General features: G+C 65.1%; 45 protein-coding genes (1 of these 45 running past the window's edge). 26 read left to right on the top strand and 19 right to left on the bottom strand.

Annotated features, from left to right (window positions below):
* Nucleotides 1–526: 526 nt before the first annotated feature.
* Nucleotides 527–1,471 (top strand): TylF/MycF family methyltransferase, encoded by a 945-nt coding sequence (locus tag NLR35_RS21100; RefSeq protein WP_257168455.1) that lies wholly within the window; start codon nt 527–529, stop codon nt 1,469–1,471.
* An 18-nt stretch (nt 1,472–1,489) separates the two neighbouring features.
* On the opposite strand, the gene NLR35_RS21105 is transcribed toward NLR35_RS21100, so the two are convergent.
* Entirely contained in the window at nt 1,490–2,632 is a 1,143-nt protein-coding gene (locus tag NLR35_RS21105) for a TylF/MycF family methyltransferase (protein ID WP_257168456.1), read from the bottom strand.
* A gap of 292 nt (nt 2,633–2,924) precedes the next feature.
* On the opposite strand from NLR35_RS21105, the gene NLR35_RS21110 reads away from it, so the two are divergent.
* The gene (locus NLR35_RS21110; RefSeq protein WP_257168457.1) at nt 2,925–3,917 is read left to right on the top strand and encodes a TylF/MycF family methyltransferase; all 993 of its coding nucleotides are present in this window, start codon (nt 2,925–2,927) and stop codon (nt 3,915–3,917) included.
* On the opposite strand, the gene NLR35_RS21115 is transcribed toward NLR35_RS21110, so the two are convergent.
* Genes NLR35_RS21115 through NLR35_RS21130 form a run of 4 tightly spaced genes read right to left on the bottom strand, consistent with a single transcriptional unit; the run spans nt 3,918 to nt 9,238 of the window.
* Entirely contained in the window at nt 3,918–5,897 is a 1,980-nt protein-coding gene (locus NLR35_RS21115) for an acyltransferase family protein (protein ID WP_257168458.1), read from the bottom strand.
* The gene (locus NLR35_RS21120; RefSeq protein ID WP_257168459.1) at nt 5,894–6,955 is read right to left on the bottom strand and encodes a hypothetical protein; all 1,062 of its coding nucleotides are present in this window, start codon (nt 6,953–6,955) and stop codon (nt 5,894–5,896) included. Before NLR35_RS21120 ends, NLR35_RS21115 begins: the two co-directional genes overlap by 4 nt.
* Nucleotides 6,956–6,981: 26 nt before the next feature.
* Nucleotides 6,982–8,946 (bottom strand): acyltransferase family protein, encoded by a 1,965-nt coding sequence (locus NLR35_RS21125; protein WP_257168460.1) that lies wholly within the window; start codon nt 8,944–8,946, stop codon nt 6,982–6,984.
* A gap of 13 nt (nt 8,947–8,959) precedes the next feature.
* Complete coding sequence (locus tag NLR35_RS21130; protein WP_257168461.1) at nt 8,960–9,238, bottom strand: hypothetical protein; 279 nt, start codon at nt 9,236–9,238, stop codon at nt 8,960–8,962.
* Nucleotides 9,239–9,774: 536 nt separating this feature from the next.
* On the opposite strand from NLR35_RS21130, the gene NLR35_RS21135 reads away from it, so the two are divergent.
* Nucleotides 9,775–11,832, top strand: a complete 2,058-nt coding sequence (locus NLR35_RS21135) for a TIGR04372 family glycosyltransferase (RefSeq protein WP_257168462.1) — start codon at nt 9,775–9,777, stop codon at nt 11,830–11,832.
* 49 nt (nt 11,833–11,881) lie between these two features.
* On the opposite strand, the gene NLR35_RS21140 is transcribed toward NLR35_RS21135, so the two are convergent.
* Nucleotides 11,882–13,822, bottom strand: coding sequence for a TIGR04372 family glycosyltransferase (locus NLR35_RS21140; RefSeq protein WP_257168463.1), 1,941 nt, complete (start codon nt 13,820–13,822; stop codon nt 11,882–11,884).
* A 283-nt stretch (nt 13,823–14,105) separates the two neighbouring features.
* Nucleotides 14,106–14,345 carry a hypothetical protein gene (locus NLR35_RS21145; protein ID WP_257168672.1) on the bottom strand — a complete coding sequence of 80 codons (240 nt, stop codon included), beginning with the start codon at nt 14,343–14,345 and terminating at the stop codon, nt 14,106–14,108.
* A gap of 433 nt (nt 14,346–14,778) precedes the next feature.
* Here NLR35_RS21145 and NLR35_RS21150 point away from each other — a divergent pair, with 433 nt between their 5' ends.
* The 11 genes from NLR35_RS21150 (at nt 14,779) to NLR35_RS21200 (ending at nt 28,628) form a co-directional block, all read left to right on the top strand.
* Nucleotides 14,779–15,984, top strand: coding sequence for a methyltransferase domain-containing protein (locus tag NLR35_RS21150; RefSeq protein WP_257168464.1), 1,206 nt, complete (start codon nt 14,779–14,781; stop codon nt 15,982–15,984).
* Nucleotides 15,984–16,520 carry a WbuC family cupin fold metalloprotein gene (locus NLR35_RS21155; RefSeq protein WP_257168465.1) on the top strand — a complete coding sequence of 179 codons (537 nt, stop codon included), beginning with the start codon at nt 15,984–15,986 and terminating at the stop codon, nt 16,518–16,520. The genes NLR35_RS21150 and NLR35_RS21155 overlap by 1 nt, the downstream gene beginning before the upstream one ends.
* Complete coding sequence (locus NLR35_RS21160; RefSeq protein ID WP_257168466.1) at nt 16,517–17,257, top strand: SDR family NAD(P)-dependent oxidoreductase; 741 nt, start codon at nt 16,517–16,519, stop codon at nt 17,255–17,257. The genes NLR35_RS21155 and NLR35_RS21160 overlap by 4 nt, the downstream gene beginning before the upstream one ends.
* Before the next feature lie 71 nt (nt 17,258–17,328).
* A complete protein-coding gene (locus NLR35_RS21165) occupies nt 17,329–18,594 on the top strand; it encodes a class I SAM-dependent methyltransferase (protein WP_257168467.1) in 1,266 nt (421 codons plus the stop codon).
* Nucleotides 18,595–18,744: 150 nt separating this feature from the next.
* Entirely contained in the window at nt 18,745–19,587 is an 843-nt protein-coding gene (locus tag NLR35_RS21170; RefSeq protein ID WP_257168468.1) for an ABC transporter permease, read from the top strand.
* A 36-nt stretch (nt 19,588–19,623) separates the two neighbouring features.
* A complete protein-coding gene (locus NLR35_RS21175) occupies nt 19,624–20,373 on the top strand; it encodes an ABC transporter ATP-binding protein (protein ID WP_257168469.1) in 750 nt (249 codons plus the stop codon).
* 41 nt (nt 20,374–20,414) lie between these two features.
* On the top strand, nt 20,415–21,482 hold the full coding sequence (locus NLR35_RS21180; protein WP_257168470.1) for a glycosyltransferase family A protein: 1,068 nt from the start codon (nt 20,415–20,417) through the stop codon (nt 21,480–21,482).
* Nucleotides 21,479–23,590 carry a TIGR04372 family glycosyltransferase gene (locus NLR35_RS21185; protein WP_257168471.1) on the top strand — a complete coding sequence of 704 codons (2,112 nt, stop codon included), beginning with the start codon at nt 21,479–21,481 and terminating at the stop codon, nt 23,588–23,590. Before NLR35_RS21180 ends, NLR35_RS21185 begins: the two co-directional genes overlap by 4 nt.
* 195 nt (nt 23,591–23,785) lie before the next feature.
* The gene (locus NLR35_RS21190; protein ID WP_257168472.1) at nt 23,786–26,329 is read left to right on the top strand and encodes an NF038122 family metalloprotease; all 2,544 of its coding nucleotides are present in this window, start codon (nt 23,786–23,788) and stop codon (nt 26,327–26,329) included.
* Between the two features lie 143 nt (nt 26,330–26,472).
* Nucleotides 26,473–27,630, top strand: a complete 1,158-nt coding sequence (locus NLR35_RS21195) for a glycosyltransferase family 4 protein (RefSeq protein WP_257168473.1) — start codon at nt 26,473–26,475, stop codon at nt 27,628–27,630.
* On the top strand, nt 27,627–28,628 hold the full coding sequence (locus NLR35_RS21200) for a glycosyltransferase family 4 protein (protein WP_257168474.1): 1,002 nt from the start codon (nt 27,627–27,629) through the stop codon (nt 28,626–28,628). The genes NLR35_RS21195 and NLR35_RS21200 overlap by 4 nt, the downstream gene beginning before the upstream one ends.
* A gap of 4 nt (nt 28,629–28,632) precedes the next feature.
* On the opposite strand, the gene NLR35_RS21205 is transcribed toward NLR35_RS21200, so the two are convergent.
* The 4 genes from NLR35_RS21205 to rfaD are packed head-to-tail and all read right to left on the bottom strand — an operon-like array spanning nt 28,633 to nt 34,314.
* On the bottom strand, nt 28,633–30,546 hold the full coding sequence (locus NLR35_RS21205) for a nucleoside-diphosphate sugar epimerase/dehydratase (protein ID WP_257168475.1): 1,914 nt from the start codon (nt 30,544–30,546) through the stop codon (nt 28,633–28,635).
* A complete protein-coding gene (locus NLR35_RS21210) occupies nt 30,543–31,826 on the bottom strand; it encodes an O-antigen ligase (RefSeq protein ID WP_257168476.1) in 1,284 nt (427 codons plus the stop codon). Before NLR35_RS21210 ends, NLR35_RS21205 begins: the two co-directional genes overlap by 4 nt.
* Nucleotides 31,823–33,295 (bottom strand): D-glycero-beta-D-manno-heptose-7-phosphate kinase, encoded by a 1,473-nt coding sequence (gene rfaE1, locus NLR35_RS21215; protein ID WP_257168477.1) that lies wholly within the window; start codon nt 33,293–33,295, stop codon nt 31,823–31,825. Before rfaE1 ends, NLR35_RS21210 begins: the two co-directional genes overlap by 4 nt.
* A gap of 38 nt (nt 33,296–33,333) precedes the next feature.
* Nucleotides 33,334–34,314 (bottom strand): ADP-glyceromanno-heptose 6-epimerase, encoded by a 981-nt coding sequence (gene rfaD, locus NLR35_RS21220; protein ID WP_257168478.1) that lies wholly within the window; start codon nt 34,312–34,314, stop codon nt 33,334–33,336.
* 147 nt (nt 34,315–34,461) lie between these two features.
* Here rfaD and waaF point away from each other — a divergent pair, with 147 nt between their 5' ends.
* The 3 genes from waaF to NLR35_RS21235 are packed head-to-tail and all read left to right on the top strand — an operon-like array spanning nt 34,462 to nt 36,708.
* Nucleotides 34,462–35,526 (top strand): lipopolysaccharide heptosyltransferase II, encoded by a 1,065-nt coding sequence (gene waaF, locus NLR35_RS21225; RefSeq protein WP_257168479.1) that lies wholly within the window; start codon nt 34,462–34,464, stop codon nt 35,524–35,526.
* A 57-nt stretch (nt 35,527–35,583) separates the two neighbouring features.
* A complete protein-coding gene (locus tag NLR35_RS21230; protein WP_308774343.1) occupies nt 35,584–36,180 on the top strand; it encodes a D-sedoheptulose 7-phosphate isomerase in 597 nt (198 codons plus the stop codon).
* Complete coding sequence (locus NLR35_RS21235; protein ID WP_257168480.1) at nt 36,181–36,708, top strand: HAD family hydrolase; 528 nt, start codon at nt 36,181–36,183, stop codon at nt 36,706–36,708.
* On the opposite strand, the gene NLR35_RS21240 is transcribed toward NLR35_RS21235, so the two are convergent.
* Nucleotides 36,690–37,736 carry a glycosyltransferase family 4 protein gene (locus NLR35_RS21240; RefSeq protein ID WP_257168481.1) on the bottom strand — a complete coding sequence of 349 codons (1,047 nt, stop codon included), beginning with the start codon at nt 37,734–37,736 and terminating at the stop codon, nt 36,690–36,692. The two genes, NLR35_RS21235 and NLR35_RS21240, sit on opposite strands and share 19 nt — an antisense overlap.
* Nucleotides 37,737–37,865: 129 nt before the next feature.
* On the opposite strand from NLR35_RS21240, the gene galE reads away from it, so the two are divergent.
* The 4 genes from galE to NLR35_RS21260 all read left to right on the top strand — a co-directional run bounded on the left by galE (nt 37,866) and on the right by NLR35_RS21260 (nt 45,391).
* Nucleotides 37,866–38,879 (top strand): UDP-glucose 4-epimerase GalE, encoded by a 1,014-nt coding sequence (galE, locus tag NLR35_RS21245; protein WP_257168482.1) that lies wholly within the window; start codon nt 37,866–37,868, stop codon nt 38,877–38,879.
* Nucleotides 38,880–38,981: 102 nt separating this feature from the next.
* Nucleotides 38,982–40,787, top strand: a complete 1,806-nt coding sequence (locus NLR35_RS21250) for an ABC transporter ATP-binding protein (RefSeq protein ID WP_257168483.1) — start codon at nt 38,982–38,984, stop codon at nt 40,785–40,787.
* Nucleotides 40,788–40,831: 44 nt separating this feature from the next.
* Nucleotides 40,832–41,530, top strand: coding sequence for a fumarylacetoacetate hydrolase family protein (locus tag NLR35_RS21255; RefSeq protein ID WP_257168484.1), 699 nt, complete (start codon nt 40,832–40,834; stop codon nt 41,528–41,530).
* Between the two features lie 1,011 nt (nt 41,531–42,541).
* On the top strand, nt 42,542–45,391 hold the full coding sequence (locus NLR35_RS21260; protein ID WP_257168485.1) for an HWE histidine kinase domain-containing protein: 2,850 nt from the start codon (nt 42,542–42,544) through the stop codon (nt 45,389–45,391).
* 68 nt (nt 45,392–45,459) lie between these two features.
* Here the strand turns inward: NLR35_RS21260 and NLR35_RS21265 are convergent, their stop codons facing one another.
* The 3 genes from NLR35_RS21265 to NLR35_RS21275 form a co-directional block, all read right to left on the bottom strand.
* Nucleotides 45,460–46,389, bottom strand: a complete 930-nt coding sequence (locus NLR35_RS21265; RefSeq protein WP_257168486.1) for an aspartyl/asparaginyl beta-hydroxylase domain-containing protein — start codon at nt 46,387–46,389, stop codon at nt 45,460–45,462.
* 238 nt (nt 46,390–46,627) lie between these two features.
* Entirely contained in the window at nt 46,628–46,783 is a 156-nt protein-coding gene (locus tag NLR35_RS21270; protein WP_006608993.1) for a hypothetical protein, read from the bottom strand.
* A gap of 469 nt (nt 46,784–47,252) precedes the next feature.
* A complete protein-coding gene (locus tag NLR35_RS21275) occupies nt 47,253–47,948 on the bottom strand; it encodes a PilZ domain-containing protein (RefSeq protein WP_257168487.1) in 696 nt (231 codons plus the stop codon).
* 722 nt (nt 47,949–48,670) lie between these two features.
* Here NLR35_RS21275 and cpaB point away from each other — a divergent pair.
* Genes cpaB through NLR35_RS21295 form a run of 4 tightly spaced genes read left to right on the top strand, consistent with a single transcriptional unit; the run spans nt 48,671 to nt 52,999 of the window.
* A complete protein-coding gene (cpaB, locus tag NLR35_RS21280) occupies nt 48,671–49,480 on the top strand; it encodes a Flp pilus assembly protein CpaB (protein WP_257168488.1) in 810 nt (269 codons plus the stop codon).
* Nucleotides 49,481–49,491: 11 nt separating this feature from the next.
* Nucleotides 49,492–50,961 carry a type II and III secretion system protein family protein gene (locus NLR35_RS21285; RefSeq protein ID WP_257168489.1) on the top strand — a complete coding sequence of 490 codons (1,470 nt, stop codon included), beginning with the start codon at nt 49,492–49,494 and terminating at the stop codon, nt 50,959–50,961.
* A gap of 35 nt (nt 50,962–50,996) precedes the next feature.
* Complete coding sequence (locus tag NLR35_RS21290; RefSeq protein WP_257168490.1) at nt 50,997–51,734, top strand: CpaD family pilus assembly protein; 738 nt, start codon at nt 50,997–50,999, stop codon at nt 51,732–51,734.
* On the top strand, nt 51,731–52,999 hold the full coding sequence (locus NLR35_RS21295) for an AAA family ATPase (RefSeq protein WP_257168491.1): 1,269 nt from the start codon (nt 51,731–51,733) through the stop codon (nt 52,997–52,999). Before NLR35_RS21290 ends, NLR35_RS21295 begins: the two co-directional genes overlap by 4 nt.
* Before the next feature lie 3 nt (nt 53,000–53,002).
* Here NLR35_RS21295 and NLR35_RS21300 read toward each other — a convergent pair whose 3' ends face one another.
* The 3 genes from NLR35_RS21300 to NLR35_RS21310 form a co-directional block, all read right to left on the bottom strand.
* On the bottom strand, nt 53,003–53,872 hold the full coding sequence (locus tag NLR35_RS21300) for a tetratricopeptide repeat protein (RefSeq protein WP_257168492.1): 870 nt from the start codon (nt 53,870–53,872) through the stop codon (nt 53,003–53,005).
* A gap of 84 nt (nt 53,873–53,956) precedes the next feature.
* Nucleotides 53,957–54,202 carry a PilZ domain-containing protein gene (locus tag NLR35_RS21305; RefSeq protein ID WP_172112826.1) on the bottom strand — a complete coding sequence of 82 codons (246 nt, stop codon included), beginning with the start codon at nt 54,200–54,202 and terminating at the stop codon, nt 53,957–53,959.
* 119 nt (nt 54,203–54,321) lie between these two features.
* On the bottom strand, nt 54,322–56,250 hold the full coding sequence (locus NLR35_RS21310; RefSeq protein WP_257168493.1) for an FAD-binding monooxygenase: 1,929 nt from the start codon (nt 56,248–56,250) through the stop codon (nt 54,322–54,324).
* Between the two features lie 100 nt (nt 56,251–56,350).
* Here NLR35_RS21310 and NLR35_RS21315 point away from each other — a divergent pair, with 100 nt between their 5' ends.
* Complete coding sequence (locus tag NLR35_RS21315; protein WP_257168674.1) at nt 56,351–56,803, top strand: MarR family winged helix-turn-helix transcriptional regulator; 453 nt, start codon at nt 56,351–56,353, stop codon at nt 56,801–56,803.
* A gap of 355 nt (nt 56,804–57,158) precedes the next feature.
* Here NLR35_RS21315 and NLR35_RS21320 read toward each other — a convergent pair whose 3' ends face one another.
* Nucleotides 57,159–57,671: the 3' portion of an NAD(P)/FAD-dependent oxidoreductase gene (locus NLR35_RS21320; RefSeq protein ID WP_257168675.1), read on the bottom strand. The gene runs 996 nt beyond the window's last position; 513 of the gene's 1,509 nt are visible here — the last part of the coding sequence; its start codon lies beyond the right edge, outside the window — the gene reads right to left on this strand; it ends in the stop codon at nt 57,159–57,161.

Here is a 57,671-nt window from a genome sequence, read left to right on the forward strand (position 1 = left end):
TCGGGCTGTCTTGCCCCCATCGCCCGCGCGCGCCGTCAAGCAGCTGACCGCGGACTTGACCTCAGCGTCGAGAGGCCAGGACCACACGACTTCTCCGTCCGTCACGTCTGCGCTCGTCGGGCGCAGCCGTCACGTCCATCGCAGCCCACCTCACGTTCGTGACGACGCGTACGTCCCTCTGCTCGAGGCGGGATGACGAGAGAAAACCATATTTTCTGTAAAAACGAAAGAACAATATTTTTCGCATCCGGACTGGACAGGGGTCATCAGCTTGGAAGGCCAGTGGAATTGCGCTTCTCCGCGCAAGCCTCACGGAAGGATCTCCGGATGGAGCCGGCACGCGGAGCCGTGAAATTGGAGTTCCTACGCAAACCCCGCCGCTGAGCGGATCGCACTATCGAATGAAAGGCCCAGCTTCGCATCCGCACCTCGTTGGAAACATGACATAGGATCGCAGGCCTCTCGAAAACCGTCCAAAATGTATCTATAAAACGGCGATGAAGAAGGCGCAGGAACGGGGCTGCCCATGACGAAGTCGTTGAAGATCGCGATCGCCGAGGGATTGCCGCCCCAAACCCTGTTCCGGCTGCGCTCGATCAAACGCGCGCTGATGGGACAGCCGCCGCCTGAAGCGCCGCAATCGGCTCCGACGCCCGATCCCGACGCTCAATCCGCCTCCTCGGCCGGCGAGGTTCAGTCGGCCCCGCAGGAAGTGCGGACAAGACAGACGGAAGCCCTGGAGCGCCTCGACGCTCACAAGATCAGCGCGCCCTATCTGTTCTTCGATGTCGACGACGTCCTGATCCTGCCGGCCAAGGAGATCGCGCGCACGCTGACCTTGAGTGTGATGTACATCAACAGCGCCGACGTGAAAGGCGACATCGCCGAATTCGGCACCATGGGAGGATTCACCGCGCGCACGCTGGCCAATGCGATGGTGTTCGATCCGCGCTACCAGCCCAACCAGCCGCTGCGCAAGTTGCGCCTGTTCGACAGCTTCGAGGGCCTGCCGGAGATCACGGCACAGGTCGATCTGGAGTCGCAGCACGTAAAATCGGGCACCTGGTCGAGAGGCGGCTGCCGGGTTCTCAGCGCCGCCGAGTTACGGACCATGGTGGAAGCGATCATTCCGCCGAGCCGGGTGCAGATCTATGAGGGCTGGTTTGCCGATACGGTCAAACAGCTTCCCGACGAGACCCGCTTCGCGCTGATCCACTTCGATGGTGACCTCTACTCGTCCACCATGGATGCGCTGGCTCCCTGTTTCGAACGCGGCTTCATCTCGAAAGGCGCCGTGCTCTGCTTCGACGACTGGAACTGCAACGAAGCCGATCCCGAAGCCGGCGAGCGCAAGGCCTGGGCGGACCTCGTCAGCCGCTTCGACATCGTCGCCAGTCACTCCGGCGACTATTCCATTCAAAGCACGAAGTTCATCATTCATTCCTATCGCGGGATGAAGCCGCGATCCTGATGGGACGCATGCCGCCTCTCAGGAGTAGGGTTTCATCATCAGTCCCTGCCCGGTCGGCAGCGCAAGGATCGCAACGCCACGCTCGGCCGCGAAAGCATCGAACGCTTCTTTCTGGGCCTCGTAGCGCACGAAGCCATAGTCGTCGAGCAGGATGGGAGCGCCGGGCGACAGCTTGTCCCAGAAATAGTTCGCGGCCGCGATCTCGGGGGCGGCATTGTTCATATCGATCGAGAGATAGGCAACCTTGCCGATATCAACGCTGGTCAGCGTCTCCGGGACGCTCCCGCGGGTGATCACGACGTCCTTGAACTCCGAGAAATTCCTGACGACGTGATCGTAAATGTCCTCGCCGTAGCCGATCCGGAAATGAGGAATGTTGATCAGTTCCTCGTCCGCCAATTGCGTTTCGTCGACGCCTCGGAACGTATCGAAGAGGAAGAACTTCTTACCGACGCGATTCCAGTCGTAATAGGAGGCAATCGCCGTGCTCAGCAGACCTTTCCAGACGCCGCATTCGACGAAATCACCTTCGAGCCTGAGGGCGAGGCTTGCACACCACAGCGCCACGTGAACACGCCAATAATAACGATGGTCGATGACAGTTGCCTGGACAGCGCGCTTGTAGGCCGCGACGAAGCGCGGCTCGCGCATGAAGTCGTGATTGTGGATGACATACGGATCGTTGCGCAGCCCGTCGAAATCGTAGATCGGAACGTAGATGCCATCGCCCGCCGGCTGCGCCTGCGCCGACTGCGACGATGATTGCTGCGCGGCCGCTCCCCCGCCGGCCGACAGCAATTCGACCTTCCGGCGGAGCCGCACGAGCTCGTCGCCTTGAGCCCGAAGCGCGGCGGACTCGCGTTGCAGCGTCGTGAGATAGGCCCGGCTGACAGTCTCCGTCGGCTCGCCCTGTTGTGGAACCATGCGGAATTTGTTGGCCTCGATGCTGCTCTGAAAAGCAGCTTCCACATGTTGCGCAACGGCGTCGACCATCGCAGGCTTAGGCGTCGCAACCGGCTCGATGCCCCGAGGATCTGGCTCTGCGCATGGCGCGACCTGGCCGGACGTTAGCCGATCGAGGGTTTCCTTGCGAACCAGCTGCAAGCCCACCGAACGTAACATCTGATTGGTAGCGTGCTTCCCGGCCGAGATCAGTCCCATCTGCCATCCCCAAGCGATCATGCCGCATATCTTGTTTGTGGCAGGTATCTGAAGTCTTGTCCAACGCTCAGATTGCGTGAATTCCTGGCACCCGCGCAGCGCGAATTGGGCAAACGCTTGCCCGGCCTGGAATGATGCGGTGGCGCCGCGGAATTGCTTGGTTCGCCGGCAGACCCTCCCCCTTGCACAGCCCTCCCGGGAACGATAAGCGGGTTGACCGGGCCAAACGGCCGAGGCCATTTGTTGAAGGGTCGCATGGCGACTGGGTTGCACCACGTCGGAGATTTTTCAAATGCTCTCCCCTCTGAAGAATGGGCTTGCGAATACACTGTCCCCGGAAGCGCTCTACTGGCTCCGGTCGGTCAAGCGCGCAATCATGTCCGAGCCCCCATTGCCCTGGCCGTACGGTCTGAACGAGGTGCTCAAAGCAGACGTGACGCCCGCGGCAGATGTGACGCCGGCGATTGCGATCGCAGCGCCCGCTTTCCATGGCAGCGACGATGGTCGGCCGATCCAGGATATCGCGCTCGAGAGATACAAGGCGAAGCAGCTTCCCTCGCCCGCATCCTATTACGGCTATGAGGATGTGCTGATCCTGCCCGCCAAGGAAATCGCCAAGGCGCTCACGCTCGCGGTTCAATACATCAACAGCTCTCACGTGAACGGGGACGTTGCCGAGTTCGGCACCATGGGCGGCTTCAGCGCAGCGACCCTGGCGATGTCGATGGTATTCGACCTGCAGCGGCAGCCGCTCGGCAAGACCGCCTCAGGCGAAAATCCGTTCCGCATCTTGCGGCTGTTCGACAGTTTCGAGGGCTTGCCCGAGATCACCTCACCAGTCGATCAGGTTGCACCGCATGTCGTGTCCGGCGCATGGGCCAAGGGCGGCTGCAAGGTGCTGGCGGCGCCCGAGCTCCGCGAGCGCATTGGCAAGATCCTGCCGCCGCACCGGTTTGAACTCTATGAGGGATGGTTTGCGGACACCGTCAAGACGCTGCCGGCAGAGACGCGCTTTGCGCTGATCCATTTCGACGGCGATCTCTACCAGTCGACCATGGACGCGCTGGTGCCGTTGTTCGAGCGCGGCATGGTCTCGACCGGCGCGATCCTCTGCTTCGACGACTGGAATGCCAACCGAGCGATTCCGACCACGGGCGAACGGCAGGCATGGAAGGAGCTGATCGACATGTTCGCGATCGAGGCCTCCAGCGGTGGCGACTACTCAGTCGGTGGCACCCGCTTCATCATCCACTCCTATCGCGGCATACCGGCAGACCCGGAATAGTCATCGCGAAGGTTGGGGCGTGGGGGCGAACAGCTCGTCCAGGACATGCCGCGCCAGATAGACGGACCCGGGGACCGTGAGGTGTCCCGGATCGAATGCCGTCAACTGCGAGCCGCCGGGGCCGATTCGGCTGAGACAGCCCTCATCGTTGCAGAAGACATCACGGACCGAGATGTAGTCGACGCCGAGCTGGCGGGTGAGCGTGCGAAACAGGGCGTCCCGCCCGCGCGTCCATTCGTCGGTTGAGCGGAAGAAGGTCCGCTCCGGCAAGACCTTGCCGGTCTGCCTGTAGTACTCCAGCACGTTCTGAGACAGGCCGGCGCCCTGCCAGCTCGGCGGCGGCCCGACCACGACGATCCGGCCGATGCCGCTCGCCCGGAGCTGTTCGACCGTGCGCGGCAGATCCTCCCGCAGTACGGGCTCGGCATGGCCCCAGGTCGCGTCCAGAATGACCACGTCGGGGCGAAGACGGCCTATCCTCAGCACCACGTCGTCGTTGATGCTCTTGCAGAACGGACGGGCCTCGAGCGTATAGCCGATCAAAGGCGGGCATGCTGATGCCGTGTACTGAGCGACGTCATAGCCGCGCTCCGCCGAGAAACGAAGCAGGCCAGGATAGAGAGCCGCGCCGTAAGAATCGCCCCAGATCAGCAGCAGCGGCCGGCGCCCCTGACCGGCGCAATCGGCACCGAACTCGGATGCCGGCTGCAGAACCAGCAGGCAGCGTCCGCGGCGCCAATGCTCGTTCGTCTCGGAGCCCGACAGCATGAAAGCTCTGATTTCCGCAGGATAACGGATCGGCAGGCCGCGCGTGCCGGTCGCGATGATGCCGACCGCGCCGGTGGCGACCATGGCGGCGAGCAACGGTCCAACCCGCCATGAGATCGGCGCGGGGCCGAACCTGATGGGCCGCTCGATGCAGCGATAGCTAAGCCACGCCAGCACGGCGCTCAGCCCGAGCACCGACAGGAGAGCCCATGAAGGGGCGGCTCCGCCGAAATGAAGTTTCACATAGGCAATGAGCGGATAGTGCCAGAGATAGAGCGGGTAGCTGATGAGGCCGATGAAGACCAATGGCGGCCTGTCCAGGCCGCGATGAACCCATGTCCGGCAGGTTAAGATCAGCGCCATGGCCGCCAGCACCGGAACGACGGTGCGAACGCCCGGCCACGGCGATGCTCCGCTGAAGCCGAAGAAGGCAAGGAGGATGCCGAACATGCCGAGAGCAGCGAGCAGGTTTCCGACTGCGGGGTTGGCATCAAGAACATGACGCCGGGGCGGCCAGACCGCCAAGAGCGATCCGGCCAGCAGCTCCCAACACCTCGTGGTCGGGGAGTAGAACGCCCAGGCCGCCTTCTCCGCCGGCGTCGCTAGGCAGACCACGAGCGAGCCGAGTCCCAACGCCGCGACGATGGCTGCCTTGTGCGACGGCTGTCGGGCAATCAGCACGAAGGCCACCGGCCAGACGATGTAATATTGCTCCTCGATCCCGAGCGACCACAAATGCAGCAGCGGAAGACGCTCAGCGCCGGGATCGAAATAACCGACGATCTGCTCGTGCAGCATGAAGTTCTCGACGAACGCTGCGGCCCCCATGATGTTGGAGCCGAGCGCTTCCATCTCCGCAACCGGCAACACGAACCAGGCGATCAGGAAGGTCGCCAGAACGACGGTGATCAGTGACGGAAATATTCGCAGGATGCGGCGGGCATAGAACGTCGCGAAACTGAAGCTCTTCTCCGCACACTGCCGGTCGATGATGCCCGTGATCAGATAACCCGAGATCACGAAGAACACGTCGACACCCGCAAAGCCGCCGGGAAGCAGTCGCGGGAAGGCATGGTAGACGACGACGGCGATCACGGCGACTGCACGCAATCCATCGATATCGGCCCGATAGGCCAAGGCGTGCGACGGGCTGGTCAGCCGCGCCTGGCCGACTGTTGCGGGCCGAAGGTCAACGCTGCCGGCGATCGTCATTCGCCGCGCATCCGCTGAAAGGCCCGCGTCTTTTCCACGGCGGCGACGAGGTCACGGCTGAAATCGGCCGCTCCCCTGCCGTCGAGGTGGCCGCCGCCGTCCCAGCTGGAATAATCGGTGCGCGCCGGCAGTGCCGTTTCCACGCCGACCGCCTGGGCGATTTCCCGGACCTGGGTCAGGCAGCCGTGATAGTTCGGCACCAGAGTGAGCACCACGGGCGCTCCGAGCGACTGCACGAAGTCGCGCGCGTTGGCAACGATGTCCGGCGTGGTGTGGCAGTCGGGATCACGCGTCATCTTCACGCTCGGATTGCCGTCGGCGAGAAAGCGCGGAAAGCCGCGCATGTCCGCCGCGCCCGTCCGGTCGTCGCGATCGAACGACGGAATGGCACCTGCCCGGGGCGCGGCAAAGACACGGCGGACGTTGCGCGTCGCGTCCTCGAACCGCCAGCGTAGATTGCGCCGGATCACCTCGTAACGGGCGCCGAGGCGGCTGAGCTTCGTGCTCGGGATCGGACGAGCATCGGCGCCGAAGGAACGGCTGAGATTGCGGTGGAAGAAATTGCCGCCGCCACCCCCGTCATCCGCGTTCACGATCCACAGGCGCGGATGGAGATGATGCTTGTGGATGACCTGCCGCGCGAACTCGCCGCTGGCGACTCCCAGAAAGGCCATGTTGTAGAATTTAAGCCCGTGGGGCTGTTCGAGACGTTCGCGAATGACGTTTTCGTCGATTGCAAACGACACCAGCGATGAGCCGAGGATGACGATGTCCGCCTGCCTCGCATGGTCGACCGAGTCGCCGATGCGATGGAAGAAGAGATCCTGGTCCTGGATCTCGCTGACACGATCGCCGCCGAAATTGCGATACCAGGCGCGGTCGTCCGGCCTGCTGATCGCGCTGAAATGGTCGCCGCCCTGGGCGACCAGCCAGGCACCGAGGCCACCCAGCATCACAGCCGTCAATCCGAGCAGGCTGACGAGATAGCGGCGTCCTGCGGCGCCGAGGCCGGCGGTCGCGGCGTCGCTGTGGGTCTCCGTCCGAACCCGACGATCCATGGCAGCCGGGCGCTCGGACGGGACGCTCATTTGTCGAAGCCCGGCAACGCCTCCAGGGCCTGCCTGGCAATGAAGATCGAGCCGGGATAGGTCAGATGGCCGTTGTCATAGGCGGTCAGGTCGGCCCCATCCGGTCCGATGCGCGCAAGGCATCCATCATCGTTGCACATCATCCCGCGCGCCGAGATGTATTGTATGCCGACACGCTGCGCCTGGGCCGCGAGAAATTCATCCAGCGAGCGCGTCCAATTGTCGTTGGAGCGGAATTTGGTCCGTGCCGGCAGCACCGTGTGCGTTCGGAAGTAATGGTCGAGAATGTTCGCGGGCAGGCTCTCGCCGAGCCAGGTCGCCGGCGGCCCGAGCAAAGCGATCTTCGGGACATTGAGCTCCTTCAACGCCGCGACGGTTCTGTCGAGCCCGTTGCGAAGGTCGTCCGGACCATAGCTCCAGGTCGAATAGAACAGCACGAGATCAGGCTTGAGCTCCGCCACCTTCTGCATGACGAAATCGTTGGCGCCCTTGCAGAAGCGCCGCTCCGGATGAACGAACCCGATCAATGGCGGACAGGCCGACGCAGTGAACTCCGCCACATCGAAGCCGCGCTCCGCGCCGAAATGAGCCAACCCCGGATAGAGCGATGCCGCATAGGAATCACCCCAGACCAGGATCAGCGGATGACGGCCGGTTCCGGCACATTCCGGCGAGAACTCCGCCGCGCTCTGATCCGGCTTCAAGAGGCACTTGTCCGACCGCCAGAAGCGCGCGGTTTCGCTGCCGTCGAGCATGAAGCCGCGAAGCTCGGCAGGAATCCGCGATGGCAGGCCGTTGGTGCGGTCGGCCGCCACGCCGATCACGCCCAGCGCCACCATACCCGTGAGCAGGCCGCCCACCTTGAGCGGCACCAGCCGGCGGCCGAAGCGGATCGGCCGCTCGATGAAGCGGTAGGTCGCCCAGGCGAGGACCAGGCTCCCTGCGATGATCGCAATCATGACCCACGCCGGCACCGCATCGAGGAACTGGATGCGCGCATAGGCCATCAGCGGGTAGTGCCACAGATACAGCGGATAGCTGATCAGGCCGACGAAGACGGCCGGCTTCGCGGACAGGATGAAGCGATGCATCAGCGTGCCGCTGGTCGCGATCAGGGCCGCCGCGCCGAGCACGGGCAGCAGCGTCGCGCCCCCCGGATGCGGCGTGGGGCGGCCGTAGCGCCAGAACGCCAGCGCGATCGCGAGCATCGCAGCCAGCGCGACGAGCTCGCGGACCAGCGGCGCAGCGACCAGCGGCAGCGGACGGTCATCGGCCCCGCGCCCATTGACCCAGAGCGCCAGGCCCGAGCCGACCAGCAGCTCCCACGCCCGCGTCACCGGCAAATAGAACGCGTGGTCGGGCGCGCGGGGCTGCACGATGAGGCACGCCACGAACGAGGCCGTCGCCAGGACCAGCGTGATGGCGAGGCTCCGGCGCCGCCATGAGCCGATCAGCATCAGGAGCAGCGGCCAGACGATGTAGTACTGCTCCTCGATCGCCAGCGACCACAGATGCAGCAGCGGCTTCTTGTCGGCCGCGAGGTCGAAATAGCCGACCTGCCCGAGCAGGATGAAGTTCTGGATGAAGACCGCGCCGCCCGCGATGTTGGTGCCGAGCGACTTCAGCTCGCGCGGTGGCAGCACGAACCATCCGATCAGGAACGTAACCAGCACCACCGTGATCAGCGCCGGAAAGATGCGGCGAATCCGGCGCGCGTAAAAGTCGGCGATGCTGAACGTGCCCAGCAGCATCTGCTTGTGGATGATCCCGGTGATCAGATAGCCGGAGATGACGAAGAAGATGTCGACGCCAAAGAAGCCGCCCGGGACTGCCGCGGGAAAGGCATGGTAGACGAGAACCGGCAACACGGCCACGGCGCGCAGGCCGTCGATGTCCTGGCGATAGCCGAGCGGCGTGGCGCGGGTTTCCTGCTGCGAAAGATTGGGCTGAGCGAAGTTCATCGGACCGTTCGTTTCAGGAGCGTGCGAGCAGCGACGGCGTACATTTGTCCAAGACGTCGCGCGACGGTCGCGAATGGGCGAAGCCGCCGGAGATATTCACACATTTTTCCCAGGCGTCGCCGACCGGCGGCATGGCAGGCGCTCCGGACGGCAGATCCAAGATCTCCCGCGTGGTCTCGAGGATCTCGCCGGCGCGGCTCTCGCTCACCCTAAGTCCTGCAGCCTTCACCGTCTCGTAGGCCGGAAACGTCCAGCGCCAAGTCTCGGAGCTCACGTCGCTCAGCAAGAGCATGCGTCCCTCGCGCATATGCACGAACTCGTGCGCAAAGCGCGTCTCCTTCGACCAATCACGGTCGAAATCATGTCGAGCGGCAATCCGCACCTCCGGCGCAAACTCGGAACCAGCTAGCAACAATTACTGTGAAAGGCCCGACCCGATCAACCCGAATCGCGGGCGGCGCCAGACGCGTTGCAGCAGCGCTGGACCGCTGCCGAAAGCCAACGTCAGGACGGCACGGTCGGAGCGCGGCCTCCTCGACCGCGGCGCGCGTCGTCCTCTCGGAACCTGTCCGCCCACATCCCTTGCCAGCGGCGCGCTGGGGACTGGCACGACACGCACGCGCGCTCTATGCTTATGCAACTTTGCGCGATCATGCTTGGTCTGGAACGCTGGCAGGCCTGTTTCAACACCGGTCCGTTTGGACGACGCGGTGCCTTCCTTATTATTATAATGGGGCTTAGGAAATGTTCGTCGACACCGTTCACCCCAATCCAGCCGGGCCTCCCGCGCCACGTCAACGCGGAGTCGTGCAGGCGTTGAAATCGAGCTTGTCGGAGCGCACCGCACGGGCGATCGGCTGGTTTCTGAATGCAGCCGGTCAGGAGCGGGCGGAATCCGTAAAGGATTTGATCTTCGCCCTGTTGACGTTCAAGCAGGCCTTCATGCTGGCGCTGATCTTCCATCGCCAGACCCGTCGCAACGAGTTTGACCGGCAGTTTCGATATTTCTGCGGCCCCGACATCGAGAAGGAGATGCAGTGGGTGCTCGCGAGGGGCCACTCGGATCAGTACTGTAACGAGCTGATCCTCTTCCTCCTGATGTGCGAAAAGGAGAAACGTGTTCTGGAGCTGTTTCCCAGGATCGACTGGGAGCGCGCCGACGACGAGTTCATGGAGGCGATCAGCAAGCTGACGAAGAAGCTGATGTCCGGCTACTTCATGGAACTGCTGGCGCAGGCTCATACGATCAAATGGAACGCACTTCGCCCGCAGGATCTGCGCCGGTTCGCGGAGATGATCAAGCTCATGCTGGAGCACCGGAACTTCCGGTTCGAGCAGACCTCCTTCGAAGGACGGCAATACGACGCGCGACGTGACGGCGATCCCGTGCCGTTCGAAGCCCCGCTCGACCGCTACGTCTACGGCTTCTTTTGCGACAAGGAGCTGATCGAGACCATCGCCACGCAGCTCGGACTTGCCCCACACGATGACGTTCTCGCCGCCCGCGAAGACCGCGGCCAGTATTGGGAACGCTTTCCCGCAGAGCACCCGCAGCGCAAGGTGCTGTCGGAGATCAACCTGTTCTACGCCTATCGCCACCTTCTGCTGTCGACCTATCACAGCGGCGAAGGCTTCCACGTCCCGGAGGTCTACGTCAAGCTAACCGAGACGCAGAAGCGGCTGCGCCGTCATCTTCCCGCTCCCAGCCGGGAGCTCAAGGCTCTTCTCAAGAAGCTCGACACCGACCTGTCGGACGTCAGGCTGCTGTCTCCGGACTGGAGCGCGCTGATCGGTCACAATGGTCATCTCAACGTTCACCTGATGATGCGGGAGATGGGGTGGTGGCAGGGCCAGCCGCTGCTGCTGGCCTACAAGGACCGGATCGCCAACAAGCCGTTCCTGTCGCTGTTCTCGGACATCTGTCCGACGCTCACTCTCGGCGAGAATGTCAGCGCCGGCGTCTGGCATGAGCTCGCCAGCCTCACGCCGTTCATCGGCGATTCCCACCAGGCCTTCCGCTTCGAGGACGGCCGCGCGGTGTACTGGAACGATGCGGGCTCGCTCGCGCTCAAGCAATGGGAAAGCCGGCAACGAACCTTTCCGTTGCGCGACATCTACGACCGGCGCCTGCTTGCCGACGACCGCGTCGAGCTGACCTATCAGGATTACCGGCGCCGATGGGGCATGGCAGACGGCGACTGGTTCGTCTGTCTGCACGTGCGCGACGCCCAGACGCGCAACGACACCGAGGGCGTCGGAGAATCCATCCGCAACGCCTCGCTTGCCAGCTACCTCGATGCGGTTCGCCACATCACTGCCTGCGGCGGATGGGTCATCCGGATGGGCGGCCGCAAGGTCCCGCCGTTCCCGCAGATGGAACGTGTGGTGGATTATGCCCGCAGCGATGATGCGTTTCCTGAAATGGACATTCACCTGATGCGACGCGCGCGCATGTTCATCGGGACCACCTCCGGCTTCGCCTATGTGGCCAGCAGTTTCGGCATTCCGACGGCCATGGTGAATGCGCTGAGCTCGATCGGCCTGTTGTGGTCGACCGACACCCGCTTCGCGCTCAAGCCCGTCTACAGGGCGGACGGCCGGATGCTGTCGCTCAGCGAATGGACATCGGAAGAGTATCGCTGGGCTTATCCCACCCATGAATCCATGGCAAATGCCCGGCTCACGGTGAGCGAGAGCAGCTCGGATGAGATCCTCGAAACCGTGCGCGAGGTGCTCGACATCTCCGATCCGCTGCGCAGGGCCCCCCCGCCGGGCGTCGACGGCGGATGGGAGCGCCACGTCCAGGTGCCCGGTTTCTTCGGCAGTTCGCGCCCCAGCAAATACTTCCTGGAGAAGTACACTCAGGATCTGCTGAGGGACCCCTGAGACCAGCGCACCGCATTGATCGATGGCGTGCGACGGCGCCGGCGGCGGGCTAGCGTGTTGCCGCCGCGATCGCCCCAGGCCGACCTGCGGACCGCCCGGCCAGCTGAGGTAGCAAGAAGTCGCTCCCGTATTTTTCGAGATAGTAGGCGCTGATCCGGCTCGCGCCGTAATAGTGAGGCCGGGGAAGCTGCTGCTTCCACTGCGACAGTCGTTGCGAGGCGACGTCGCCTGCAGCCCTCGACGCAGGATCAATGACCTCCTCGACCACCGCGAGGATTTCGTCCGACGTATTGTTCAGCGGCTGCGCTCCGTTGCGGCTGAGAACGCACGCGTCAAACACGCGCCAGCGCCAGGGCGAGAAAGTGAGCTGCGCCTGAGTCAGCATCGTTCCGTCGGCAAGTCGCACCGGCTTGAGCGCAAACCGAACGTCGCCGTTCCACAATTGCGGATCCGTCGTGATGCAATTGACCAGCGCGCTGGGAATACCCAAGCTGATCGCGACATTCGTCAATCCCGACGTCGTGCCGATGAAGGCTCTGGCATTCCGGATCAGGCAAATGTCCATCAGCTCGGATCTGAACGCGCTCTGCGCATAGTCGATCGCGCGGTCGAGCGGCGGAAGGCGGGGCGCATTCGGGCCGCCGAGCTTGATCACCCAGCCGCCCCTGCGCGTGATGTTGCTGATGGCCTCCAGATACGTCTCGAGCGGCGCATTGCGATGGGTCTGGCCGGTGCCATCGACCTCGGAATAATGCGAGCTATCGCGGATGTGCAGGCAGACATACCAGTCGTCCGGCTTCATTCCCCAGGCCTCACGCATGCGCCGGTAGTCGTCCTGCACCTTCGGGTCCGTCGCATAGATGCGATCATACGCATCGCGCATGGGATGACGCCGGCCCTCCTGCTCCCACTCCACCATGGCGAGCGCGCCGGCTTCCTGAAACGGCACGACGTCGCCGCTCGGCAGCCGGAATACGTTGAAGTTCATGCCGTACCATCGCTGCAGCGACAGAAGTTCTTCGCCGAGAGCGTGGGTGACGGTCTCTCCGATCACGACGATGTCGGCCAATTCCTCGAACAACCGGAAGAACGCCCGGTTCGCCACGAAGTCCGGTCGTAAGACGATCAGCGGCTTTCCCGTCCACCACCCCAACTCACGCATTCGGAACAGAATGTCCAACATGCCGAGATGACCGATCTGGGTCGTCCATTCCTCGGGAATGACCCGCAATTGCTCCAGTGGAATTCCGAGCCTTTGCAGCAGGAGGTCGACGTCAGCCGACACCGTCGGCGGCGCCTTGGCGCGCAGCTCTGACTGCGCCGCCAGCGCTCTCGCGAACAGGCCGACGCCGAGGTCGCCATAGCCGATATGCGTCACGCGCTGGCCGGTGAAGTTGCAGAGGTCGAACAACCTGCCCGCCGCGCCGCAGGTGAAGTCGAGCGGATTGGGATGATAGTTACCCGCGGGTCGCGACGCCATGTTCTGGTGGGGGCGCATGTAGTCCGGAAGGCCCCGGCACGCGACCGACATGCTCTCGAGTGCGCCCGCCTCGTCGCCCGCGATGAGATCGAGCATGGCCTTGAGAAATGCGAGGTGGCACTCCGCTTCCGTGCAGCCCCGCAACGTGACGTTCGAGACCAGTCTCCGGGCTTTTTCCAACTCTCCTTGCTCGAAAAGCGACCGGACCACCATGTTGGCCAGCATCGGCGAACGAGCTGCGAGCCCATATTCAGCGACCACGTCATGCGCTTCGCGATCTGCTCCAATCCGAAGCAGAAGCTCTGCTGCTTCGACGGGAAAGTACCGGGTCACCGATCCAGAGAAGCTCCGGTCAGGGTCGTGTGCCAGCAGACCCGCAACGTGGCCTTGATAGCCGCTTTCCAGCAGACGCCGGCCGCGAAGACGCCCCACTTCGCAAAACAAGAGGATCAGGAAAGCCAGGCGAGGCGGCAGCAGGTTCAGAAGCCGGGCAGCCTTCGCGATCAACATGCGGGCCGATCGCTGCGGTTGGAGCAGAGTGAGCTCTCTCACGCGCGCGATTACGGCCGGCAGATTGTCGGGCGAGGCAAAGGGCCTGGAGGAGCCGAACCTACGCATCAGCTTCAGCAACCGGATGACGCGTTGAAAAGCTGCATCGATTGTCCAACTCCACCCTCCGCTTCACCGTCAAACCTCGAAGCACCTTCACGGTTCCGCAGCAGCCTCGCAACAAAAGATGTCAATATCGTCCCCGGCGATGCCCAAACGTCTCCAATGCAGGACATGCGCGCGTTCACGTCAACGAACGGCCGATAACCGTGACGATTCCATGAACCCATTCCGAGATCGGCAACAGCCCGGCCCTGTCGACAATCAACAAGATCACGGACCACAGCGCCAATTGCTCGAGCACCAGCCGGCCGATGCCCAGCGAGATGAAAATGAATGTCATGAATCCCGATAGCAGAGCGCTGAAGAAGCCGGCTCCGATGACGAGAATCACACAGAAGATCACCGTGCTCACGCATGCCATGCGCAAGACCGACCTTAGAACAAAAAAGACGTCTTTCACGCAAGCGCCCCCTTCAGCAACGTTGGATCATGCCGCGCAACCATAGCCGCCAAGAATCCCTGTCTTGTGTAGCATCTCCGCGGAAAGACCGCCCCATCACCTGATCCCGCGCGGCTGCCTAGACCAAACACCTGCAGGTGTGCCTTACCATTGATTCCCGGGCTGCACCGGCAGAGCGACCAGGATCAACGTTCATACACCCATGCGGATCACGATACATGGCGCGAATTCCTGCTTCCCGCCCACCTCTGTCCCGGCCGATATTTGAAGTTGTCATGCTCCCGTCTACACTGCTATTGAGAATACCATCAGATGGCAATATCCGTTGCAGCCGGCGCGCTGGACACAGCGGCGAGCACCAGCGTGTCCATTGATCGAGCGATCCAGCTAAGTCATGTCCACTCGACCTCTCTCCGGCTGCCGACTATGTGGTCAGCAGATCTCCACGCCGGCGCTCCCGCTCGGTGCACTTCCGGTCTGCAACCGGTTCGCGCGTGAGAGCGCTGGAGCGCTTCGCATTCCTCTCGACATCGTTGCATGCGAGACGTGTCAGCTCGTTCAGCTCCGCGAGGCTCCGCAACCCGAGCAGCTGACTCCGGAGGTCCCCTGGATCCGCTACCGGGAGCCGGAAGGCCACCTCGACGCCCTCACCGGGGAGTTGCTGTCTCTCAGGCCGCAGGCCAGCACCGTCCTCGGCACCGGTCCGTTCGAAGCGCCCCTGCTGGGCAGGCTGCAAGCTCGCGGCCTTGCGACCACCGCGCTCGCCCTCGATGGCGCCAGCGCGCCCGGGCGCTACCCCTATCTCGAAACCTGGCAGGCCAACCTGAATGCCGAGCGGCTGGCTGCTGAGGCCGCGCGGCAAGGCACTTTCGATATCGTCTCCTGCCGCTACATTCTCGAGCATGCGCCGGAGCCGGTGCAGGCGCTGAAGTCCTTCAAGCACGTGCTCAATCCGGGCGCCCTGCTCGTCATCGAGGTGCCCGACAGCAGCAAGTTCCTGGCCGCGGGCGACTACTGCTTCCTGTGGGAAGAGCACAGCTGCTATTTCGTGGCGGAAACGCTGCAGCGTGCGGCAGAGTTGAGCGGCTATCGCGTCCTTGCCCTGCTCCGCTATCCGGGCACGCTGGAAGATGCCCTGGTTGCCGTGTTGACCCCGGCAGATGCGGACGTTCCCAAGGGGGCGCCGCTTGGATCTTCCACCCTGTTTCAGGCCTATCGCGACAATTTTGCTCCGACCCGCGCGCAGTTGCGCGCCAAGCTCACGGCCCTTGCTGGTCCGGACCGCGACCGGATCGCCCTGTTCGGCATCGGGCATCACGCCATCATGTTCGCCAACGCCTTCGGGGTGGCGGACCTGTTCGCCCTGGCGGTCGATGACGACGCGGACAAGGCCGGCTTTTTTCCACCGGGCTTTCGCGTCCCCGTGGTAGGCTCGGAGCGCCTGCTGGCAGACGAGCGGATCACCACCTGCCTGTTCGCGGTCGCCCCCCATATCGAGGGCAAGGTGCGCGAGAAGCTCGCTCCCCTCGCGGCGCGCGGCGTGGCCTTCCATTCGATCTACGCGGCGCTCGACAACGCCATCACGAAGGATCTCGCCTGATGAGCCTGGTTCAGAAGTCTCCCGAAGTGTTCCTGGCTGAGGGCCCGATCGCGTCCGTCGGACGGGCGGAGATCGACGCGCTGAAGGCCGCCGTGAAGGCCAGCCCGAAGCGGCGGGCGCGCATCAACGCGCATCCGGACGGCGACGACACCCTGCACGAAATGATCATCGCGATCGATTCGCACTCCTACATCCGGCCGCACAAGCATCCCGGCAAGAGCGAGGCGTTCCACATCGTCGAGGGCGAGGTCGACATCGTCGTGTTCGACGATTCCGGGGAGATCGCGCGTGTCGTCGAACTGGGGGCGCCGGGCGGCACGCGGCCGTTCTATTACCGGATGTCCAACGCATTCTTCCACACGCTGATCATCCGCAGCGAACTCCTGGTCGTGCACGAGATCACCAACGGACCGTTCCGCCCCGGCGCCAGCGTGTTCGCCGATTTCGCCCCCGAGGACAGCGACACCGCTGCGGCCGCGGCCTATCAGGCCGATCTCGCCCGGCGCGTCGCAGCGCTGCAGGATGCTGCGGCATGACCGATCATGCCGTGGTGGTCGGCGGCACCCGCGGCCTCGGCCGCGTGGTCGTCGAGCGATTCCTGGCGCGCGGCTGCGCCGTCAGCGTGGTGTCGCGGCAGCGTCCGGCCGATTTCCCCGACCAGCCCGATCTGAAGCATTTTTCGGCCGATCTGGAACGCAGCGACAGCTTCGCAGGGCTCTGGCGTGAGATTGCCGAGGCCCAGGGGCCGATCCGCTACGTGGTGCTGAGCCAGCGCTTCCGCGGCCAGGGCGATCCATGGGCCGGCGAGATCCAGGTCGGCCTGACCGCCTCGCGCGACCTGATCGAGGGCTTCTCCGGCCATTTTGCAGATGATGGCGACCGCGCCATCGGCGTGGTCAGCTCGGTCTACGCCGAATTCGTCGGCTCCTCGCAGCCGGTCGGCTACCACGTCGTCAAGGGCGGCCTGAATGCGATGGTCCGGCATTATGCCGCCACGCTCGGGCGCCGCGGCATCCGGGTCAACGCGATCATGCCGCTGACCTATCTGAAGCGGGAATCGCGCGTCTTCTACGAGCAGAACGAGAAGCTGATGGAGACCTACCGGAAGCTGGTCCCGCTCGGCCGGCTCGGCACCGCCGAGGAATGCGCCGACGCCCTCGATTTCCTGTGCAGCCCGCGCGCGTCGTTCATCAATGGGCAGAGCCTGTTCCTCGACGGCGGAGTGTCCACAGTCTGGCAAGAAGAGGTCGCCAAGAGCTTCGCGGGGCTGTAAAACGCGGCCGCAATTCACGCTTCGGCCGACCAGTCCCCGCCAGGGGATCGCCAACCCAGGACCACCAGATCATGCAGCACGTCAAGCACAAGACCGATTGCCGCCTGTGCGGCTCGACCTCGCTCGATCACGTGCTGCCGATCAGGCCTTCGGCGATCGGCGATGCGTTCGTGACCGCCGACCGGCTGAGCGAGACGCAGGATCTCTATCCGCTCGACTGCTATCTCTGCCTGTCCTGCGGCCATCTGCAGAACCTCGACGTCGTCGATCCCGACATCCTGTTTCGCGACTACACCTATCGCAGCTCGGTCTCGCTCGGCCTCGTCGAGCACTTCAAGCGCTATGCCCAGTCGGTCGTCTCGACGCTCGCGATCCCGAAAGGCAGCCTCGTCGCCGAGATGGGCAGCAATGACGGCTCGCTGCTGAAGGCGTTCAAGGCCGAGGGCATGCGGGTGCAGGGCGTCGACCCCGCGCGCGATATCGCTGCGACCGCCACCAGCGAAGGCGTTCCGACGATTCCGGACTTCTTCACCAGCGCGCTGGCGGAGAAGATCAAGGCCGACCAGGGCGAAGCCAAGCTGTTCTGCGCCAACAACGTGTTCGCGCATATCGACAACATGTCGGATGTCGTGAAGGGCATCCGGCTGCTGCTAGCCAACGACGGCGCCTTCGTGTTCGAGGTCTCCTACATCGTCGACATGATCGACAACATGGTGTTCGACACCATCTACCACGAGCACGTCTCGCACCACGCGCTGATCCCGCTCGAGACGTTCATGAACCGGCACGACATGACGCTGTTCCATGTCGAGCGGACCGGCACCAAGGGCGGATCGATCCGCGCCTTCGCGCAGCCGAAATCGACCGGACAGCGGCCGCGCTCGGCGGAGCTGTCGAAGCTGATCGCCGAAGAGGAGCGGCGCGGCGTCACCAAGCCGCAGATCTACCGCGACTGGTTCGTCGCCATCGAAGACTGCAAGCGCCGGGTGCTCGCCACGCTCGACGAGGCCATCGCCGCCGGCAAGCTGGTCGCCGCCTACGGCGCCTCGACCACCACGACCACCCTGCTCTACCATTTCGAGCTGGAGAGCCGGGTCAAGTTCATCGTCGACGACAACCAGCTCAAGCAGGGCCGTTTCAGCCCGGGCGCCCATATCCCGGTGCTGCCCTCCAGCGAGCTTGCCACCCGCAAGCCCGACATCGTCGTGATTCTCGCCTGGATCTATGCCGAGCCGATCCTGAAGCGGAATCAGGCGTATCTCGATGCCGGCGGCCGCTTCCTGGTGCCGCTGCCGGAGCCCCGGATCGTCGATGCGTCGGGGTCGAAGACCATCTGAGCAGCCTGGCGCGGGGGCCTCGCCCAGGCAGGTTGACAGCCCTCGCGTAACATGATCCAGCAAGGGCCGTGGCCGTCCGCCCCCGCGCGGCGCGGATGATCATTTTCGAGTGAAAAGCCAGACACTTACGGCACTCGCGAGGTAGCAGGAATGACCACCGTGACCGATGGACAGGTCGAACGGTTCGTGGTTGCGGATCAGCGTCGCGTCTCATGGGCGCGCTGCCGCGAGGACATCGCGCCGTTCATCACCCGTCACGTCACCTGGCGCGCGCTCGCGGCCGGCGACATCCGCTCGAAATACCGCCGCACCATGCTCGGACCATGGTGGATCACCGCCACGAACGCGATCACGGCGCTGATCATGGGCAGCGTGGCCGGCCGCTTCCTCGGCGCCGACATGAAAACCTACCTGCCCCACTTCATGGTCAGCATGACCATCTGGGGCTTCATCTCGTCCTCGCTCAGCGAATCCTGCTACACGATGATCAATGCAGGCGGCATGATCAAAGCCGTGGACATGCCGATTCTGATCCATGTGATGCGCATGGTTCAGCGCAACCTCATCATCTTCCTGCACAACATCGCGGTCATTCCGTTCATCTGGCTGGTCTATCCCTGGTCGGTGGGCTTCGGAATGGTGCTCGCCATCCTCGGCCTGATGATCGTCTACATCTTCGTCGTCAGCGCCTCGATGATCGTCTCCATGATCTGCGTGCGCTATCGCGACGTGCCGCCGGTGATGGCCGCCGTGCTGCAGCTGCTGTTCTTCATCTCCCCGATCATCTGGGAGCCGTCGAGCATCCGCGGTGGCGAGTTCATCGTGACGCTCAATCCGATCGCCTACCTGCTGGCGGTCACGCGCGGCCCGCTGATGGGCGACGTTCCCGGCCTTGCGACCTGGGCCGGCGCCATCGGATCGGTCGCCGTCTTGACCGCCGCCATGATGTATATCTACACGCGCTATCGGTCGCGCGTCGTGTATTGGGCCTGACGTTACGGCCTTCAGGGACTGCGGACCACCCTCATCATGACTCTCATTGAAGCCAAGCAAATCGGCATCGAGTTTCCGGTCGCGCCGCCGAACGCGCGGTCGTTCCGGCATCTGGCCATCAAGGCGGCCTCGCGCGTCGGCGGCCGGGTCTCGAAGAGCGATGGCTCGTTCCAGTTCGTGCAGGCGCTCGACGACATCAGCTTCACATTGAAGCAAGGCGACCGGCTCGGCCTCGTCGGCCACAACGGCGCGGGCAAGACCACGCTGATCCGTGTGCTCGCCGGCATCTACGAACCGACGCGCGGCTCGTTGCGCGTGGTTGGCCGCAATGTGCCGATGTTCGACATCGGCCTCGGCATGGACGAAGAGGCGTCGGGGTACGAGAACATCCGCACCCGCGGCCTGATCCTGGGGCTCTCGCCCGAGGAGATCGAGCAGCGCGTGCCGGAAATTGCCGAATTCGCCGAGCTCGGCGACTATCTCGAGCTGCCGATCCGGACCTATTCCTCCGGCATGCTGCTGCGCCTGGTATTCTCGATCGCGGCGTCGATCCATGGTGACATCATCCTGATGGACGAGTGGATCGCGGTTGGCGACGCGCAGTTCCGCAAGAAGACCCACGGCCGGCTGCAGGACATCACGAATCGCTCGGGAATCGTCGTGCTCGCCTCGCATGATCACGGCCTGCTGCGCGACACCTGCAATCTCGGGCTCTATCTCGACGGCGGCCGCGTGCGCGCGTTCGGCGCGCTGGGAGACGTTCTGAAGGAACTGCCCGCGGTTTGAGCGGCAGGCTCGACAGCATGCGGCAGGAAGCGCGCTGAACCATGACCACGACGATCGCCAGCGCCGCCTCCCCGACCGTGACCCTGGTCGTCCCCAACTTCAACCACGCCCACTACCTGCCGGAGTCGCTCGGCAGCATCGCCAATCAGACCCGCGCGCCGGACCGCGTCATCATCATCGACGATTGCTCGACCGATGACAGTATTGCGGTCATCGAACGCTTCCTGGCGGACAGGCCGAGCTGGCGGTTGATCCGCCACGAGACCAACCAGGGCGTCGTGCGCGGCCAGAACGAGGCGCTGGCCGGCACGGACACCGACTGGATCGGCTTTCTCGGCGCCGACGATGCGCTGCATCCGACCTATCTCGAAAAGGCGATGGCGCAGGCGACCCAGCATCCGGACGCCGGCCTCATCGTCGCCTGCTGCGAGATCATCGGCCCGAAGGGACCATCCGCGAAGCGGATGCTGCGACCGGTGATGCTGCCGGCTCCGGCATCGGCGATGCTGGCGCCGGCCGACATTCGCCAGGCGCTGCGCTTTGGCGACAATTATTTCTCCGGCACCACATCGCTCTATCGCCGCACGGCCTTGCAGGCGCTCGGCGGCTTCGACGTCAAGCTCGGCTCGTTCTCGGACGCATTTCTCGCGCGCCGGCTGGCCTTGACCTACGGCTGCTACTTCATCGCGGAGGCGCTGGGCTACTGGCGCATTCACGGCCAGAACTACTCGACCGCTACGGCGACCGACCCCGCATCGCTCAACGCCAAGCTCGCCGATATCGGCGCGCTGATTGCGCAGAACAAGCTGTTTCCCGATGGCTATGACGACATCTTCGCACGGCGCAATCGCTTCGGCGCAGCGCGGATGGTGCTGGGCGGCGAGAGCGCACCGTCCACCAAGGCTGCGCGCGTAACTGCGTTGCTCGACGGCAACGCGTTCGATACGTACCTGCTGCGGCTGCTACTGAGCTCAGGCGCCAGCGGCCGCCTTGCCGCGCTGGCATGGATCACCTTGCGGACCCGGCCGATGTCGCTGACGCGCCTGCTCGCCCAGACCACAGCCCGACGGGCGATCTTGTCCGCCACGCCAGGCTATCGCGCGCCATGACGGCTCGTGCTCCCTTCGGCTCTCTGCGGCATCGCCTTGGCAAGCAGCAGCGGGCTCCTGCGCCGACCCCGGCCGCCCCAACCACGCAGCCACCGCGGCAGGCGACGCAAAGCCGCTGGTCGCCGCGGACGTGGCTGACGACATCGGCGTTTCGTCTCTACGCGTTCCTGAGCGCGCGGCGCCGGCAATTGCTGCCACTGACCACCCGCGCCGCAAACCTGCTCGACAGCAGGCTCATCGTTGCGCCGGCCGGCGCCCGGCTGCTGCAATGGATGGACAAGCAGCTCGAACGCGGCACGTTCATCGGCACACTGCTGGCCCGGCTGACGTCGACGACGCTGGCCGCCGCGGCGCAGGTTCATCTCGCCGCCAGCCGCAAGCCGAGCGCCCTGCGCGCCGTGCGGCTCTTGAACCTGATCTTCCGCAGCAACGTCCGCGCGCGGGCTGGTGTCGGTGCGCAGGCCTATTTCACCACCCTGGCGCTGTGCAGCGCCTATGACCGCATCGTCCGCGAGGTTCCGCAACCGGAGGCGATCGACAGCTTCGCGATCAATTTCGCAGTCGGCGTCGCCCACATGTATCGCGGCAATCTTGCAGTTGCGGCGCATTTCCTGACGGCCGCCGCGGCCTCGGGCGACGGCAACGCTTTGCGCAAGCTCGGCGCCGTCCATGCCCTGGCCGGCGATCACGTCCGTGCGGCCGCATGCTTCAAGGCTTCCGTCGAACGCGATCCGCGCTCGGTCATGGCGCACCAGAACTACGCCGGCGGCTACGATCCCTCGACCTACACGCCCAGCACATGGGAGCTGGAGAATGCCGGCGAGCTCCTGATCTACGACAACCTGATCCAGCTCGGCGAGAACTTCTATCACCAGGGCCGTTACGACGACACGTTCCGCAGCTACCAGGCGGCGCTTGATCACCAGGATGCGCTGGCGCGCAAATGGTCGATTCCGCAGCCGCTGATCCAGCGCATTGCCGCCACCAGCCGGATCTTCGATCCTGCGCTTCCGGTCCGGCTGCTCGGCTATGAATGGGTGACTCTGATCGGCCATGTCGGCTTCATCGATTGCCACCTCCGCATGGCCGCGCTCGGTATGCTGCCGCGCGCCAACTACGTGCTGCTCGCCCCGCCAGGCAAGGTGGTCAACCAGCCCTTCCTCAGGCTGTTCGATCCGCATGTCACGATCATCGAAGACCATGCCCTCGTCGATGATCTCATGCCCTATCAGCGCCTGGTCGGCGATCAGTTCATCGCGGTGCGCGGCACGGATGGCCTGGCTGAGCCGTGGGCCCACGCGGCGTCGCGGGCGCAGGTGGCCTGGGCCGAGCAGCAGCGCGGGCCGATCGTGACGGTTCCAGCAGAGCTGATGGACCAAGGCGCGGCCAGGCTGCGCGCCGCGGGCGTGACCGCCGGCTGGTTCGTCGCGATCCACATCCGCGAGGGCGGCTACCACGGCGACGGGCCCGGCACGACGCGCCAGCATCGCTCCGCCAATGTCGGCGACTACCTGGACGCGATTGCTGCCGTCACCGCGCGCGGCGGCGCCGTGGTCCGACTCGGCGACCGCAGCATGACGCCGCTGCGTGACATGGCCGGCGTCTTCGACTACGCGCACAGCGACATCAAGTCGGCGGAGATGGATCTCTATCTTTGCGCCGCCGCCCGCCTGTTCGTTGGGACGACCTCGGGCCTGACCACCGCCGTGCAGGCGCTGGGAACACCGATGCTGCTGGTCAACTGTATCTCCAACGACAGCCAGTTCTGGCACGAGCGCACCGACTTCACGGTACGTCCGGTCTACGACCGACGTGCCCGGCGCTATCTGTCACTGCGCGAAACCTACCGTCAGCCGCTGCAGGCCCTGCTGATCGACACCGCCGTGCTGGCGCGTCACGGGCTCGAGATTCACGCCAATACCGCTGACGACATCACGGCCGCCATTCGCTACAAGCTCGATTGCCTGGACGGAACCGGCCAGTCGTTGCGCAAGGGCGGCCCGCTGTTGGATCGCTATCGCGCAGCGCTCAGCGACAATCCCTATAATTTCGGTGCTTCGCTACCCGTCCCGGCGTTCCTGAACCGACTGCCGGAATTGCTGGACTGAGCAGGCAGGAATTTCGTTCGTTCTGCGCCCACGCCCGCCTGGGCCGGTAGTTTCCCGGCGCCTCACAGATCCCATTAACCTTCGTGCAAGACGATCCGCCTGATAGGTAGGGTTCGCAGGATCGCGAATCAGGTCGATTCCGAATCGACATCGGCGATCCATGCTCCGTTGAGGCGACTAGCTGGGACTGAGACCATGTCAGGGCAGTTACAGGGCTCCACCACCTCAGACGCGCTCGACCTGGAAACCGGTTCGTCGTCGCTCCCTCCCATCGAGCTTCCCCAGGAAGCCGTCGAAGCCATCGTTGCACAGGGCACTTTCGCCGGCATCAGCGCTGTCACGGCGGTCGGCTCGGCCGGATTGACGATCAATCTGCTGTGGGACACCGCAGCCATGAACGCGCCGGCCAGCTTCCGTGCCGGCATTCAGCAGGCTGCCGCGATCCTCACCTCGGCGATTTCGGATCACATCACCGTCAATCTCAAGATCGACTACAGCGGCACGGGCGGCGGCGCCGCCGCGGGTCCCGACGGCGGCCAGTGGATGAGCTATTCCAGCGTCCGCTCCGACCTGATCAACAACGCAAGCCCCGGCGATAGCACCTTCAACGCCCTGCCCTCGGGATCCAGCCTCCAGGGGCAAAACCTCGTCGCCGTTTGGAACACGCAGCTGAAGCTGTGGGGCGGCCTCGGCGCCAATGACTCGACCACCGACGACGGCAGCGCGACCTTCGCCACCGACATCAATCCAAGCCTGCTGGTCGGCGTCGCGCTGCACGAGCTGACCCACGCCTTCGGCCGCGTTCCCTACGGACCACAGCCCGACATCTTCGACTTCTACCGCTTCTCCAGCCCGGGCGTCCGCCTGATGACCGGGGGCGCGACCGCGTCGACGGCCTATTTCTCGCTCGACGGCGGCTATACCAAGCTCGGCGACTACGGCCAGTCGTCGGATCCGAGCGACTTTCTGAACAGCGGCGTGCAGGGCGGCAACGACCCCTTCAACGAGTTTTACACCGGAAGCACGCTGCAGACGCTGACCACCGTCGACCTCAAGCAGATGGTCGCGCTCGGCTTTCATCTGGTCGGATCCTCGGGAACCATCATCCGGACGAACGGCGATACGAGCCTGACGCTGGTTGGAAATTCATACTATCTGAACAGCGCTTCGAACGGCGTGGGACCGACGCTGAAATATGGAGGCTCAGTCTATTACGCCGGCCAGTTCGGCAGCATCGCCCCGATCGGAGCCGTCAAGACGGGCTCAGGTTATGACGTCGCCTGGCAAATTGCAGGAACTAATCAGTTCACGTTCTGGACCACGGATACGAACGGCAACTACACCTCCAACCTCTCAGGACTCGTTTCCGGAAACAGCCTCACCTCGGAATTGCTGGAATCGACCTTCGGGCAAGACTTCAATAACGACGGGACCATCGGGGTCACCGCATCGCTGGTGCACTCCAATGGCAACACGAGCCTGCTGCAGATTGCCAATGGCTACTATATGTACGTCAACGGCTCCGGTCCTCAATTGAAGTATGGCGGAAGCCAGTACACGGTCGGCCAGTTCGGAACGATTTCGCCGATCGCGGCGATCCAGACTTCAAGCGGCTTCGATGTCGCGTGGAAGGACTCGGCGACGGGTCAGTTCACATTCTGGACGACCGACACCAACGGCAATTACAGCGGCAACATCGTAGGCCTAGTCTCAGGCAGCAGCTTCGCCACCGAATCGATGGAGGCGACCTTCGGCCAGGATTTCAACGGCGATGGCACCATCGGCGTGACCGCATCCCTGGTGCAGACGAACGACAACACCAATCTGCTGCGTATCGCCGATACATACTACATGTACGTGAACGGCACCGGCCCGCAGCTGAAATACGGCGGTGCGCCGGTGACGGTCGGGCAGTTCGGAACGATTGCACCGATTGGCGCGATCAAGACGGCCAGCGGATTCGACGTCGCCTGGAAAATTCCGGGAACGAGCCAGTTTACGTTCTGGGCGACGGACGCCGACGGCAACTACGGCTCGAACTTGAGCGGCCTCGTCGATGGCACGACGTCAACCGTGAAATCCTTCGAGACGATCTTCCATCAGGATCTCAACGGAGATGGCGTCATCGGATTTCCGAGTTCGGTGAGCCCGGCGGTGGCCGCCGCCGTCGCGAGCCCGCCTTCCAGCGAGGCTGGCTCGAGCGGCAACACGGTGATCGTGACGACGAGTTTCAGCGGCAATATCGCCGGTTTCGGCACTGCCGTCGGCCAGATCGACCTGAAAGGCGTCACCTTCGCATCGCTGCACACCCAGTTCGACGGCGCGAACGGGCTGCTGTCAGTGACCGATGGGACCAACAGCGCATCGCTGCACTTTGTCGGCCTGCCGGCGCAGGACAATTTTCACTTCGCAGATGACGGACAGGACGGAATCCTGATCTCCGGCGCGCCGACTTCGCTCGCCGGCCCGGCATCACAGCCGGTGTCGCTGCAAGGTCATGACGGCTTCCTGTTCGCCGCGCATTTCGGCCAGGTGAGCGTCGCCGACTTCACCCTCGGCACCGACAAGATCGTGTTCGACCATAGCATCTTCGCCGACCCGTCGGCCCTGCAGGCCGCGATCCACGACAATGCAGCTGGCAATGCCGTCATCGCCGATGCGGCGCAGGGCGCGATCACGATCCAGCATGTATCGACGGCCGAGCTGCTGTCGCATCTGTCGAGCTTCCACCTGGTCTGAATTGTCGGCTGCGGCCATTTGGTTGCAGAAGCGCCGGGGCCAAGGCCCGTCCCCGAGGTCGGGTGGGGCGGTGACGACGACACGACTCGCGCGGCGGCGGCTCTTGGCCTATACGGCGCCCTGACGCCCGAGACCGTGAATTCATGCCCCCGTCCCCTTCTGCCAAGCCCCGCCGCCTGCTCTACGTGGCCAATGAGGATTTCGCCTTCCTGATGCACCGGCTGCCGATGGCGCGTGCGGCGCGCGATGCTGGCTATGAGGTGCATGTCGCGACCAACGTCAACGCGGGCGCCGCCGCGATCGCGGCGGAGCGCTTCGTGCTGCATCCGATCCCGTTCCGCCGCGGCGGGCTGTCGCCATCATCGGCCATGCCCACAGTCGGCGCGATCCGTGCCGTGGCAACGGCGATCCAGCCCGACGTCGTGCATCATTCGGGACTGCAGGCCAGCGTGCTCGGCTCGCTCGCCGCACTCGGCCAAGCCACGCCGGTCGTCAACGCCATGACCGGCATGGGCTACATCTTCACGTCGTCGAGCTGGCGCTCGCGCCTGCTGAAGCAGGGCCTGCTGTGGCTGCTGCCACGGCTGATGAACCGGGCGCCGAGCTGCGTGCTGGTGCAGAATCCGGATGATCGCGACGCGCTCCAGGCGATGGGCGTCCGTGCCGACAAGATCACGCTGATCCCGGGCTCCGGCGTGGACACCGACCGCTTCCAGCCGCTGCCCGAGCCGGACGGGCCGATCACCTTCGGCTTCGCCGGGCGCCTGCTGACCGACAAGGGCATCCGCGCGCTGGTGGCCGCCCACCGGATGCTGCGCCGGCAGGGCCGCGACGATCAGCTGCTGATCGCCGGCTCGCCCGATCCGGCCAACCCGGCCTCGGTGTCCGCCGAGGAGATGGAAGCCTGGCGCAACGAGCCGGGCATCACCCTGCTCGGTCAGATCAAGGACATCTCCGAGCTCTGGCGGCGCTGCCACATCGCGGTGCTGCCGTCGCATCGGGAAGGGCTTCCCGTCAGCCTGCTGGAAGCTGCCGCTTGCGGCCGGCCGCTGGTCTCGACCGATGCGCCCGGCTGCCGCGAGATCGCGATCCACGGCCAGACCGGGCTCTCGGTGCCGGTCGAGGACGCGACGGCCCTGGCGCAGGCCATGACGCAGCTGGCGGACTCGCCCGAGCTCCGCGCGCGCTATGGCGCGGCCGCCCGGCAGCTCGTCGAGGACAAGCTCTCGGCCAGGATCATCGGCCGCTCGGTGGTCGCGCTGTATGACCGCCTCACCTCGGCCGCGGGCGCCCGCCGATGATCGCCACATCGGCCGCGAATGCCGCCCTCATCGCCCTGCTCGCCGCCGCGATGTGCGCAGTGGCGATCGTGCTGCTGCGCCCGCTGCTGCAGCGCTACGCGCTGGCGCGGCCCAATGCGCGCTCCTCACACAAGATCCCGACGCCGCAGGGCGCCGGCATTGCCGTGGTCGGCGCGACGCTCGTGGTCGGTGGCGCCTTTGCATCCGTGCTGGGCTTTGCGCCGCTGACCATGCTGTTCATCGCCGTGCCGATGCTGGGGCTGGTCGGCCTGGTCGACGACATCAGGCCGATCCCCGTGCTGCCGCGCTTCCTCCTGCAAGGTCTCGCGGTCGGCCTCGTCGTCTTCACCGCGCCTGACGATCTCAGGCTGTTTCCGATCCCGCCGGCGGTCGAGCGCACGCTGCTGCTGATCGCGGGCCTGTGGTTCGTCAACCTCGTCAACTTCATGGACGGGCTCGACCTGATGACCGTGGCCGAGGCGGTGCCGATCACGGCGACGCTCGTCCTGTTCGGGCTCTCGGGTGAGCTGCCATGGCCGGCAACGGCCATCGCGGCCGCGCTATGCGGCGCCTTGCTCGGCTTCGCGCCCTTCAACCGGCCTGTCGCAAAAGTCTTTCTCGGCGACGTGGGCAGCCTGCCGATCGGGCTACTGCTCGGCTGGAGCCTGCTGCATCTCGCCTGGCAGGGATACGTCGCCGCCGCGCTGCTGCTGCCGCTGTACTATCTGGTCGACGCCACCTTCACCCTGCTGCGGCGAATGGCGCGGCGCGAGCCGTTCTGGGCGGCGCACCGCACGCATTTCTATCAGCGAGCCACCGACAACGGCTTCACCGTCTCCCGGGTCGTCAGCGAGGTGTTCATCCTCAACATCGCGCTTGCGGTCCTCGCCGTCCTCTCCGTCGCACTGCGGTCGCTGGCAGCCGACGCCATCCTGCTCGTCTTCGGTCTCGGCGCCGTCACCTGGGTATTGAGCCGCTTCTCACAGCCACGGCATTGAAGGCTCAGGCCGCGCTCGAGCCGAACTCCGGCACCGCATCCTTCAGCACCGACTTGATCGTGACGGGATCATTGCGCCCGATCGCCTGATCGAGCGCCGCGATCCATGCCTTCAGCGTCGGCATTGGCGGCTCGTTCGGCGTAGCAGCCATGATCCCGGCCACGCCGATCTCGACCGGCGGCTCCTCGCTCGCGAACAGGATCTCGTTCAGACGTTCGCCCGGGCGAATGCCGGTGAACTTGATCTCGACGTCGTAGCCCGGCTGCAGGCCGGACAGGCGGATCATGCGCTCGGCGAGCTCGACGATGCGCACGGGCTGGCCCATGTTGAGCACATAGACCGAGACATCCGGCCGCTGCGGCGCCAGCGCATGCGAGGCCGCGGTGATGACGAGGTCGCAGGCCTCGCGGATGGTCATGAAGTAGCGCACCATGTCCGGATGGGTCACGGTGACGGGACCGCCGGCTTCGATCTGCGCCTTGAACTTCGGCACGACAGAGCCGTTCGAGGCCAGCACGTTGCCGAACCGCACGGAAATCAGCCGCATCGGCGGCCGGCCGACCGGCCGCTCGGCGAGCTGCCGGTCGAGCGCCTGGCAGTACATCTCGGCGAAGCGCTTGGTGAGACCGAGCATCGACACCGGCTCGATCGCCTTGTCGGTCGAGATCATCACCATCGCCTCGGCGCCCGCGGCCACTGCGGCGTCGGCGACGTTGATCGAGCCGAAGATGTTGGTCTTGACGCCCTCGCTCCAGTCGCGCTCGAGGATCGGCACATGCTTCAGCGCAGCAGCGTGAAACACCAGATCCGGCTTGAACTCGCCGATCAGCGCGAACACCCGGTCGCGATCTCTGATATCGGCGATCCGGCCCTCGACGGCGACATTCGCCTCCGGATCGGCTGCCAGCGCCTCGGTGATCGCATAGAGCGCGGGCTCGGAATTCTCCAGAATGAGCAGCCGCGCCGCACCGAACGCGACGACGCGCTGGCAGATCTCGGCGCCGATCGAGCCGCCGCCGCCGGTGACGACCACGGGCTTGCCGCGCACCAGCGCTTCCAGCCGGCCATAATCGATCTTGTGGCTCGGCCGCAGCAGCAGATCCTCGACCGCGACCGGCGTGAGCCGCGGTGCGTCGCCACTCTCCAATGACGGCAGCCGGCTGACGATCAGGCGCAGCCGGCGCGCGCGCATCAGGAAGGTCTCCGGATGACAATCCGGCTCGAACGCGGTGGGCATCATCAGCGCGCGCGCGATCGGCCGGTCACGCCGGGCAAAATCGGCCGCGACGTCCTCAACGTCGTCGATGCCGCCGAGAACGGGAACGCCGCGGATCAGCTGGCCCCGGTCGGCCGTCGACGGCGAGAGAATGCCGATCGGCCAGATCCGCTTCACAGCGCCGCTCTCGATGCCGCGCAGCACGACCTCGGCATCGGCGGCGCGGCCGATCAAGAGCGCCGGCGCGGCATCGTCGGATCGCGCGTGGCGGCGCACTCGCGTGTAGCGGAAATAGCGATAGGCGAAGCGCAGCGTGCTGAGCGCGAAGATCTCCAGGAACCAGAACAGGATGATCGTGAGCTTGCCGAAGAAGAACGTGCCGCGCACATTGGGCGCGACGATGATGTAGTCGAGCACCAGGAAAGCGAGCGCCAGCACGGTCGCGACGCGCACGATGTTGAGCGCATCCGGCAGCGAGGTGAAGCGCCACTTCGTGGTCAGCAGATTGGAAAAGTAGAAGACGACGAAGCTGAAGGCGATGAAGTAGGGCACGATCTGCAGCAGCAGCGGGACCCGGTCCCAGAACGTGCTGGCGCCCTCGAAACGGATGTAGAACGCCGCGAACAGCGCGACGATGCTGGCCAGGAGGTCATGCGCCGCGATCAGCAGATTGCGCGAATTGAGTTGCGACAGGCGCGTCATGGTGTGACGGCCCCCTGCTCCGCGTCGGGCTTCGTCCGTGATCGCAGCACCATGCCGCCGGCCACGCCGACGCCGATCACATACATCCACCCCTCGTGGAAATCGAAGATGTGAGAGTTGAACAGCGAGGTGAAGATGTTCTGCACCACCACGAGCAGGCCGATCCAGGGCACGAGGCCGTCGCCGCGGAACAGCAGCAGATGCACCGCCCACATTGCGTAGAGGATAACCACGCCGAGCGTGCCCCACTGAACGGCGACATTGAGCGTCTGATTATGCGGATTGCCGACCACGGTGCCGGCGGCGAGATCCGTGCGGCCGCTCGCGGCCAGCTCGAACAAGTGCCGGGTCGAGCCCGAACCGTGCCCGATCAGCGGCGCATCCGCGAAGAAGTGCAGCGATTTCCGCCAGAACTCCAGCCGCTCACCGATCGAGGTGACGCCGCGGTCGTTCCGGTAATCCTGATATTGCTGCGTGAACGTCGACACCTTCTGCTGCAGTTGCGGCGAGACCGACCATGCGGCCAGGCCGATCACGACGGCCGTGACGGCAATCATGAGGTTGGCCCGCCATTTCAGATGGATCAGGCCGAACACCGCGAGCAGGATCGGGATCGTGACCAGCGCCGTGCGCGACACCACGATGAAGATCATGTTGGCGAGGAACGCGATCATGATCGCGGTGAGAATGCCGGCCGGCACCCAGCGACGGGCGCGCAAGAGCTGCGCGATCGGATAGGCCAGCGCCACCGCGCAGAGCGAGAATTCCTGGCCCTGGTCGATGTAGTTCTTCACGAAGATGCCGCGGTCGGCGTTCGCCTTCAGCGCCAAGGCCGGATTGAACGCGACCGCCGTGGACATCACCACCATCAGAACGCATGACGCGAGAAAAGCCGTGAACACCCACAGGCCGCGCTCGGAGCGCTGGAAGTGATAGAGCAGTGCCGGCAGCACCATTAGTTTCGCGGCTGGCCCGACAGCGTAGAGGCGCGCACCCCAGGCCGCGTCCGACCACAAGGTTCCGACCAGCGCCAGCACGAACAACGCAATCGGCGCCAGCGAGATCGGCTGCTTCAGGATCTTCAGCAAACGATCAAGGTCGAGAAACGGCACCATGGTGATCAGCATCACGACGCCGAGGATCGACACCAGCGATGTCGACCATGGCAGCGAGGCCGCCAGGAGAACCGCTACGACGTCCACGGTGGTCCGCCACGCCGCGGGGTCGCGCCAGCGGCGAGCCAGCAGCGCCGGGCCGGGATGACCTGCGAGCGCGCTCATCGCTGATCGCTCCGGGCACGGTCCACCAGCGCGGTCGTGCTGTGTCCCTTCAAGATGTCGATCAGGAGCACCTCGCCACCGCAGGCCTCGACGACGTCGTGGCCGACCACCTGCTCGCGCGTGTAGTCGCCGCCCTTGACCAGCACGCTCGGCCGGACCAGCTCGATCAGCCGCAGCGGCGTATCCTCAGCGAAGATCGCAACCAGATCCACGGCCTCCAACGCGGCCAAGACCTCAGCGCGGGCGCGCTCGTCCTGCACCGGACGGCTCTCGCCCTTCAACCGTTTCACCGAGGCATCGCTGTTCAGTCCGACCACCAGCCGGTCGCAGGCGGCCCGCGCCGCCGTCAACACCTTCACATGGCCCGGATGAAGAATGTCGAAGCAGCCATTGGTGAAGCCGATGCGCAGCCCCTCCGCGCGCCACGCGGCGATGCGGTCCGCGAGATCGCCATCGCTTTCGATGATCTTCTCCTCGGCCGCCCGATAGGCATGCGGCAGGATCTTGCGGCGCAGCTCAGCCGAGGTGACGCTGGCCGTGCCCTGCTTGCTGACAGCCACCGCCGCGGCTGCGCTCGCCATCCGCAAGGCGTCTTCCCAGGCTGCACCGGCGGCGAGCGCCGACGCCAGCACGGCGACGACCGTGTCGCCCGCTCCGGAGACGTCGCGCACCTTCACCGGATAGGCCGGCACATGGACCGGATCGCCCTGGCGCGGCACCAAGGTCATGCCCCGCTCGCTCTGCGTCACCAGGATCGCTTCGCAATCGGCGAGATAGATCGCATCCCGCGCGGCCACCGCGATCTCCTGCTCGGTCTCGGCGCGGCTGCGGGTGGCCTCCGAAAACTCCTTGCGGTTGGGCGTCAGTACACTGGCGCCGCGATAGATCGCGAGATTGGCACTCTTGGGATCGACGATCACGCGCTTGCCGGCCTTGCGCGCAGCATCGATCACGTTGCGCAGCACGCGCGCCGTCAGCACGCCCTTGGCGTAGTCGGACAGCAGCACGATGTCGGCGCGGACGATCAGCGGCAGGATGGCCGCGATCAGCGTCTGCTCGATCTCCTCAGATGCCGGGGCGGCGCGCTCCCAATCCGCGCGCAGCATGTGCGTCGAGAAATGCTCGGAAACGAAACGGACCTTGCGCGTCGTCGGCCGCGAGGGATCGCGCACCAGCACCGGCTCGATGCCGTCGACCTTCGCAAGCTCGGCCTCGAGCTGATCACCGGCCGTATCCTGCCCGACCAGGCCGACGAAGATGCAGCGGGCGCCAAGCGCGGCGATGTTGCGCGCGACATTGCCGGCGCCGCCGATATTGGTCTCGCTGCGACGAACCGCGATGACCGGCGCCGGCGCCTCCGGCGAAATCCGCGATACCTCGCCATAGACGAACTCGTCCAGCATGAGGTCGCCGACGCACAGCACCGTCTGGCGGGCGATCGCTTGCGAGAGATCGTCAAAGTCGAACATCAGCGGCAGTCTCGGTGCAGTGGTCGGAACCAAATCGTCTAACGGAAGCGGTCGGCGGAATCGAGATAGTCTCGGACATAGGAGGCCACCGCATCCTCGAGCGGCGTGAAGCCGCCGTTGTAGCCGGCGGCCAGCAGGCGGTCGACATGGCTCTGGGTGAAGTACTGGTAGCTGCCGCGAATCGATTCGGGCATGTCGACATACGCGATCCGCGGCGTGGCTCCGAGCGTGGCATAGGCCGCCAGCATCATGTCCTTGAAGCTGCGCGCCTGCCCCGTGCCGACATTGAACAGGCCGGAGACCGACGGCGAGGCCAACAGCCACAGCATCACGCGCACGACGTCGTCGACATAGATGAAATCGCGGCGCTGGTCGCCGTCGGCGATGCCTTCGCGGTGCGACTTGAACAGCTGCAGGGTGTGCCCGGCCTTGATGTCGTCGAAACGGCGCGTCAGCACGCTCATCATCGATCCCTTGTGGTACTCGTTGGGACCGAACACGTTGAAGAACTTCAAGCCGGCATATTGCGGCGGCAACCGCTCGCCGCGCTCGGCGCGTGCGGCAATCGCCATATCGAACAGATGCTTGCTCCAGCCATAGAGGTTCATCGGCCGCAGCGTCTTGAGCGCCGTAAGCGAGGGATCATCGACGAAGCCCTGCGCGCCGTCGCCATAGGTTGCCGCCGAGGAGGCGTAGATGAACGGCGTCAGGTTCGCCGTGCACCAGTCGAGCAGGCGCAAGGAACTCCGAAAATTGCGCTCTATCACGAGATCGCCGTCGACCACCGTGGTCGCGGAGATCGCGCCCATGTGAAGGACGGCATCGAGCCTGCGGCCCTTCAGCCAGGCGTCCAGATCGGATGGCGGCACGACATCGGCCAGCTGCCGCTTGGCCAGGTTGCGCCACTTGCCCTCGCTGCCGAGCGTGTCGCAGACGACGACGTCGGTGCGGCCGGCGTCGTTCAGCGCCGCCACCAGATTCGATCCGATAAACCCGGCGCCGCCGGTCACCAGCAACATTCCGTAACCCGTCCTGATCCCGAAACCCGGCCTTCGCGTAGCGCATGCGGCGGCAAAGTGTAAGCGCTTTGGTGATGGCCGGGTCAGGCCCACTTTACCTGCGGCGGTCGAGCGGCTACCAGCGCGCCGGAGCCAGGCAGTCAAAGAATGAATTCGAATTCGACCAAGGTCACGGTGGACGCTGACGACACCAGCCCGATCCTGATCATCCCCTATATGTGGATCGGCGACTTTGTCCGCGGCCATACGGTGGTGCGGGTGCTCAAGGAGCGCTGGCCGAATCGCCCCGTCGACCTGCTGGTGACTTCGCTGTGCGCGCCGCTGGTCGATTACATGCCGGGCGTCCGTTCCGGCCTGGTCTGGGACCTGCCGCGGAGCCGGCTGGCGCTTGCCAGACAGTGGCAGCTCGCCAGCCTGTTGCGCGAACGCCACTATCGAACCGCGCTGGTGATGCCGCGCACCTGGAAGTCGGCCCTGGCGCCCGCTTTGGCCGGCATCCCCGAGCGCGTCGGCTTCGTCGGCGAGTTCAGGTTCGGGCTGCTCAATCGCTGGCGCTGGGGCGAGAAGGCGCTGCCGCGCTTCATCGACAAGAACGCCGCGCTCGCTCAGCCCGACGGCGCGCCACTGCCGCCGGAATGGCCGGTGCCGCAGCTTCGTGTGCCGCAGGAGGACGTCGCGCGCTGGCGCGAGGCCAACGGCCTCGGCAGCCGCCCGGCGGTTGCCCTGGCGCCGGGATCGGTCGGGGCCGCCAAGCGCTGGCCGTTCTATGGCGAGGCAGCCCGGCTGCTGCTCGACGCCGGCCTCGACGTCTGGGTGGTCGGCGGTCCCGGCGAGAAGGCGCTGGCGGCCGAGATCGTCGCCACCGGGGGACCCGCGGTCCGCGACCTCACTGGAACCGATCTGCGCAATGGCATCCTGGCCATGGCTGCAGCCGGCGTGGCCATTTCCAATGATTCGGGGCTGATGCACATCGCGGCCGCCCTGGGCACGCCGACCATGGGCATCTTCGGCCCCACAAGCCCCTACCATTGGGCGCCGCTGAACGGCTTGGCTGCGACGGTGCAGACGAAGACGCAGGTGCCCTGCCAGCCCTGCCACCGCCCGGTCTGCCGCATGAACGACCACCGCTGCATGCGTGACATCCCGCCGGCGGATGTCGCCGCCATCGCACAGCGCGTGCTGGCCGACGTGGCCATTCCGGTCGCGCCCTAGCTTGCGCTGGAGCAGCGCGCCACATACACCGGCCTCATCGCCGCCAGAGCCGCCATCGTGACCCACGCACCGGACAGCCTGATCGCCAGCCACCTCGCCCGCTCCCAAGCGGCGATGGCGCGGGCCGCCGGTGATGCGGCGATGCTCGCCTGCGCCGAGCGGATTGCAGCGACGATCATCGCGGCGCTGCGCGGTGGCCATAAGCTGCTGCTCGTCGGCAATGGCGGCAGCGCGGCGGACGCGCAGCATATCGCCGCCGAGATCGTCGGACGCTACAAGCAGGAGCGGCCGGCCTGGGCGGCAATCGCGCTAACCACCGACACCTCGGCGCTGACCGCGATCGGCAACGACTACGGCTTCGATCACGTCTTCGCCCGTCAGGTCGAGGGGCTCGGCGCACGAGGCGACGTGCTGCTGGCGATCTCGACCTCCGGTCGCTCGCCAAGCATCCTCAATGCGCTGCGCAAAGCGCGGGAGCGCGGGCTGGTCACCATCGGCTTCACCGGCACCAGGGGCCTCGCAATGGGTGAGCTCTGCGATGAGCTGCTGGTCGCGCCGAGCGACGACACGCCGCTGATCCAGCAGATCCACCTCGCGACCGCCCATGGCATCTGCGAGACGATCGAGGCGGCCTTGATGCGAGACGAGACTTAGATGACCACCGCTCCCCTGAAGCCTGCGGCGTTTCTCGATCGTGACGGCGTCATCAATCATGACGACAACTACATCGGCTCGCCCGAGCGCATCCGCTGGATGCCGAATGTCGCGCCTGCGATCCGGCGGCTGAACGAGGCCGGGTATCACGTCTTCCTGTTCACCAACCAGTCCGGCGTGGCGCGCGGTCTCTTTACCGAGGACGACGTGCTCAGCCTGCATGAGTGGATGCGGGCCGAGCTTGCGGCGCAGGGCGCTGTCATCGACGACATCCGCTACTGCCCGTACCATACCGAAGGCTCCGTCGAGCAGTATCTGCGCGAGCATCCCTGGCGCAAGCCGGCACCGGGGATGATCCTCGACCTGATGCAGCACTGGCCGATCCGGCGCGAGGGCAGTTTTGTCATCGGCGACCGTGCCTCCGATATCGCAGCAGCCGAAGCGGCCGGCCTGCCCGGCTTCCTGTTTTCCGGTGGCGACCTCGATGCGTTCGTCACCGAGGTCATCGCTCAGACCAGTCCGCGATAGACCGCCGCAATCTTTTCGGCCTCGGCCTCCAAGCTGAATTTTTCCACCACGCGCGTCCGCGCCTTCTCACCCATGGCACGCGCTGCGGCCGGATCCTGCATCAGCGGCTCGAGCGCTGCGGCCAGCGCATCGACATCGCCCGGCGGCACCAGCTTTCCAGTGACGCCCTCCTCGACCACGATCTCCGCAGCGCCCGCACGCGCGGCGACGAGCGCGGCGCCGGCGGCCATCGCCTCGATCAGGGTCAGGCCAAAACCTTCGTTGCGCGAGGTGAAGGCGTAGATCGTCAGGCGCTGATACCAGCGCTGGACCTCGGCGATGTCGAGCTCGCCGGTGATGACGATGCGCTGGTCGAGGCCGGCCGCGGCAATCTGCTTCTTCAGCTCGCTCGCGAACGGCATCTGCTCGGGCGTGACTGCGCCGACCAGGACGGCGGAGAACTCCGGATAGCGCGGCAGCAGCCGGCACATCGCGGCGACAAACACGTCGCTGCCCTTCTGCGCGCGCACGCGGCCGAAGCAGCCGATTGCGTATTTGCCCGGCAGCCCGCTCTCGGCAAAGGCGGCGCCGCGATCGGCAGGCGGCTGATACACCTCCGTATCGACCCCATGCGTAATCACCACAGCCTCGCGCTTCAGATAGGACGCCGAGATGTCGCTGGTGGCGATGATCGCATCCATGCGGCGGATCAGCCAGCGCGTGATCCAGCTGTGATGGCGCTGCGCGGCCGAGGTGAACACCAGCTTGAACGGCCAGCCGAGCGCACGCAGGATCACGCCGATGATCATCTCGTCATTGCGGCGCGCGTGCCAGATCAGCGGCCGCCGCCGGCCCCAGACCTTGAGCAGATCACGCGCGTGCATCCGCGCGATCCCCTCCGGCGCGTAGCTGCCGAGCCACGCCGCGCGCACCAGCTTCGCCAGCTTCGGCGCCACCATGCGATTGGTCGCCGTCACGCCGGAATAGCGGCGGTGCAGGTTCGGCACGATGACGTCGAGATCTGCGGCGGAAAACGGCTCGGCTGGCACCATTCGCTCCAATTTAACGGTTCCCTATACGCAACATTAAGCACGCCCGCCAGTTCGCTATGCCCGCAACCGGTCCTTCATTTCGCGGGCGTTAGTGTGCCGCAAAACAAACAGGGATCGCGTCAAACAATGACCGTGCTTGTCACTGGCGGCGCCGGCTATGTCGGCAGCCACATGGTGCTCGCTCTGGCCGAGGCCGGCGAAAGCGTCGTGGTGATCGACAACCTCTCGACCGGCTTTTCCGGCTTCGTGCCCGACAGCGTGCCGCTGTTCATCGGCGATGCCGGCGACGAGAATCTCGTCGACGGCGTCATCAGCCAGCACGGCGTCGACAGCATCATCCATTTCGCGGGCTCGGTCGTGGTGCCGGAATCGGTGCGCGATCCGCTGCTGTATTACCGCAACAACACCATGACCACGCGCAGCCTGCTGAATGCGGCGGTCAAGCGCGGCGTCAGCCGCTTCATCTTCTCCTCCACCGCGGCCGTCTACGGCAATCCGGACCAGGTTCCGGTGCCCGAGACCGCGCCGACGCGGCCGACATCGCCCTACGGCACGTCGAAGCTGATGGCCGAGATCATGCTGCACGACACCGCCGCGGCGCACGACCTCAATTATGTCGCGCTGCGCTACTTCAACGTCGCCGGCGCCGATCCTTTTGGCCGCATCGGCTCCGCCACCGTCGGCGCCACCCATCTGATGAAGATCGCGATGGAGGTCGCCACCGGCCAGCGCGCCAAGATCGACGTCTACGGCACCGACTATCCGACCCCGGACGGCACCTGCATCCGCGATTTCATCCATGTCAGCGACCTCGCCCAGGTGCACCGCGCCGCGCTCGCCTATCTGCGCGCCGGCGGCAGCTCGGTCACGCTGAATTGTGGGTATGGCCGCGGCTATTCCGTGCTCGAAACCATCGAGGCCGTCCGCCGCGTCTCCGGCCGCGCGATCCCGATCCAGTACGGACCGCGCCGCCCCGGCGACATCATGAGCATGGTCGCCGATGCCAGCCGTCTCAGGGCGCTGCTCGACTGGACGCCCGCCTATGACGATCTGGACACAATCGCCGCCCACGGGCTCGCCTGGGAGCAGAAACTGTTCCTGGAACGCCACAGCGACCAGGAGCAGCGGGCCTCGGCCTAGAATCAAGGACTTACACGGGATGCGGGGGGCTTGAAAAAGCCGCCCCGAGCGGGCAAGCACTCTTGTCCGCCCGGCGATTTGTCCCGGCGGCCAGGGACCAGAATGGCCGAATTTCCGAAGAAGATCACCGACGATCCCTATGGCGCCGCGATCCTGATCCGCCGCCTCGTGATGGAACAGGGCCTCGTCTACTGGCGCCGCTATCTCACCGCCTTCGCGCTGATGGCGGTCGCCGCCGGAGCGAGCGCCGCGGCGACCTACGTGCTCGGCCAGGTCATCAACAAGGCCTATGTCGAGAAGAGCATCCCGGGCATCGTCGTGCTCTCCGGCGTCACCGTGCTGCTGCTGTTCGTCAAGGGCGTGACCACCTACGGCTACGCCGTCATCCTGTCCAAGATCTCCAACGCCATCCTCGCCAACAATCAGCGGCAGCTGTTCGCAAAGCTGATGAACGAGAGCGTCGGCTTCTTCTCCGAGCGCCATTCCTCGGAGTTCCTGGCCCGCCTCACCGCCGGCGCCAAGTCGATCACCGACATCCTGAGCATGCTGATCAACGCCGTCGGGCGCGATATCGTCACCTTGATCAGCATGATCGCCGTGATGGTCCTGCAGGATCCCTGGATGTCGCTGCTCGGCCTCGTCGTCGTGCCGCCGGCGATGCTGGTGCTGCGCAAGCTCGTGAAGCGCATCAAGGGCCTCGCCTACAGCCAGTTCACCGGCAATGCCGACATCCTGGAGACCATGCAGGAATCGCTGCAGGGCATCCGCACCGTCAAGGCATTCACGCTCGAGGACACGATGCGCGCGCGCATCGATGCGAACATCGCGGCCGTCGAGCAGAACGCCAACAAGATGGCCCGCGTCTCCAACCGCTCCAATCCGCTGATGGAGATGCTCGGCGGCTTCGCCGTCGCCGGCTGCCTGATGTATGCCGGCTATTCCGTGGTCGCGCTCGATGCCACGCCGGGCCAGTTCTTCTCCTTCATGATCGCCTTCCTGATGGCGACCGAGCCGGCGAAGCGGCTGGCGCGGCTCAACATCGACCTCAACAGCCAGCTGGTCGGCGCCCGCATGCTGCTCGAAGTGGTCGACAGCCCGGCCAGCGAGCAGCCCGACGACGACAAGCCGGCGCTGAAGCTCAGCCAGGCCAAGATCGAGCTGCGCGACGTCGCCTTTGCCTATCGCAACAACGAGCCGGTGCTGAACCGCATGAGCTTTGTCGCCGAGCCCGGCAAGGTCACCGCTTTGGTCGGTCCGTCCGGCGGCGGCAAGTCGACCGTGCTGGCGCTGCTGTTGCGTTACTACGAGCCGACCGCGGGCGACATCCTGATCGACGGCCAGTCGATCTCTGCGGTATCGCGGCGGAGCCTGCGCGCGCAGACCGCCTATGTCGGCCAGGACGTCTATCTGTTCCGCGACACCATCCGCGCCAACATCGCGTTCGGCAAACCGGGAGCGACCGAGGCCGAGATCATCGAGGCGGCGAAGGCAGCCTGCGCGCACGACTTCATCATGGGCTTCCCGCTCGGCTACGACACCCCGGTCGGCGAGCACGGCACCCAGCTCTCCGGCGGCCAGCGCCAGCGCATCGCGGTCGCCCGCGCGCTGATCCGCAACGCGCCGATCATCCTGCTCGACGAGGCCACCGCGGCGCTGGACTCCGAGTCGGAGCGCCAGGTGCAGGAGGCGATCGAGCATCTCTGCCAGAACCGCACCACCATCGTCATCGCGCATCGCCTGCACACCATCATGAACGCCGACGCCATCCTGGTGGTCGAGGCCGGCGACATCGTCGAGCGGGGCCGGCACGACGATCTGTTGCGCCGTGGCGGCCGCTATGCTTCGTTCTTCCGCCTGCAACAGCGCGACATGGGGCCGAACGTCATCCCCATGACTGCAACGTCCTGACCGCGACATCCTGACCCGCATATTTCACCGCATCGAGACCTTTCATGAGCTCCACCGTCATCCCGGCCTTTCCGCAGCCCTCTCTTCCCGTCACAGGCGAAGCCGGTGTCTTCCCGGTCCGCCGCATCTGGTGCGTCGGCCGCAACTATCTCGAGCACATCCGCGAGATGGGCAATGACGAGCGCGATCCGCCGTTCTTCTTCGCCAAGCACGCCGACATGCTGGCGCCCGAGGGCGCCGTGATCCCCTACCCGCCGCTGACCACGGACATGCATCACGAGGTCGAGCTGGTGGTCGCGCTGAAGAGCGGCGGCCTGAACATCCCGACCGACAAGGCGCTGGACCACGTCTATGGCTACGCCGTCGGCATCGACCTCACCCGCCGCGACCTGCAGCTGGCCTCGCGCAAGATGCAGCGCCCCTGGGAGGTCGGAAAGTCCTTCGACCATTCCGCCCCCTGCTCGGCGGTGGTGCCCGCGTCCAAGATCGGCCATCCGTCGAAGGGCAAGATCTGGCTGTCCGTCAACGGCACCGAGCGCCAGACCGGCGACCTCTCCGAGCTGATCTGGAACGTGCCGGAGATCATCTGGAAGCTCTCCCAGCAGGTCGAACTCGCCGCCGGCGACATCATCATGACCGGCACCCCAGCCGGCGTCGCGGCCGTGGTCGCCGGCGACAAGATCGAATGCGGCGTGGATGGCATCGGCACGCTGAAGGTGAGCATCGGGCCGGCGGCGAAGTAAGCCGCCCGCGTTTCCACGCTTCGAGCTACAAAAGGCCGCGCCCAGCGCGGCCTTTTTCATGCGCCGTCTCCGAACAGCCCCCCACTCCACCCCACCGGCAGTCCACTCCCCTCCCCCTTGCGGGGAGGGGTCGGGGGTGGGGGTCCACGACTTCCGCTGCCTCGATCAGCCAAGATCAAGTCGCGCGACGTCCCCACTCTCTCGCCGACCACCACGCCGCTTCCCGTCGCACGTCCGCAGCGCCGCCAGCGACGAACCATCACCCGCATCCAAGATAGTTCATCGCCCGGAGACCCCCACCCCCAACCCCTCCCCGCAAGGGGGAGGGGAGCTCACCGCCTCCTTGGCGTATGATCCAAACCCTCATGGTGAGGAGCGCCGCATGCGGCGCGTCTCGAACCATGAGGCCCATCACGCACGGCAATCTCGCGACACCACGGCATCCGCCATCAGCCGGCGCGTGACACCGCACGCGCACCATCATCATCTCCACAATCTCAAACAGCATCGCGTTCAGGGAACAAGCATCCACCTTCTCGCGACGCATCCCGCGCCCGAGTGATGCTCCAACTCCCGCCCTCTCCGAATGGAGGGCGCAGGGAAGGCCGGGCGCTGGCCGCGCCCGTGGCCCGCCTGCAGAAAAAAAGCAGGCGGCAGTCACCACAGGTCTGGCCGAACACACCCGGCCCTCCCCGCGCGATGGTTTTAACAGGCTATAGCGCGCTCTTCCTGGTGCACCGGGCTTTCTGGCCACCATCCGCCGCGCGACGCGTGAGCGTCGTCGCGACGTTGACACTAGCATCGGAGTGTCAGAACCACACGCCTTCACCGTCCGCGAGGTGAGCGTTCGTCCGTGCTCATCACACGCCGCCGCCCCGCGTCCACCGCTCCCCGCTGCCAACGTCCGTGACGACCGCGAACCGTCCCCTACCGCGCAACGGGATGGACGAATTGTAATGCTGATTTACAGAACATGTAAGAGATTTATTTTCATCGAGAATGCTTGACTGAATGGCCGACGAGACGGCTGATTTGCCCGACGGGCAGATGTTGTCAGGCCCATTGGCGCCAATGGAGCGAACCAAGGCGCAGGCAGCAAGCAGCAGGCGGAGTTTGACCTCTCGGTTGGAGCGCCCTACGTTGCGTCCGCTGGATGTCACGTTTAGCGGGACCAGCGTGATAGCCATCGATAGCTTCCGTCGTAGACGGCTGCATCAGGGCGACCATACAGCGTTATCTGCTCGCGGCGGGGCCGGTATGACCATCTTGAACTTTGATCGAAATAGACTGCCGAACGTTCTCTCGCAGGTCGTGGAGCTGCAGGCCAAGCTCTCTTTGGATCCGACTCAATTTGCTGCTCTCCTCGACACCCTGCCGATCGCGGTCCTGTTCAGCCTGGATCGAGAATGCAGTTCGATTGACGGAAACGCCGCCGCCCGCGTCCTGTTGCGCGCGCTTCCGGGACAAAATTTATCTCGGACCGCTGGTCATAGTGAGTTGCCTAATTTCCAGGTTTATGCCGCGGGGAGACTCATACCTCCCGACGAACTTCCAATGCAAAAGGCGGCCCGAACCGGGAGACCAGTGGCGCGCTCGGAATGCGAAGTTCGTTTTCCGGATGGCAGCAGCCTCTTCCTCGAAGGCCATAGTGTCCCCGTGTTCGACAAGGACAGGAACGTCTGCGGAAGTATCGGAGCGTTCGTCGACATCACCGAGCTAAAGCGGCTCGAAACCGAAAATCGTGTGCTCGCATCCAAGCTTGAAACAAAGATCGATCTGCAAGATCCACAATCGGAGCCCTCCTCGGTTTTGGCGCTTGCGCCACCGCGCCTTCGATCCTTCGACAAGATTTCGATACGGTCCACGCTGGCACTGATCGTTGCTGCAGCAATTCTTCCCTTGGTTGCAGCGATGATGTGGGCGCTACTCACCCTCACCGACTTGGCCGAGGCGCGGCAGAAGGCCGACCTGCTGTACGCGGCGAAATCGATCAGCGCAGGAATCGATTCCGAACTCAGTAAGCACGTGTCACTTGCCGAGGGGCTGAGCCGTTCTCCTGCTCTGATGAAGGACGATCTTTCCGACTTCCGACAAGAGGCTGTCCGCATTCTATCTCAGTCCAGCGCAGCTTGGATTGTGATATCAGATGGTGACGGTCAACAGCTCCTGAACACGCACGTTGAAGCTGGCACCCCATTGCCCAGAACCTTGCCTCAGACATTGAGCTACCATCAACGCGCGCTGGCTACACGAGCAACAGTGATCTCGGACGTCGTGATCGGAGCCTCCTCAGGTGTGCCGCAGATCAACATCAATGTGCCGGTCTTTCGTGACGGAAAGGGAGCGTGTATTCTCACCATCTCCATCACGGCGGCCAGCTTGAACAGGCTCCTGCACCCGGCTGATACTCCGGCGAATTGGCTCCTGGGGGTGATGGACAACAATGGTCGTTACGTTGCGAGGGCGCCTCGGTCGGAAGAGCTCATCGGCGAGCTGGCTTCCGATGCGTGGCGCAGCACTGCAGGAAAGGAGGGTGTCTTCGAATTCATGTCCCGGGAGGGTGCGACGATCATCAACGCCAACCATCGTATGGTCCAGACGGGATGGACTGTCGGCGTCGCGATCAACAAGGGCGAGTTTGAGTTGGGGTCCAAGAATACGTTCCAATTGGGCCTCGCCGCGACCGTTCTCTCCTTGCTGCTATCCGTGGTGTTGTCAGCCGGCCTCAGTCGGCGCGTTGCGGCCGCCATCCTCACCTTCCGCGACAACTCGGCAGCTTTGCTCGCGGGAGCCGATTCGGCTTCACTGCAGACTCCGGCCCTTCCCGAATTGAGAGACGCGTGGCGATCCTTACGCAAGGCAGTTAATGCTCGAAACGACCACGAGCGTTCCCTGCACAAGAAAACGGAGCAACTGGAGACGCTGCTCGATAGTGCCCCGATCGGCATCGCCTATTTTGACCGGCAACATCGCTACGTGGTGGTCAACTCGGAGTTGGCGGAGATCAACGGAATTTCGTTGGAAGATCACATTGGGCAGACAATAGAGAAGCTGTTGCCGCGCAATGCGATCATGGTCGGTCCAATTTTGGACAGAGTATTTTCCGGAGCAGAGGTCATTCGCGACCTCGAAATTGAAGGCGAAACGCCGCAGAGACCGGGTGTCACACGATACTGGCTGTGCGGCTTCTTCCCGGTACGCGACCAGATGGCGCGCGTCGATCTCGTCGGCGTCTGGGTGGTCGAAATCACCGAACGGAAGCGGGTTGAGGAACAGAATCGGCTCCTGATGCGGGAGGTCAACCATCGATCCAAAAATCTGCTCACCATTGTTCAGTCAATTGCTCGCCAGACGGCCCGAACTCAGGATACGACTGCTTTCATCTCTCGCTTCTCCGAGCGCCTCGCAAGCCTCGCCGCCAATCAAGACCTGCTCATCCGCAATGAATGGGCGGTGATCGACATTGCCGAACTTGTCGCGACGCAGCTCGCTCCGTTCGCCGAGTTCATAGGAACTCAGATTTCGTACGCTGGTGGCAAGGTGCCCATTGCCGCCAATGCGAGCCAAGCGCTCGGATTGGCCCTCCATGAGCTCGCGACCAATTCGCTCAAATACGGAGCGCTATCTGTGGCTGATGGCCGCGTCGATATTGGATGGCGAAGTGAGGGCGCTGATTTCACCATGCAGTGGATCGAGCGGAATGGCCCCGCAGTCGTGCCGCCCACCCGTCGCGGATTTGGCAGCACGGTCCTACAAGCCATGCTAAAGATGGCCGTTCGAGCCGAAGTAAGCCTTGACTTCGCGGCGGGCGGATTGATCTGGCGGATGAGATGCCCTGTCGTCAACCTGACAGAGGACTGATCGCGGTAACCACGGCGGCACTCAGAGGGCGGATTATGCTCTGCAAATTCGCCCTATCCGCGCGTACCTCACCGAAACGCCGACACCACGATCGCGCCAACGATCGCCACCGTCAGCGTGTACTTCGCCGCGTAGTACACCGTCCTGTTCCACGCCTTCACCTTCCTCGTCGCCAGGTGAAACTCGTACAGCTTGCCGAACACCTTGTTCAGCACGCCGACGTGCTCGCCTTCGACGTTCTGCGTCGCCAAGGCCTTGACGATGTGGTGGCTGACCCAGCGGTTGATGGCGGTCATGGCGCCGTATTTCATCGGGCGCTCGACATCGCAGAACAGGATGATGCGGTTGACGTCGGTTGAGTTCTCGGCGCTGTGAATAAAAGTCTCGTCGAACATGAAGGCCTCGCCGTCGCGCCAGACGCAGGGCACACCGTCGACCAGGATGCGGCACTTGTCGGAGTTCGGCGTCACCAGCCCGAGGTGATAGCGCAGCGAGCCGGCGAAGGGGTCGCGGTGGGCGCCGAGCTTGCCGCCGGGCGGCAGCATCGCGAACATCGCGCCGTGGACGTTCGGGATGGAGTTCAGCAGCTCCACCGTCTTCGGGCACAGCGTGCGCGCCGACGGCAGGAAGTCGTCGTACCATTTCAGATAGAAGCGCTTCCAGCCGCTCTTGAAGAAGGAATAGAAGCCCCAATCGTTGTTCTTGGCGGCGGCGCGGATGAAGCCCTCGTCGAACAGGCGCACCGCCTCCTCGCGGATCTCCTGCCAATTGTCGGTCAGCGTCTTGAGCTCGGGAAACTGCTCGACCGGGATCACCGGCGTGTTCGGCACGGCCGAGCCGGCATATATCAGCACGTTGTAGGGGGCGAGATAGGTCGAGTGGTCGCCGAGCTGGCGGGCGAAGCGCAGCCGCTGCTTGCCGCGGAAATGGACGTAGAGGGTGGCCCCGATCAGGATGTAGAGGCCGATGAGTTGTGGCGCGAAGAGCTGTCTGAGCATGCCCGGTCCCCATCATCCGGCCGCTCTCAGAGCGCGTTGCGCAGACCCGTGTCGCCGTGGGGCGAGACGGAAGACGGTCGCCTGAGACCAGCCGCGAGGACTTCAATTTAGCCGGAAGTGCGGCAGGCTGCATCCCCCGCAGTGCGGGATATGACCGCAACTCACGCGCGAAAGTTCTGCGGCGTGCTCTTGCAGCAACAGGTGGGGGTGTCGGGCTCCGGCCCGCACCGCCGCGATGTCAGCCCCGCGCCATCTCCTGCAGCCCCTTGAAGGTCAGCCGCTTCGGATCGCGCACGCCGGCCAGATACATCCGGCGGATGAAGGCGGCTACGGCGTCACGGTCACAACCGGTCAAGATGACGACGGCGTCCACCGCGGTCTTCTGGGCCTCCATGGGACTGGTCCTCCTGGGATTGCACCCGGCACCGCCAGCTTTCACGGCGCCGCTTAACAGCGCGTTAACCGTGCGGACGGCTGCCAGTTCCCCTTGCCCGGATTCGGGTCCTCGCCCAATACGCGAAATCGCGGATGTTGCTCGGCGGACTCAGTGGCGTGGCGCGCGGGCCGCACTCCACGCTGGGCATGGTCATCGCTTAGGGTGCGCGGTTTGGGGCCTCATGGTTCGAGACGCGTCGCAAGGGCGACGCTCCTCACCATGAGGGTCAAGAGCCGAGGACGGCACTGCACCGTCTCCATGACACGCCGACAGGCGTGTTCATGGAGAGGGATGAGATTTCGCCGCGAAGTTTGACCTCGTCCTGAGGAGCCCGCCCGAAGGCGGGCGTCTCGAAGGACGTTTGGAGCCCGATCCGGCAGCGGCGGCCTTTGCCAATGCAATCGCCCCGCCCCTGCCCATGCCGCCGTCACACCAGGAAGAAGTCCTGCGGCGTCTCGACGCTTCGTTCGTCGCCATGTTGCGTGACGAGCTTCTGGCGGGTCGGCCGTGTCGGTGGCGTGATGACGCGCCGCTCCAGTTCCGATGAGGCCGGGATCGTATCGACGAACCTGACGGCGAAGCCGTCGGGGAAATGCCGGACCACGCGGCCGATGCAGCTGCCGACCGCGAGCGGGGTGCCGATCTCCGGCTGGACGGCGGCGGAGACGGCCGCGCCCGACATCGACGCATCGATGACGAAACAGGGGACGCAGCTGCCGTCGGCGAGCGTCAGCTCCGAATGCGGCGAGTTCGGCACGAAGCGGGCCTCGCGGCGGGAATCGCGGATCGTCGGATCCTTCTGCTTCTTCTCCAGCCAGACCAGCTTCTCGGCGAGCTTGGCGCGCTCGGCGCGCGTCATCTCCAGCTCGAGCAGGAAGCCGCCATGCACGGTGTCGCTGATCTCGCCTTCGAACTTGCCGAAATCACGGAAATACGAGGTCAGGCGGTCGCCGACCTTGCCGACCACAGGCACGTCGAGCAGCGCGCGAAACGGCGACACGCGCGTGGTGCGGCAGGCGAAGGAGCGCAGACGCCCCTGCGGATCATACCAGTTCGGCAGCGTGTAGGTGCCGACCGTCTGGATCCGGACCGCGCGTTGCCTCAGGAATCGAGCAACCGACATCGCACGCCTCCCCTCGATCCCCATTCATCCCCGTGACCCGCGACCGCCCGCCGCTCGCAGCGTGCCGCAGTCAATACAATCTCTGCGTGTATTTCCGAGCGAAATACACCGCGCACAAACCCAGCCATCATGCCCGGACGGTGCGCGCAAAAGCCTAAGAAAGTCTGAAAATAAGGCCGGAAATCCCGCTCAACGGAATCGTAGGACCAACCCCTTTCCGCTTTCTGAAGATGCGGCCCCGTCTGATTACGGTGCGGCGCGGCATGCAGTATCGGCATCGTCGTCCCCATGGAGAGCGCAGCGCGGACGTGTCGCGCGGGTCACAAGCGAGGCGTAATCGGCCGATCCGCGCCGTCTCGTGCGACGGCTCAACCGCGTCGATGACGTCATCGTTCCTGCGCGCGTGTTGTTAGCAAACGATCAAGCTTAACGAGATGGCCACTGAGGCGCGGCTGCAACTCACGATCTCATTCTGCGATGCGCGCGACGATTGATGCGTGCAAGCGCGCCGCTCGCGAAGTGCTAACACATTCGCGGCGTTTCACTATCTGCACGCTAACAACCTGTTCACCACTTACGCAATCGTTGCTTGAGGCGGGTGCTGCGGCCCGCCTCGTTCAAGTCTGCTTATACCATTGGCGCTTAGTCGTTAGTCAGGGAGAACCGCTGTCGATCGATCGGCGTGTTTGCTCCCCGTGTATGAGTAGAAAGTAGTTCCGCGCATGATGACCGCACGCATCGTGGTGTTAACCATCGCTCTCGGCGCTGGCGGCGTTGCGGCCTATCTCGTCAGCAACTCCGAAGGCCAGCAGCCGGCGCCAGCAGCACCTGTCGTGCAGCTGCCGACCGTCGAGGTGCTGGTGGCCAAGGCCGACATCGGCCTGGGACAGGCGATCAAGCCCGGCGATCTCGTCTGGCAGACCTGGCCTGAGGCTGCGAGCAACATCTTCATCCGGCGCGGCGACCGCCCCGAGGCCGCCAATCAGCTGGTCGGCTCGATCGCGCGCGCGCCGTTCGTGGTCGGCGAGCCGATCCGCGAGCAGAAGCTGGTCAAGTCGGACGGCTCCGGCTTCATGGCCGCGATCCTGCCCGCCGGCATGCGTGCCATCTCCACCGAGATCTCGCCGGAGACCGGCGCCGGCGGCTTCATCCTGCCGAACGACCGCGTCGACGTCATCCTCTCCAAGCGCGACAAGAATCCGGACAAGCCCGGCGCTGCCGACTCCGTCAGCTCCGAGACCATCCTCACCAATGTGCGCGTGCTCGCGATCGACCAGGCGCCGAAGGAGAAGGAAGGCCAGAACACGGTGGTCGGCAAGACCGTGACGCTCGAGCTCAAGCCCGAGCAGGCCGAGACGCTGGCCCGTGCACGCCAGGCCGGCACGCTGGCGCTGGCGCTGCGCAGCATCGCCGACGTCAACGCGAGCGAGACCAGCAAGTCCGACACGCAGCAACAGCAGCAGATGGCGCAGCGGGGCAACGCCATCGAGATCATTCGCTTCGGGGTTTCGACCTCGCAGGGCGCAAAGTAAGGACGGGGAAGATGAAGGGGCATCAACGCGCAAAGATGGGGATGGGGATCATCCGCGCGCTTTCCATCTCGGCAGCCGTCGCGCTCGCGCTCAATCCGGCGCTGGCGCCGGTGCAGGCGGCCGATGAGCGGCTGGACACGCCGGTCGTCTCGGTCGGCTCGTCGAAGGTTCGCTACATGTCGCTCGGCATCGGCAAGTCCGTGGTCGTGGACTTCCCGCAGGACGTCAAGGACGTGCTGGTCGCCGATCCCAAGATCGCCAACGCAGTGGTCCGTTCGGCGCGGCGCGCCTACATCATCGGCGCCGCGGTCGGCCAGACCAACGTGGTGTTCTTCGACGGCGAGGGCCAGCAGGTCGCAGCCTATGACATCGCGATCAAGCGCGATCTCAACGGCGTGCGCCAGGCGCTGAGCCAGAGCATTCCCGGCGTCAAGATCGACGGCGTCGGCGAGGGCGTGATCCTCACCGGCTCGGTGTCGAGCCCGGTCGAGGCGCAGCAGGCCGGCGAGATCGCGGCACGGCTGGTCGGCGGCGCCGACAAGGTCGTCAACTCGATCGCCGTGCGCGGCCGCGACCAGGTGATGCTGAAGGTCAACGTCTCCGAGGTCCGGCGCGAGATCGTCAAGCAGCTCGGCATCGACCTTAGCGCCAGCATGACCTACGGCACCGCGGTCGTGAACTTCAACCAGACCAATCCGTTCACGGCCTACGGCAAGTCGCTGGTGGCCGGGAACGGCCTCTCGGCCATCGGCGGCGGCAATCTGTCGTCGGTGTCGGCGACGATGCGCGCGATGGAGACCGCAGGCGTCGTCAAGACGCTGGCCGAGCCGAACCTGACCGCGATCTCGGGAGAGTCCGCGACCTTCATCGCCGGCGGCGAATTCCCGGTCCCCGGCGGCTACGCCTGCGACCCGAAGACGGGACTCTGCAGCACCTCGGTCACCTTCAAGAAGTTCGGCATCTCGCTGAACTTCACGCCGGTGGTGCTCAGCGAGGGCCGCATCAGCCTGCGCGTCATGACCGAAGTGTCGGAGCTGTCGAACGACAACGCGATCACGCTGTCCTACGCAACGAGCGCGGGCTCGGCCTCGTCGGTCACCATTCCTGCGATCCGCACCCGCCGCGCCGAGACCACGCTGGAGATTCCCTCCGGTGGCTCGATGGCGATGGCCGGCCTGATCCAGAACCAGACCAAGCAGGCGATCAACGGCCTGCCCGGGCTCAACCAGCTGCCGGTGCTCGGCCAGCTGTTCCGCAGCCAGGACTACGTCAACAACGAGACCGAGCTGATGGTGATGGTGACGCCCTATGTCGTCCGCGCCGTCGCGCAGAAGGAGCTGTCGCGGCCGGATGACGGCTTTGCGCCGGCGACCGACTCGGAGTCGGCGCTGCTCGGCCGCATGAACCGGCTGTACGGCATCGCCGCCAAGGTCGACGCCGCCACGGGGCAGCCGGCCGGCTTCGGCTTCATCATCGACTGAGACGACGGGGATTTCGGGGCACGGGGGATCGGATCATGGCGGGATCATCGGAACATCACGGCTTGCGCGCGCTGCACCGGCTCGGGGCCATCGCGGGCCTCGCGCTCACGCTCGGCGCCTGCAACTCCACCACCGGCGAGGTTGTCGCGACGATCCCCGATGACTACAAGATGCGCCATCCGATCGCGATCGAGGAAGGCCGGCAGTCGACCGTCGTCTTCATCGGCAACGGCCGCGGCGGCCTGACCTCTCCGCAACGCGACGACGTCATTGGACTCGCGCGCTCCTGGCGGCGCGAAGGCACCGGCGCCATCGTCGCCGAGGTGCCGGCCGGCACGCCGAACGCGCGCGCCGCAGAGGACGCCTACCGCGAGATCCACGCCGTGCTGACCGCAGGCGGCGTGCCGTCGCGCGCCATCACCGTTCGTCACACCACGCCGGACGATCCGCGGCAGCTCGCCGTGATCCGCCTGACCTATCCGAAGATCGCCGCCGTCGCGGGCCCGTGCGGCCTGTGGCCGGACGATCTCGGGCCGAACATCAACAATCCCGGCTACAGCAGCAATCAGCACTATCAGAACTTCGGCTGCGCCACGCAGCGCAACCTCGCTGCGATGATCGACAATCCGGCCGATCTCGAGCAGCCGCGCTCCGAGAGTGCCGCCTACACGCCGCGCCGCTCCGCTCTGTTCGAGAAGTACCGCAAGGGCGAGTCGACGGCGATCACCTATCCGGAAGCCGACAAGGCCAAGCTCAGCGATACAGGCAAATGATCAAAGCGTCCCGTCACAGCCAGGATGAGCAGCCGGCGCCGAGCGGCCCGGCGCTCGACGATCACATCGCGCCGGTCCCCCGCGTCTCTGTGCAGGCGTTCACCGAGACCGACCGGACCTCGTCCGCGGTGCTCGCGGCGAGCCAGGACCGCCGGCTCGGCAAGGCGCATATCACGATCAAGGCCGGCGGCATGGCCCGCGCCATCGAGACCTATCATTCGCAGCCGACGCCCAACGTCATCGTGATCGAGACCAGGCCGGACGGCGACATTCTCGGCGGCCTCGACGATCTCGCCAGCGTCTGCGATCCCGGCACCCGCGTGGTGCTGATCGGCAGCATGAGCGACGGCGTCGCCTATCGCGAGCTGGTGCGGCGCGGCGTCAACGACTACGTCGTCGGGCCGGTCGAGACCATCGACATCATCCGCTCGATCTGCAGCCTGTTCTCGGCCTCCGAGGCCGTCATCACCGGCCGCATCATCGCGGTGGTCGGCGCCAAGGGCGGCGTCGGCGCCTCGACGGTGGCGCACAACGTCGCCTGGAGCATGGCGCGCGACCTGACGCTGGATTCCGTGGTCATCGACCTCGACATGGCGTTCGGCACCGCCGGGCTCGACTACAACCAGGATCCCCTGCAGGGCATCGCCAACGCGATCTTCCAGCCCGACCGGCCGGATACCGCGCTGATGGACCGCCTGCTCGCCAAATGCACCGAGCATCTCAATCTGCTTGCGGCACCGGCGACGCTCGACCGCGTCTATGATTTCGGCGCCGAGGCGTTCGACGCGATCTTCGATACGCTGCGCCTGACGCAGCAATGCATCGTGCTCGACGTGCCGCACCAATGGTCGGCCTGGACGCGGCACGCGCTGATCAACGCCGACGACATCCTGGTGGTCGCCGAGCCGGATCTCGCCAACCTGCGCAACGCCAAGAACCTGCTCTCCGTGCTCAAGGCCTCGCGCCCCAACGACCGGCCGCCGCTGTATTGTTTGAACCAGGTCGGCATGCCCAAGCGGCCGGAGATCGACCTGAAGCGCTTCGCCAAGACGGTGGAGGCCGAGCCCGTCGCGGTGATCCCGTTCGACTGCAAGCTGTTCGGCACCGCCGCCAACAACGGCCAGATGATCGCGGAGGTCGGAGCGCTGAGCCGGACACCCAAGCTGTTTCAGGAGATCGCCAACCGGCTGACCGGGCGCGTCGAGGCGCGGCCGCAGCGCAGCTCGCTGCTGGCGCCGATCGCCAAGCTGCTCGGCGCCAAATAAGCCTCAGTCGTCGGAGCGGCTCAGCGCCTTCGCCAGCGCCTTGTCGGGCTGCCCCGCCACGGGCCGGTCGTGGCGCGGCGACAGCTCGCGCTGCGCCATCTGCCGCCGCACGAGAATCTTCTTCACATAGGCGACATTGGCGTTGGCCTGCTCGGGCGGCAGCCCGGAGCGCGCGATGGTCTCCGCCTCGCTCATGCGGCCCTGCAGGCCGACGATGACGGCGAGATTGGTCTTCACGCGCGGGCTCGCCTCCGGATTGGCGCTGGCCTTGCGCAGCTGCTCCTCGGCCTTCGGCAGCTCATTGGAGAGCGCATAGGACAGGCCGAGATTGGACAGCACCGAGGGATCGTCGGGCGCGATCTTCAGCGCTGTCATGTAGTACTGCCGAGCCTCCTCGTTGCGGCCCATCTGGTCGAGCGTGGCGCCCTGCGCCGACAGGATGCGCCAATCGGGATCCTCGGGCGAATGCGCCCGGCTCAGCACGTCGAAGCCCTGCTGGAAATTGCCGTTGTCGGCGAGCGCGCGGCCATAGGCGGCGAGCAGCGCCTTGTTGCCGGGATTGGCGATCGTCGCCTGCTCGAGCACGGCAACCGCCTGCGAGCGCTGGCCGGTGGCGCGCAGCGCGCTGCCATAGCGCAGCGCGAGGTCGGTATCGTTCGGCGTGGCGCGGAAACGTTCGCGGAGCTGATCGACTTCAGCGCGCGGGTCCGTCGCAGCCGGGCCAGGCTTCTCGGATTTGCCGCCCAGGGCGCCCGTGATGTCGCCGAGATCGGTGGTCTGGCAGGCGCCGAGGCCGAGCAGGACGACGCCGAACGACAGCGCGAACGCCACAGGCCGGCGCAGAGGGAGGGAGCGAAAGGGCCGCGTACGCATGCAACTGAACTACTTCGGGACCGGATGATCTGCACGCTGGCAGATTAACCCTAAGGTCCCGTTAAGCTGTTGCGGCCGTCCGGCTCAATCGATGAATTCGGCGCCGAATTCGCAGCCGATGCGCCAGGCCAAGCGGCACTTGCGCTGATGGTCGGGCGAGAACACGATCGTGAACTGCGGCGGGATCTCGACGAATTCAGCCACGACCTTCACGCCGCCATCGGAGATATCCGTCACGGTGCAGTCCCGCGGCAGGCTGCCATTGCCATAGTGGATCTTCGCGATCCTCTTGCACAGCCGACGTTCGCTCTTGCGACGGTTCGCCAACATCAACATCTCGACGCTCACCCACTCAATCCGTCCATCCGGAGATCTTCCTTTTAGCGAGGAAACGTTGGGATCTGGCTAGCGCCTGCCCCGGGATTCCGGAGCTGCGATTTGGATTTCGTTTACCTTCCGCCGGCCGGCAGCATGAAACCGTCGAAATACGCGGCCAGCCGTCCGACATCGTCAATCGGCATGATGTCAGCAACATACTGGTCGGGCCTGATGATCACGAGGCAGCCGCTGGCGCGATCGATGCCGCGCATCGCAAAAATGTCCTGGCCGCTCTTCAGATCGGGACAGAACATCTTCTCATAGTCGATCAGGCCGTAGCGGCCCTTCCGGGGCAGCAGCAGCGTGGGCATCTTCTCGAGCGCGAGCTCGCGATGGCTCTGCTGGAACACCGCACGCAGATCGATCACCGCGTCGATATCGCCCCCCGCCGGCGTGTAGCGGCGAACGGGAGACGCGGCATCCTCGCTCAGGAATTGGCACAGGCGGCGGATGGCGGACTGCTGCGCGGTCGGGTCCTCAGCTCCCGCAAAGGCGAATAGGCGGAAGCGGCCGTCGGCCTGAACGATTTGGCCGAGCTGCACCGGCTTGGCATCGCCGAGCCGGATCACCGGCGCAGAATGCAAGCGCTTGCCGATCACCAGGCCCGTGGCGAGCGCCTGAAACGTGTCGTCGCCGGTGAGAACCGAGGGCCGATAATGCGTCGCGGTGCCCGCCGTGTAGCGGCCGTGACGGACGAAATAGTCCTGCGTCTTGGCCGCATCGGCGCCGCCCTGCTTGGCGGCGGATGCGAGGATCCCCGACCATTCGCGATCGAAATCGATCAGCTCCTGCGCGATCGCCTTGCGCTCGGCCGAGTAGCTGTGCAGCAGCTCGGGAGCACAGCGCTGCCCCAGCACGGCCGCGAGCTTCCAGCCGAGATTGAAGGTGTCCTGCATCGACACGTTCATGCCCTGCCCCGCCTTCGGGCTGTGCGTGTGGCAGGCATCGCCGGCGATGAACACGCGCGGCAGCCTTGTCGCGACCTCCGCCTCCGGCACGTCGTCGAACTTGTCGGTGATGCGCTGGCCGATCTCGTAGACCGACCACCACGCGACCTCCTTCACTTGAAGCGTGTACGGCGCGAGAATGCGCTGCGCCTTGGCGATCACGTCGTCGACCGTGATGTTGCGGCCGGCGACGCGCTCGCCGACCTCGAGCTTGGCGAGCTCGACATAGAGCCGCACGAGATAGCCGCCCTCGCGCGGGATCACCAAGAGGCTCCCGTCCTTGGACGACTGGATCAGCGACTTGAAACGGATGTCAGGAAAATCGGTGACGGCGAGCACGTCCATCACGCCCCAGGCATGGTTGGCGGAATCGCCGTGCAGCTCGCGGCCGATCGCCTTGCGGACCACGCTGCGGGCGCCGTCGCAGCCGACGACGTAGCGCGCCTTGATGGTCTCGACCTGGCCTTCATGCGCGGAATCGATCCGGTCGAAGCTGACCGTCACGCCGTGCGCACCGGCGGGCGCCGCGGGATCGATCGTGAGATCGCGCAGCCGCCGCGAATAGTGCGGTTCGAGCTTCGCGGCCGAGCGGCGCATCACCTCGAGAAAGAAGTCGTGCACGCGGGCCTGGTTGAGCACGACATGCGGCATCTCCGACAGGCCGTCCTCGACGTCCTGCACGCGGCCGCTGCGCGCGATCCTAGTACCATCAGCGGCATCAGGCTTCCAGAACGTGGTCTCGTTGATCCAGCAGGCTTCCTTCAGCACCTTCTCGGCGAAGCCATAGGCGTTGAACATTTCCATGGTGCGGCAGGCGATGCCGTCGGCCTGCCCGAGCAGCAACCGGCCGGGCTTCTGCTCGACGATGCATGTCTTGATATCGGGAAAAGCGGAGAGCTGGGCGGCGAGGTTGAGTCCGGCCGGCCCGCAGCCGACGATCAGCACGTCGACCTCGGCCGGCAGCGGGCCGGCCGAGCCGGAGCTCGCCACGCGCTCGGCGGCGTCGAAAATCTCGGGATCGCCCGGCTGGAAGCCATTGAGATGAAACTGCACGTGACCACCCTCCCTCGTTCTTCGTTATTGATCAGTATACTGATCATCAGTATGCTTGTCAAGCAAGAGAGGGAGATTGAACGTGGCCGAGATGCAGGACATGCCGGGACACCTGGCGCGCCGGTTTCAGCAGATCGCGGTGGCGGTGTTCCTGGCTGAGGTCGAGGCGGCCGGCTTCGACCTGACGCCGGTCCAGTACGCCGCGCTGGCGGCGATCGCGGCCAACCCTGCCGTCGACCAGATCACGCTGGCCGGACTGATCGCCTATGACCGCACCACGATCACCGGCGTGATCGATCGGCTGGCGCAAAAGGGGCTGGTGGTGCGCCAGGCCAGCCTGCGCGACCGGCGCGCGCGGGAGCTCTCGATCACAGCGGAGGGGCAGCGAACGCTGGAGGCGATCACGCCGGCGGTTGAGGCGGCGCAGCGAATGATGGTGCGCGGCCTGACCAAGGCCGAGGGGAAGGAGTTGGTGCGCCTGATGCAGAAGGCCATTGCCGCCGGCAATGAACTCAGCCGCGCCCCGCTTCGCGAGGGCGCGGCTGAGCGGTGACAGCCGAAGATGTGTCCCGTTCGTTCGCCACGAGCGCCGCTCTGCTCCCTCTCCCCGTTCTTCACGGGGAGAGGGCTGGGGTGAGGGGCAGCCACACGGGCGGTGCGCGTCACGAGCGTGCTCTGCTCACCAACAAGGCGTGTAGCATCAGACACCTGCTCCGAAGCAGCGCGGCCCACGTCAACTCACTAAGTCTGCCCGTGCCGCGGCCCCTCACCCCGACCCTCTCCCCGTGAAGAACGGGGAGAGGGAGTGCACCGTCACCGCCGCGGCGACGTTCGTCCCGCCTGACCAGCCGTCGCCAATCATAAGGCGTATCCTCACCGCAGCAACGCAAGCCGCGAGATTCTCGGCCTCACGAATACCGCATCACCCCATCATCGACCTTGCCGAACCGCAGCGAGACGATGTCCAGGGCGTAGTTCTGGTACAGCCGCCACGGCCGTTTTGAGCCTTGCTTCGGCAGGTCCGCGATCGAGCGCTGCACGTAGCCGGAGCTGAAGCTGAGCGACGGCAGCGGCGTGACGGTGCTGTCGTCATTGTGCGGCACGCATTGGCGGTAGCCGTGACGGTCCATGTAGTTGAGCAGGCGGCAGACATATTCGCAGGTCAGGTCGCATTTCAGCGTCCACGACGCGTTGGTGTAACCGAGCGTCGCCGCCATGTTCGGCACGTCGGAATACATCATGCCCTTGTAGTTGAGCGTCTTGGCGAAATCGACCTTGCGGCCGTCGACCACGATCTCGATGCCGCCGAGCACCTGCAGCACCAAGCCGGTTGCGGTGACGACGACGTCCGCGTCGAGTTCGCGGCCATCGGACAGGCGCAGGCCGCGCTCGGTGAAGGTCTCGATCCCGGCGGTGACCAC

This window comes from Bradyrhizobium sp. SRS-191 (assembly GCF_024586915.1).
Classification (GTDB): Bacteria; Pseudomonadota; Alphaproteobacteria; order Rhizobiales; family Xanthobacteraceae; genus Bradyrhizobium.

Coding starts and splice junctions, on each gene's coding strand:
- NLR35_RS21100 (WP_257168455.1), top strand. CDS start 527: ATGACGAAGTCGTTGAAGATCGCGATCGCCGAGGGATTGCCGCCCCAA.
- NLR35_RS21105 (WP_257168456.1), bottom strand. CDS start 2,632: ATGGGACTGATCTCGGCCGGGAAGCACGCTACCAATCAGATGTTACGT.
- NLR35_RS21110 (WP_257168457.1), top strand. CDS start 2,925: ATGCTCTCCCCTCTGAAGAATGGGCTTGCGAATACACTGTCCCCGGAA.
- NLR35_RS21115 (WP_257168458.1), bottom strand. CDS start 5,897: ATGACGATCGCCGGCAGCGTTGACCTTCGGCCCGCAACAGTCGGCCAG.
- NLR35_RS21120 (WP_257168459.1), bottom strand. CDS start 6,955: ATGGATCGTCGGGTTCGGACGGAGACCCACAGCGACGCCGCGACCGCC.
- NLR35_RS21125 (WP_257168460.1), bottom strand. CDS start 8,946: ATGAACTTCGCTCAGCCCAATCTTTCGCAGCAGGAAACCCGCGCCACG.
- NLR35_RS21130 (WP_257168461.1), bottom strand. CDS start 9,238: ATGCTCTTGCTGAGCGACGTGAGCTCCGAGACTTGGCGCTGGACGTTT.
- NLR35_RS21140 (WP_257168463.1), bottom strand. CDS start 13,822: ATGTTGATCGCGAAGGCTGCCCGGCTTCTGAACCTGCTGCCGCCTCGC.
- NLR35_RS21145 (WP_257168672.1), bottom strand. CDS start 14,345: ATGGCATGCGTGAGCACGGTGATCTTCTGTGTGATTCTCGTCATCGGA.
- NLR35_RS21150 (WP_257168464.1), top strand. CDS start 14,779: ATGTCCACTCGACCTCTCTCCGGCTGCCGACTATGTGGTCAGCAGATC.
- NLR35_RS21155 (WP_257168465.1), top strand. CDS start 15,984: ATGAGCCTGGTTCAGAAGTCTCCCGAAGTGTTCCTGGCTGAGGGCCCG.
- NLR35_RS21160 (WP_257168466.1), top strand. CDS start 16,517: ATGACCGATCATGCCGTGGTGGTCGGCGGCACCCGCGGCCTCGGCCGC.
- NLR35_RS21165 (WP_257168467.1), top strand. CDS start 17,329: ATGCAGCACGTCAAGCACAAGACCGATTGCCGCCTGTGCGGCTCGACC.
- NLR35_RS21170 (WP_257168468.1), top strand. CDS start 18,745: ATGACCACCGTGACCGATGGACAGGTCGAACGGTTCGTGGTTGCGGAT.
- NLR35_RS21175 (WP_257168469.1), top strand. CDS start 19,624: ATGACTCTCATTGAAGCCAAGCAAATCGGCATCGAGTTTCCGGTCGCG.
- NLR35_RS21180 (WP_257168470.1), top strand. CDS start 20,415: ATGACCACGACGATCGCCAGCGCCGCCTCCCCGACCGTGACCCTGGTC.
- NLR35_RS21185 (WP_257168471.1), top strand. CDS start 21,479: ATGACGGCTCGTGCTCCCTTCGGCTCTCTGCGGCATCGCCTTGGCAAG.
- NLR35_RS21190 (WP_257168472.1), top strand. CDS start 23,786: ATGTCAGGGCAGTTACAGGGCTCCACCACCTCAGACGCGCTCGACCTG.
- NLR35_RS21195 (WP_257168473.1), top strand. CDS start 26,473: ATGCCCCCGTCCCCTTCTGCCAAGCCCCGCCGCCTGCTCTACGTGGCC.
- NLR35_RS21200 (WP_257168474.1), top strand. CDS start 27,627: ATGATCGCCACATCGGCCGCGAATGCCGCCCTCATCGCCCTGCTCGCC.
- NLR35_RS21205 (WP_257168475.1), bottom strand. CDS start 30,546: ATGACGCGCCTGTCGCAACTCAATTCGCGCAATCTGCTGATCGCGGCG.
- NLR35_RS21210 (WP_257168476.1), bottom strand. CDS start 31,826: ATGAGCGCGCTCGCAGGTCATCCCGGCCCGGCGCTGCTGGCTCGCCGC.
- rfaE1 (WP_257168477.1), bottom strand. CDS start 33,295: ATGTTCGACTTTGACGATCTCTCGCAAGCGATCGCCCGCCAGACGGTG.
- rfaD (WP_257168478.1), bottom strand. CDS start 34,314: ATGTTGCTGGTGACCGGCGGCGCCGGGTTTATCGGATCGAATCTGGTG.
- waaF (WP_257168479.1), top strand. CDS start 34,462: ATGAATTCGAATTCGACCAAGGTCACGGTGGACGCTGACGACACCAGC.
- NLR35_RS21235 (WP_257168480.1), top strand. CDS start 36,181: ATGACCACCGCTCCCCTGAAGCCTGCGGCGTTTCTCGATCGTGACGGC.
- galE (WP_257168482.1), top strand. CDS start 37,866: ATGACCGTGCTTGTCACTGGCGGCGCCGGCTATGTCGGCAGCCACATG.
- NLR35_RS21250 (WP_257168483.1), top strand. CDS start 38,982: ATGGCCGAATTTCCGAAGAAGATCACCGACGATCCCTATGGCGCCGCG.
- NLR35_RS21255 (WP_257168484.1), top strand. CDS start 40,832: ATGAGCTCCACCGTCATCCCGGCCTTTCCGCAGCCCTCTCTTCCCGTC.
- NLR35_RS21260 (WP_257168485.1), top strand. CDS start 42,542: ATGGCCGACGAGACGGCTGATTTGCCCGACGGGCAGATGTTGTCAGGC.
- NLR35_RS21265 (WP_257168486.1), bottom strand. CDS start 46,389: ATGCTCAGACAGCTCTTCGCGCCACAACTCATCGGCCTCTACATCCTG.
- NLR35_RS21270 (WP_006608993.1), bottom strand. CDS start 46,783: ATGGAGGCCCAGAAGACCGCGGTGGACGCCGTCGTCATCTTGACCGGT.
- NLR35_RS21275 (WP_257168487.1), bottom strand. CDS start 47,948: ATGTCGGTTGCTCGATTCCTGAGGCAACGCGCGGTCCGGATCCAGACG.
- cpaB (WP_257168488.1), top strand. CDS start 48,671: ATGATGACCGCACGCATCGTGGTGTTAACCATCGCTCTCGGCGCTGGC.
- NLR35_RS21285 (WP_257168489.1), top strand. CDS start 49,492: ATGAAGGGGCATCAACGCGCAAAGATGGGGATGGGGATCATCCGCGCG.
- NLR35_RS21290 (WP_257168490.1), top strand. CDS start 50,997: ATGGCGGGATCATCGGAACATCACGGCTTGCGCGCGCTGCACCGGCTC.
- NLR35_RS21295 (WP_257168491.1), top strand. CDS start 51,731: ATGATCAAAGCGTCCCGTCACAGCCAGGATGAGCAGCCGGCGCCGAGC.
- NLR35_RS21300 (WP_257168492.1), bottom strand. CDS start 53,872: ATGCGTACGCGGCCCTTTCGCTCCCTCCCTCTGCGCCGGCCTGTGGCG.
- NLR35_RS21305 (WP_172112826.1), bottom strand. CDS start 54,202: ATGTTGGCGAACCGTCGCAAGAGCGAACGTCGGCTGTGCAAGAGGATC.
- NLR35_RS21315 (WP_257168674.1), top strand. CDS start 56,351: ATGCCGGGACACCTGGCGCGCCGGTTTCAGCAGATCGCGGTGGCGGTG.